This window comes from Heyndrickxia vini (assembly GCF_016772275.1).
GTDB lineage: Bacteria > Bacillota > Bacilli > Bacillales > Bacillaceae_C > Heyndrickxia > Heyndrickxia vini.
The window spans coordinates 3692501-3750171 of the sequence record NZ_CP065425.1; the positions used below are offsets into that span (position 1 = coordinate 3692501).

Below are 57671 nucleotides of genomic sequence, written 5' to 3' on the forward strand. Positions count from 1 at the left end.
TCCGGTTTGTCACCGGCAGTCACCTTAGAGTGCCCAACTAAATGCTGGCAACTAAGGTCAAGGGTTGCGCTCGTTGCGGGACTTAACCCAACATCTCACGACACGAGCTGACGACAACCATGCACCACCTGTCACTCTTGTCCCCGAAGGGAAATCCCTATCTCTAGGGAGGGCAAGAGGATGTCAAGACCTGGTAAGGTTCTTCGCGTTGCTTCGAATTAAACCACATGCTCCACCGCTTGTGCGGGCCCCCGTCAATTCCTTTGAGTTTCAGCCTTGCGGCCGTACTCCCCAGGCGGAGTGCTTAATGCGTTAGCTGCAGCACTAAAGGGCGGAAACCCTCTAACACTTAGCACTCATCGTTTACGGCGTGGACTACCAGGGTATCTAATCCTGTTCGCTCCCCACGCTTTCGCGCCTCAGCGTCAGTTACAGACCAAAGAGCCGCCTTCGCCACTGGTGTTCCTCCACATCTCTACGCATTTCACCGCTACACATGGAATTCCGCTCTTCTCTTCTGCACTCAAGTCTCCCAGTTTCAATGACCCTCCACGGTTGAGCCGTGGGCTTTCACATCAGACTTAAGAAACCGCCTGCGCGCGCTTTACGCCCAATAATTCCGGACAACGCTTGCCACCTACGTATTACCGCGGCTGCTGGCACGTAGTTAGCCGTGGCTTTCTGGTTAGGTACCGTCAAGGTACCGCCCTATTCGAACGATACTTGTTCTTCCCTAACAACAGAGTTTTACGATCCGAAAACCTTCATCACTCACGCGGCGTTGCTCCGTCAGACTTTCGTCCATTGCGGAAGATTCCCTACTGCTGCCTCCCGTAGGAGTCTGGGCCGTGTCTCAGTCCCAGTGTGGCCGATCACCCTCTCAAGTCGGCTACGCATCGTCGCCTTGGTGAGCCGTTACCTCACCAACTAGCTAATGCGCCGCGGGTCCATCTGTAAGTGATAGCCAGAGCCATCTTTCAATTCTCCTTCATGCGAAGGAAAAAGTTATCCGGTATTAGCCCCGGTTTCCCGGAGTTATCCCAGTCTTACAGGCAGGTTACCCACGTGTTACTCACCCGTCCGCCGCTAATCATCAGGGAGCAAGCTCCCATCAGATTCGCTCGACTTGCATGTATTAGGCACGCCGCCAGCGTTCGTCCTGAGCCAGGATCAAACTCTCCAAAAAGATGTTTGACATAGCTCTAGTTAAAAAATAAAAAATTAATTGACGTTTCGTTTTGTTCAGTTTTCAAAGATCAATTTCTTCGCTTTCGTAAGCGACTTTTATATATTATCACATCTTCTTTTAATCGTCAAACACTTTTTTGAAATAATTTTTTCAAATCTTTTTCGTATCAGCGACATTTATAAATTCTATCAGACTAATAATATAATGTCAATAACGTAAACGAAATATTTATTATTCTTTTCGTCCTGCTGTTTTTTTTTTAGCAGAGTTATTATATTACTATTTTATTTTAGATAAGTCAATAATCTAAAATGATTGTTTTTCTTTCATTGTAAAACCTATAAAAAAAAGACTATGAACGTATCGGGTTCTCTTGAAGGAGACAATATAAGTAAATCGCATGCGATTTAGCATTAAATTAACTTTGTACATCAGCTGTTGTGCAATGCTATTTTTCTCGATATTAATTACTGATTTTATGTTCATTTTTTATTATATCGGAGGCTCTATTATTTTTCATTGTTGATTTTCGTGTAGGTATAAGAATTCATAAGCGGAGAATTTCCGTCTATTGTATATAAGGGTGGGTTAAGAAGAAGATATAGGCGGAGATATTCCGGTTAACTGCTCTAAATGCGACAAAATCCAAAGATTTGAATAAGATAAGCGGAAAAACTCCCCTTATCTTTAGGAAAATATGAGTATTTTCAAATTTAAACGGAATTTTTCCGTTTATTTTTCAAACACGGTAAATTCAACATTCAGTTATAATAGGGTCATATCAAAAGATATTCAACTTGTAAGTATCATTTTATTTAGGGTTGAACTATTCAGCTTTTCCGAATAGTTGATGTTTAATCAACACACGGAAAAAAGTTGATTAATAACGTTAAAAAAACTGCAATTTTTAAATAAAAACGCAGTTTTTTCTTTGTTTAATTATTGTGATTTCATATGTTATTTTTGTTTTTTGTACCCCAGAAGAGAAGCCATTAGAAAAAACGAACAGTTCTTTTCATAAACTTTATATATTTAAAATTAATAATTAATCATATTTCTACTATATTATTTCTTTTTCAAACTAATCGTCCAGGCAGCATCTCCTATTTGTTCAAAATTAGTCACTGCATGACCTTCCTCTGCTGCCCAACGCGGGAGACTTTCTGTAGCCTGAGTGCAGTCAAATTTAATAACTAGTTCATCTCCTGATTCTATTTCTTCGATAGCAGATTTTGCTTCTACCAACGGAAAAGGACATACTTGCCCCATTACTTCTAAAACTTTTTGCATTTCCTTCCCTCCTAAGCCATGTTTATTTTTGTTTGAACAGTAGGTGATTTCTTCCTTACTTTCGGACGAACAAAGATGAAGTATGATGCTGTCCATGTTCCTAAAATTATGAACAACAGGGAAACCCAGCCTTGCCACGTCATCATCGCTGTCATCACCAATCCATTACCAATAGAACATCCACCCGCCAAACTCGCTCCAAAGCCCATTAGGTTTCCACCTATGAAACTAGTGATTCCGGTTTTCGCATCCGGCATTCTGAATCGAAATTCGTTGCTACCTTTTGCGGCAATAAATGAACCTAGGAAAATTCCTAAGACCAGAAAAATACCCCAGTTAACAAACGAGCGATCTCCTGTTACCAAATATTGAAGAATATTTGCTGATGGAGTTGTAATACCTAAACCGGACATTCTTCCAGTAGCTTCACTAAGTGGCCAAGCTAAAATGGCAATTAGCCCTACTAAAATAGCTGAAAAAAATGGGTGCCACCGTTTTTCAAATAACAAATGTGCTAGTCCTGTACGTTTAGGCTTCATAGTCGGAATTGCAATTTTCGGCTTTTTTTGTTGTTTTATAACAATTGCTACGACAATCGCTACAAATAGTAAGATAAAGATCCATACAGATAAACCAGTTGTTTCTGCAATCGAATTAGATGGTAATTGTACAGACTGAATCGATTGATTAACTGGAACGAGTAATCCGGATTTCATAACAGCACTCATGAACATATACCCAAAAAGGGCTATCCAGCTTCCTAGGAGTCCTTCACCAGCGCGATACCATGTACCGGTTGCACAGCCTCCAGCTAAAACGATTCCGATTCCAAATACAAAAGAACCTAAAATGACTGCTACCCATGGAAAACTTCCTGCTGAAAACTCAATCACACCAAATTGGATAAGTGAAAATACCCCTACACTTTGAATAGCAATTGCAATGAGTAATGCATAAAACATTCGATTATCTTTAGCGATGTACATATCACGAAATCCACCAGTAAGACAAAATCGACCTCTTTGCATAACAAAGCCTAGTAATGCTCCACAAAGCAACCCAGTAACAATCATTTGAAACATTTGTTTTCCCTCCTTTTAATCCCAAGTAAACTTATATGCATTATATATTATGAGTATTAAATAATTGCGTCAAGTGATAAAATTCCTATTGTAAATCGTGCTACATTTAATGTATGAGCTATATTTCCATAAAAAAAATGCCATCTCAAAAAGCAAGCCTAGCAGACATTTTGAGACAGCGTTTATCATTTTTCACTCGTTTGTTCTTTTTCATCTAAAACACATTGTATTGTTGATCACCTCTTTACGAAACAGCCCCAGTTTCCCCATTGAGTTTTCTCCCTCTAATAAGCTGTGGATGTGCTTTGTGAAGGACAGAGGGTCTTGCAAGTATGAGTACAATTCCAATGAGGAGTGCTGCCGATAGCAATAATATCCATTGTGCAGGAAAGACGTCGTACAAAAATCCATATAAGATCATTCCTAATGGCATTAGGGCTAATGACATCGTTTCGAGTATGGAAAAGATTCTCCCTTTATAATCATCATCAATCTTCTTTTGTAACATCACTTGCATTGGGGTATTGACGAAAATAACCATTGCACCTAGGCCAAACATTAACATTATATAATAAGTAAATACTAACCAATATGACATTGAAAGAAGTAGTGGCAAAGCAATTCCACACATAATCAATCCCATAGCAATAATTCCTCTTTTCGAAACAAGGAGCGGAAATGATACTTCCTTTCTAATAGTAAAATAAATCGACACCACCAGCATTCCTACTGCAAAAGCTCCTTCCGTAAGGCCGAAATGCTGTGAAGGCATTTTCATTTTTTCAATTAGAATGTAGGAGTATCCTACCTCAAAAGCACCTAGTAAAAAATTCACTGAAAATGCGATCCAGATAACGGCCACCAAAAGGGGCTGTAATTTCAAATAGCTAATTCCAGCTTTCATACTTTGCCACATGGATTCCTTTTTATCTTCTACATTTTGTTCTTTTCGATTGGCGAATAATTTGAAGTTCATCGTTGATTCGAGAATAACAGCAATACAACAAGCTACAATATACGTAATAAGAAATGTAGGCATGGTGACTGCACCATATAGAAGACCACCTACTGCAGGACTGCCGATTGCTGCAAAAGAAATAGACATTTGATTCAGGGACATCGCTTTTTGAATTCTTTTTTCATCAACTAGCCCGCTAATGGAGGAAGTGAATGCGACTGATGAAAACATAGATGTAAGGGATAAAATACAAGTAGTAACATAAACTGCGATTAAAGAAAGACCAGACGTAAGACTTATAAACAACAACCCTCCAATGGCCAAAGTTGTTGCAATTTGTGAGGTAATAGCGATTGCTTTTCTGGAGTAATTATCCGTGATATATCCTGCAAAAGGGGCAGAAAGAGCTCGTGGTAAAATATTACAAAGTAAATTTGTTGCAAAACTTGTTGCAGAACCTGTCATTTGTAAAATATAAAAGCTAATTGCAAAGGAATATACTTGGGCACCGAAGGATGAAATTAATTTGCTAATTGCGAATGTCCATAAATGATACGTTGCTTTTTTTAGCATTAATGCACTTTCCATAACTAACCACCACCATAAGTTTAATTTAATTAAACAAATCTTAACACGTTCCCGCTTCCTTTACAACGAAAAGTTTAATATAATTAAACAAATTAACAAAATTGGGAGAGTGCCTATTTATGTTGGGAGAACGGATACGAAAGTTAAGAAAACAAAAAAAGTTGACACTTGAAGCATTAGCTGGAGACGTACTTACAAAAGGGATGCTAAGTCTTATCGAAAATAATAAAGCACAGCCTTCGATGGAAAGTCTGTCCTATATTGCAAAACGACTTGAAGTTGATACAGCTGATTTATTAGAAGAAATAAGTTCAGCTGAATTAATGGAGATTCTTGAACAAGCAGAAAATATATATAGTTCAGATTTCGAAAAATCACCAAATAAATATATTGAGCTTGTCTCTCTTATTAAACCTTTTATAAATAACCTGACACAAGGGTATGCATCTGCACGATTATTGGATATATATAGTCGAAGTCTATATCGGAGCAAAAAAAGTGGATGGGAGGAGATTGCTGATCGTGCCTACTTTCTTTACGAGCAATTAAACCTTGCTTCTTATCAAGCAGATATTAGTATCTTTCGCTCATCTGAGAAATTCATTACCCACGAGTACGAGGAGAGTCTCACTTTATTTTTACATGAACGGGCAAAACTTGAATCAAAACAAGCTTACATGAATCAAATGACTCGACTTGATCTCGATTATCACGAAGCCATTTTATATTTCGCTGTTGGTGATTCAAAATCGGCGATACAGGTTATGGAAAAAGCGATCGATTTTTCAAAAGAAAAGCGTCTATTTTATCGAATAGATGATTTATATAGACTTGCTGCCGCAGAAGCACTTATGTCTCATAATAAAGAGAAAAGGGATTATTACACAAAAAAGTTGAAACAATATGGAGAATTTGCGGATGATAGGCATTCGATTGTGTTCCATGAGTTATTACAAATAATGACGATCATAGCTGAAGAGCAAAATTATCATTATGCTTTGCAATTGATAAATCAATATAACTTAGAATCAGAAGATATGTGTAATTTCAAAGTTTGGTTTTATCTTGAAAAAGGGAAAGCATTGTATGGACTTGGACATTTTAAAGAGGCACTCCTTTACCTAAAAAAGGTGGAAATACCCGAGAACTTTCATCACCCTTTCGATTTATCAATTTTTTATGTAACAGATTCATACAAAGCACTTTGTTATGTTGAATTACAAAAGATAGATTTAGCACTAGAATCTGCAAAAATAGCTGTGGAAAAGATTTCACCTCTTCCACATACTCCATATAAAGAGATGATTTATGATACGTACGAAAAAATAAAAGGTAAGGCAAGTAAGACAAATGAAGCGGAAGAATCATAAGATCTCTTCCTCCTTCATTTGTCTTTTTTCTATAAAACTATCATTTGTTTGTTTAACCCTGCTTGTCCCGGGTATACATATTAGTGTAAGCACAGTTAAAAAAATTTCTACTAAGGAGAGGATTTTAATGGCTAACAAAAATACTAATTCAATGAGTACTGAAGAAGCGGGACGCAAAGGCGGGGAAGCTACCGCTAGAAACCACGACAAAGAGTTTTATCAAGAAATTGGTCAAAAGGGTGGAGAGGCCACCGCTAAAAATCATGATAAAGAATTCTATCAGGAAATTGGTCAAAAAGGTGGAGAAACTACCGCTAAAAATCACGATAAAGAATTCTATCAAGAAATCGGCCAAAAAGGCGGAGAAGCTACTTCTAAAAACCATGACAAAGAATTCTATCAAGAAATTGGTGAAAAAGGCGGAGAAGCTACTTCTAAAAACCATGACAAAGAATTTTATAAAGAAATTGGCGAAAAAGGCGGAGAGGCTCGCTCACGTCAGAATAATGACTAATTAAAATATAAATGGAAAAACCAGGTCCAATTATGATTGGACCTGGTTTTTTATAGAATCATTTACTTCTTTTTATTTTTCTTAGACAATCTGCCTAATAGAAATGCACCCGCTGCGACACCAATAACTGTATTCGTTTTCTTGTTAAAGACTTGCTTTACAACAAGATTTAAATTTTGCGGTCTTTCAGCAAGACGTCTCATGAAGTAGCCATACCAATCACTGCCGAAAGGTACATACGTGCAAAAGTTATACCCTTCACTTGCTAACTGTAATTGAAGCTCTTTTCTAAAACCATAAAGCATTTGGAATTCAAATTTATCATATGGAATATTATTAGCCCTTACAAACCTCTTCACATGATCAATAATATTATGGTCATGTGTAGCGATAGAAGTGAATTTTCCATTTAATAAATGCCATTCAATTAATTTAATAAAATTTTCATCAATCTCTTTTTTCTCTTGATAAGCAAATTCTTTCGGCTCTTTATATGCACCTTTTACAATACGCAAACGATAATTTTTATATTTTTGAATATCCTCTTCCGCTCTATAAAAATATGCTTGGATGACTGTTCCTACATTATCGTAATTTCTGGACAAATCATCTAGAATATCAAATGATGGCTGCAGATGGCTATTATCTTCCATATCAATATTGACATGAATGTCGTATTTACTTGCTCTTTCAACAATTTCTTCCAAGTTATTTAAACAGAATGTATAATCAATATCTAAACCTAATTGTGTCGGCTTTAAAGAAATATGTGCATCCACATGATTTTCATGTATCGCATCTATCACTTTTAGGATTTGTTCTTTCGCTTCTGTCGCCTCTTCTTTTTCATAGACGAACTCTCCTAAATTATCAACAGTACAGGAGATCCCGTGGGAGTTAAGCTCTTTAATACTCTTGATAGTCTCTTCTATATTCGTTCCAGCTACAACATTTTGTGCTCCCAGCTTTAACCCATACTTCTTAGCTGCACTATTTAATAATTGGTTCTGGGATAAGCCCATAAAAAGATCTTTCAACATAGCGATTACTCCTTACAATTGGTTTTTTATACTTTTTAGTATTCTCAAAGTTTACTAACTAGCTATTATCTTTATAAAAAAATACTACTATCTTATTATAGCACATCTTTGTGAATCCGTTATCATTCTAAAAATTGCGAAAGTACTTGGTTTCATTAATTTTTGCGGTGTCCCTACTAATTTTACTTTTCCATATAAAAAAATTCAATATGTTACACTAGAGTTAATTCATACTAAAGGGGTGCCCATTATGCAAAACCTACAATTTGAGCGAGCATGGGATAAAACAATATCTGAAAAAGATCGTGAACGAATTAACAATGTTTTTCTAAAAACAAATTCCTCAACTAATCGAGGAATTCAATTTACTCCCTTATGGCAAGCGGTGAATCATAAGAGTGAATTATTAGTGACCACCCTTATTCAAAATTTTAGTGAACAAACCTTAATTTTCAATAATAGAAAACTACTTTATTTTAAAAACAACAAATTGATTGCTGAACATATCTTTTCCATTCCAAACTTATTAGTGGAAAGAAATACGAGCATACCGTGGACATTTATTTTTCCCGTTAATAGTGTTCTTCAGCAAGCGGATTTATTAAATGGGTATATTGAAATGGATGGGAAAAATAATTAGATATCAAAAAGCGATTCTTTTAATGAATCGCTTTTTTAAAAGTACCTTTTCAATTACTTTCTCACCAACTGTATTCCAAACAACATAAGAAAAGAAATCCCAATCATACATGCTACCCATAGCCAAGCCATATCCATGTTCCCAGAATCAATCGCTATGTATATCGCAGTTGGTGTAGTTTGCGTCTTACCGGGAATATTTCCAGCGAACATTAAGGTTGCTCCGAATTCCCCTAAAGCCCGCGCAAAACTCATGATTACACCTGAAATAATAACTTTCAATGATAAGGGTAACGAAATAAATAAGAAGATGTTAAATTCACTTGCCCCATCTACACGGGCCGCATTTTCAATATCTTTATCGACCGCTTCAAAGCCCGTTTTACAAGATTGATACATTAAAGGAAAGGCAACAACAGTTGCAGCAATAACAGCTGCCCACCACGTAAACATGATTGGTTGTTGAAAGATCGATTCAATTAGCTGGCCAATAGGACTATTTCGCCCAAAGAAAATAATTAGTAAAAAGCCAACAACCGTTGGCGGTAAGACGAGTGGTAAAAGAAAAATCGTTTCAATAAGTGACTTACCTTTAAACAATCGATTTGCCATAAACTTTCCAAAAGATATTCCTAAAATAAATACAATAATACATGAAATAAATGCGATTTCGATTGATAGTATGACGGGTGACCAAAAATTAGTTGCCATTTTATCTTATTTTAACCCCTTAAATCCATACTTTTCTAAAACCTTTATCCCTGATTCACTTTGTAAATAATCATAAAAAAGTTGCGTTTCTTTTGGATGTGAACCGTTTTTAATCATTCCTACAGGATAAATAATCGGCGCATGCAAATTTTTCGCTGCAGTTGCAATAATTTTTACTTTTTGCGAACCCAATGCATCCGTTTTGTAGACAATCCCTGCATCAACATTTCCTGTTTCTACATATGTAAGTACTTGACGAACATCTTTTGCATACACAGTTTTCTCTTTAATTTCCCCCCACAAATGTAAATGTTCTAACGTTTCCTTTGCATACTGCCCAGCTGGGACTGATTCAGGGGTGCCAATGGCAACCTTTTCAACTTTCGGTATATTTTCGAACGAGTGTATTCCTATTTTAGAATTTTTAGGAACAACAAGGACAAGTTCATTACCTACTAGGTTCGTACCTTTTTCTTTATCGATAAGTCCCTTTTGAATTAATTTCGTAAATTTATCTTCAGCTGCCGAGAAAAACAGATCAACAGGCGCTCCTTGCAGTATTTGCTGTTGCAATGCTCCAGATGCTCCAAAATTAAAATTTACCTTTATTTGAGGGTGATTTTTAACAAAATCATTACGGATTTCATTTAATGCATCTTGTAAACTTGCTGCTGCAGACATTGTCAATTCTACTTTCGAATTCGACTCTTTATCTTCCTTTGATTTAGAACACCCGGAAACAACAATCAATAATAAAATAGCTACTATTACTAAACAAAAAGACCTTTTCAACTGCCCCGCCCTCCTTCATACAATTTATTCTTATACTTAGCTATTAATTATAAATATTTATTCTTAACAGAACAACGGATCAATCCCTTATCTAAAAAATCAAGGCCTATTTCATTTTGAAATAGGCCTTGATTTATCGGAGGTCACTAAAGTCCTTTTAGTTCCCTGCTAATTTTGTTTCAAGTTTTTCGTTAGTCATTGCTTCTACTGCAGGATCTTCGGCTTGTTTTGCACGTTTAATAAAGAATGAAAGAATGAGTGCAACAGCAGCTATAAAGACTGTTACAAAGAAGGCGAAATTGATTCCTTCTAACATAGCTTTCATTTCAATTTGCTGCTTCATTGCAGCCATTGCTGCTTCTGTAGGTTGCCCTGTTAGATGTTTCATCGCATCTGCAGCTAATTCTTTAGCCTGTGATTCCGTACGGTTAGACATAATTGTAACTAACAATGCTGTACCGATGGCACCAGAAACTTGTTGCAATGTACTATTCATAGCAGTACCATGCGGGTAGAATCTTGCAGGTAATTGGTTTAAGCCATTCGTCGAAACAGGCATCATAACCATTGACATACCAAACATACGTAAAGAATAAAGAATAATTAATTGTGTATACGAAGTATCAAGTGATAATTTACTAAAAAAGTAAGTCGTTACAATTGTAATCGAAAGTCCGATAATCGCTAATATTCTTCCACCAATTTTATCAAATAATTTACCTGTAATAGGTGACATAAGAGCCATCAATATTGCACCTGGTAATAACATTAGTCCTGCATCTAATGGAGATATTCCACGGATCGTTTGAACATAAATAGGTAAAAGCATCATAGCAGAAAACATAGCCATTGTAATAACCATGGAAATGACCGATGATAAAGCATACATTGGATATTTATAAATTTTGAAATTTAGCATTGGTTTTTCTTGATATAATTGACGTATAATAAACCAAGCTAATGAAAGAACACCTGCAATTAACGTTCCATATACTTGCGGGCTATCCCAACCTTTACTACCTGCTGAACTAAATCCGTAAAGAATCCCACCGAATCCTACACTTGATAATAAAACCGAAAGTATATCAAGTCGGATGTTTACTTTATCTTTTTTATCTTTAAGTAAGAATAAACCAAGTAAGAATACGACAATAGCAATTGGTGTAATAACGTGGAAAAGCATCCTCCAGTCATACTGTTCCACTAGCCACCCTGATAAAGTCGGACCAATCGCTGGTGCTCCCATCATGATTAAACCGAAAAAGCCCATTGCTGTTCCTCTTTTTTCTACCGGAAAACTGACGAGCATTACATTCATTAATAGTGGCATCATAATTGCAGAACCTGAAGCTTGAATCATTCGCCCTGCCAATAATAAGCCGAATATATGGGCAAAGCCAGCGAGAATTGTACCTACTGTAAATAACCCCATTGCTAATAAGAATAATCGGCGAACAGAGTATTTTTGAATCAAAAATGCAGTGGTAGGAATCAACACTCCATTTACTAACATAAACCCAGTAGCCAGCCATTGCACAGTCGAAGGTCCCACTTCCAAGTCCTTCATAATTGACGGCAGTGCGATATTTAATAACGTATTGTTTAAAAATGCAATAAACGCTCCAACCATTAGGACAGCAATAATCCCATAAGGTGGGCGCTTCGTTGATTTTATCGATTGTTCCATTATTTTCCTCCCTATAGACATATGGTCCACTTTTTTGAACCAGTGTTTCACATAAACAATATCATAAACCATCAGTTCAATTAATGCAATCAAAACTTTTTATAATTCTACTAGATTTGAATTGATTAAATAAATAGGATACTATACTTTTATACTAGCAGTATAATTTTATAATAAGGTGATAAAATGAATGATCGGAAACAAAATGTCATTAAGATGGCACACCAACTATTTATTGACAAAGGTTTTCAAGCGACATCCATACAAGAAATTTTAGATTATAGCGGGATTTCGAAGGGAACCTTTTATAATTATTTCTCATCAAAATCAGAGTTATTAATGGCGATTTTTAAAACAAATCATACAAAGCTGGAAAAAGATCGAAATAGTTTATTGATTGGTCAAAGTCCATCTGATATTGAAATCTTTATTAAGCAGCTTGAAATGCAAATGAAAGCGAATCAAAGAAATAAGTTATTTACTCTTTTCGAAGAAGTAATGGTATCGAATGATAATGAACTGAAAGCATTTTTGAAACAAGGACAACTAAGAGTACTAAGTTGGATTTACCAGCGCCTTATAGACATCTTCGGTGAAAGTAAGAAGCCATATTTACTGGATAGTGCCATTATGTTCACTGGAATACTACAGCAGAATATTAAATATCATTTCATGGCTAAGGACACCAGTTATAATATTAACCATGTAATCCGCTATAGTGTGGAGCGTTTAATTGGAATGGTAAATGAGTTGGAGAAATCCGGAAACCAATTATTTAATCCGGAACAGTTAGAAGGATGGCTGCCAAATTGTATCAAAGATAACCGGGGTTTTCAACAAAAACTTTATCGATCCATATTAGACATAAAAAAGGGAATCTCGAATGATCAGACAAATCAGATCCGTATACTGGACTTTGTGGAGGAAGAACTTTTTGATTCAAAAAAACCACGAAAATTTTTAATAGAAAGTGTACTTTTTTCTTTAAAATCCGAACCGACATTCATAAATAAAAAGGCACTTCAACGGCTTGAACAATTGATTGAAGATTATTTTGCTTATCTCGATACGGAAACCTCTTCAATGGAAGCATAAATCTTAAAAAGCGAACAGTTTTTACCACTGTTCGCTGCTCAATTTAACTATACACTTGGTCCCTGGAAAGGAACTTCTCCATCTCCTCACTGCTTATCGGCTTACTGAACAAATATCCTTGGAGTTCATCGCAGCCCATTTGCACTAAAATATCTCGTTCGTTCACCGTTTCAATACCCTCTGCTACTACATTTAATTGAAGTCCATGTGCAATATCAAGGATGGATCGAACAAGTAAAGACTTTTTCTCATTTTGATCGATGTCCATTATGAATTGTCTATCAATTTTTATCTCGTCAATTGGTAACTGAAGTAATTGATACAAAGATGAATAGCCCTTTCCAAAATCATCAATTGAGATATGAATACCTAATTCTTTTAACTGTCGAATCATCCCAGCAACATGTGAAAGATTTTTGATAAACACACTCTCGGTTATTTCCAGTTTTAAATACTCTGGAGCTAAACCTGATACATCCAGTGCATATTTAATAAGTGAAACTAAATAATCCTGTTGGAAGTGTCGGGCTGAAATATTAATCGATACAGGTATAGAGGACAAACCATTATCCTGCCACGCCTTATTTTGTTTGCAGGCATTTATTAACACCCACTCATCGATTTGTAAAATCAACCCGATATCCTCGGCAATGGGAATAAACGTACCAGGTGAAACGAATCCTAGTTTCGGATCCTGCCAACGAATTAATGCCTCCATACTAGTAACCTTTTCATTACAGAACTTAGGCTGATAATAGAGTTCAAAGCCGCCTTTATCAATAACTGCTCTTAACGCATTTTCGATCGTGAGACTATCTTCAAATTTATTTTTCATCGATTTATCAAAGAATTGAGCGGCATTCCCACCATTTTCCTTTGAACTATACATAGCAATGTCTGCACATTTTACAAGAGTATCCAAATCTTTACCGTCCTCAGGATACATGCTAATTCCAATACTCGCGGAAATATATAGTAATTGACGTTGGACAGGAAATGGTTCAGCAAATTCCTGTGCCATTTGCTCTAATGTGTGATTAACCTCCTCACGATGATTTACATTCTGAACAATCACAAATTCATCTCCGCCAAGTCGAAAGACCTCCCGATGATCTTCATGGAGTGTCAGCAACTTATTAGCAACTAATTGAAGGAGTGTATCTCCAGCGACATGCCCGAGTGTATCATTTATCTGCTTGAATTGATTAATATCGATAAAAATGACTGCAATATGTTTTGATGTACCTCTTTGAATGAGCGACTTTACAAATTCATGAAAATACAGTCGGTTAGGCAAACCGGTTAACACATCATAAAAAGCTAATTGATGTAGTTTATCCTCTGAATGTTTTAATTTGTCCGTTTGTTTCTTTAGCTTTTCATTCATGTCTGTACTTTCACGAAATAATTCTATGATTTTTTCACCCATCTTTACCAAGTTCAGAGTAAGCACTTTCATTTCCGAAACGTAAATTTGCGGCCAATCAATCTTCTCGAATTGAATCAGTTTCTGAGGTAATCCAGTAGTTGCAGTGGTTAACTGGTTTACATTTTTCATAAATAGGTTGCTAACTATTTGGACAAGCAAGGCTATAATTAATGCAAAAATTAGTGAAAACTTAAATTGATCCAAAAAAATGTTATAAATTTTATTTTGAAATTGTGAAATGGGGTATTTAATCACAAATTTCAAAGGAACTGAGTTCAACTCCCCCGTGAATAGATAGTCCCCTTTATTCCATTTACCTATAGGATAATCCTCATTGCCATTTGGTAAAACCTCATAAAAGCCACTATTCATCTGATGAACTGAATGATTTTTTCTCCAGTTATAAACATCATGAACAGATATTCGCTCAGAACTTGAAGCGTAAACCCGGTTAGAATAGTCACTAATAATAATGTCATATTCTGAAGATCGATGAGATTTAACCAATAGATTTAGTTCATTTAACAATTTTTCATTTTGCAAAGAAATTTCCGTAATACCATCCTTATTTAAATAAGCAATATCTTCAACTATTAAATTCATATTTTTTTCCGCTTGTTGCATAATTTCTTTCTTAACATATCTTTGTGTTGTCCAAACATTCGTCATCACACTTAAGAAAAAGGGGATAATAATAGAGATTAGTGTCACATGGAATAGAAATTGATGAATAGATACGCTATTCTTGTTCACTCTATTATTTTTAAATAATTTGTAAAAAGGAACATAGGCCAAAAGCATATCCGCCAGCAAAACATTAAGAAAACCACTAATAATATTTTTGCATATTTGAAAATAAAGAGCTTGCCCTTTTACATATGGATGATTGATTAAATATAAAGCAACCAATCCAATTGTTAACCAAAATAATGCATCAACAAAAAACATTTTTGCCTTTCTGCCTTTATAAAAAAAACACCCTACAAAAATGATTTCTGTAATTAAAAGAAAATGAAAGGCGATACTTGAAAAATGATGAGGAATAACAAAAAATGCTAATAATGCTGTTAATACAGCTTGTGGAAGTCCATATAGGCGAAGGATTAAAAATAAAAAAATACTTGTAAAGGAAAAAATAAATCCATATTCCATGGTTAATTTATAACTTGAAGAAAAAAGAACCATCCCTAATAAAATTATATAAAGAAAGAATTCTTTATTCCATCGCAAATGAAAATTTCTCACGCTGAACATATTAATCTCCTAATCCTCCAAAAATTCATCTCAAAAAAATTACTATTTTTATCCTATAATCCAATATATTTCATCATACCACAAGCACGAATGATTGAATATATCGGGTTATAGGATAAGAAGTTAATTTAACTTTTCCTTCAAAAAGTAAAAATAGCAATCAATATGCAAAATGAATCTCTAGTGAACATCTTCTATTGGTTCTGATCTCGATCAAAATTTATTGGTGTTCTCTTGTTCATCTTTAATAAATAATAACTTGTCGCGACAATTACTAGGAAAACAACACCAACGATTAAGGATATCCGCGTATTAGAATTGAACCACATGCCAACCAAAACCATTAACAGGAATGCAATTGTTATATAATTACTATAAGGGGCAAAAGGCATTTTGAACGGATGACTGCCCAATTCAGCAGCCCTTATTTTCCGAAATCGAAGTTCACTAATTAATAGAACGAACCATGGAATCATTCCAGGTAGAACACTTGAACTATACACATAAAGAAATAATTGTTTTGGTGCAAGATAATTTAAGACAATCCCAAGAGCTAATCCGATGAGAACTGCAATCGTACAATAGGCGGGTATACCATTTTTAGATACCTTTGCAAAAATTTTAGGTGCTTGTCCATCTAGTGCTAATGTATAAAGCATCCTACCGGCACTAAATATCCCGCTATTACACCCAGACATCGCTGCAGTAATCACAACGAAGTTAATTATTCCGGCAGCGGCAGTAATCCCTACTTTGGCAAAGGTAGAAACAAACGGACTACCTACAGCATTAAGTTGATCCCAAGGATAAACGGTTACGATAATAAAAATGGCACCAATGTAAAAAATTAATATACGCCAAATAATTGTTTTAATCGCCTTCGTTAACGTTTGTGTCGGGTTCTTTGCCTCACCTGCAGTAATGCCAATTAATTCAACCCCCTGATAAGACGCAACGACAAGGGAAAGGGCAAAGAAGAAGCCTTTCAAACCACCCGCAAAAAATCCCCCATTTTTCCAAAGGTTTGATAAGCCAATTGCATGACCTCCATTTCCTAATCCAAAAAAGATCAGTCCAAGTCCCGCAATAATCATCAGAACAATTGTTACTATTTTTATTAGTGCAAACCAAAATTCAAATTCCCCAAATGATTTTACAGATATAAGATTGGCGGCTCCAAGAATGACCAATGCAACGACACCGGGTATCCAAGCAGGCAGATCCGGAAACCAATATTTCATATACATCCCTACAGCAATAATCTCGGACATGCCGACAATAACCCATTGGAACCAGTAGCTCCATGCTGTTATATAACCTGCAAGTGGATGGATATAATTGCGCGCAAAGGTTGCAAACGAACCCGTACTAGGTTCTAAATAGAGCATTTCACCCATAGAGCGCATAATAAAAAAGATAAACAGACCCGCAATAGCATATGCTAGCATGATAGACGGACCTGTCCATTTGATCGTACTAGCTGATCCCATAAATAACCCTACTCCGATGGTACCTCCTAAAGCAATCATCTGAATATGGCGTGACTTGAGACCCCTATTTAATTCTTTGTTTGACATAATAATCTCCTCCAGATGCTAGGTCCTACGGAAAAATTATTTCTTATTTTATAATAATATTTTTTTGTAAATACTCAAAATAAATTACGAATAATTTCAGAAACAACACTTACCATATCATTATAATTCGTAAATGAAATTATGAAGGAATTCAATTACTTACTGAAATAGTAATTATACTAATAAAATATTTATTGTAAGTATATTAATCTTCGAAGTTCTTGATTTTATGTGTATGCCAAGGAATCAAGAAAGAAGGTTTACGACGGTAGTCGATGTTCGAAAATATTTGTAAAGGAAATAACCCACAGAGGATTTTCTGTAGGCCATTTTTATTATTGCATCATCATTGGTTTAAATGAAGCAAATTTAATATATCTTTAGGATGTTCAAGAATATAATCAGCATTCTGAAATCCTTTTATTGTTTTTGCCCCCCATAACGCAAGGCCAAAATCTACACCCGCAGATTTGGCACACTCCATATCATAAATAGAATCCCCAATAAATATGGCCTCATGTGAGCTACAGCCTAATTGTTCGATACCTTTTTCCAATGGCTCGGGATGTGGTTTATGTTTTACCGTATCACTGGCGCAAACAACGGAATCAAATAAATGATCGATATTTAGTAAATAAAAGCTATTGTTCATTTCTTCAATCGTTTGGGATGTTACAATTCCTGTTTTAGGAAGTTGAGATACGACATCTATCATTCCTTCAAAAATCGGAACATTCCTCATAAGAGGCTTTTCTTTTTCCATCCACGTTTCAAGTGTCGTAGGTATATCAGCTATATTTAATACTTCTAATGTTGTAAGTCCCGGAATGCCTAAGGAAAAACGGAGCTCATCCAGACTTTTTTCGATCCCTTGCTCTTTTAAAGTCGATTGCAGTGCTGAAAGTCCAATCATTTCAGAGTCGATAATCGTTCCATCTAAATCAAAAATAAACGTACTGTACACCTAAATCATCCTCCATATTTATCTGTTTAGAATATGGTAAAAGATGAAATGGATTTCAGGTCAATACTTAAATGGAAGAACGTTCGATAATTTTATAAGGAATTTCTATGTTTCTTCTTGATTTCTGTACTGTTAATTCAAATGCTTGTTCTCCGACTTTTATTAATTGATGATCTACAGAAGATAGATCAAGTGCTACCCCAATGGGTTGATTTTCTTGTCCTAAAATGGCTAGATCATTAGGTATATTCATATTTTTGGAACGCGCATACTTATAAATCCCTCCTGCTACTTCATCCCCGTTGGCATATATCGCCGTCGGCTTTGTTTTGACAGCCCGGCCAAATAATTGTTCTCCCGCATAATAACCATCCTCAAATCGAAAACAATTGGGAAGATAATACTCATCTGGAAGGCCCCCAAACACTCTTTTGTATGCAGCAATTGTTTGCTCCGTGCTGATACTCTCAGTACCTCTAGCAGTTGTAAAGGCTACCTTCTCATGTCCTTTATCTTTAAGATATTGAAAAGCATCGACATAGGAAGAGAATCTATCAATGTATGCACATCCAATTTCGGAATGAGTGGTGTATTCACATGAAACGATTGAACCATATTCTGTATAAGGAATGATGGTCTCCCAACTATTTGCTCTAGAAGTGATAATAATACCATCAAGCCATTTATTTTTGAGCATTGAAAGGTATTCAAGCTCTTTTTCTTTACTGTATTTCGTAGCAAGAACCGTTATCGAGTAATCTTTTTCCACAGATTTATTTATTACTCCATGTAACATTTGATCGAACGCCTGATTATTGTTATAGGGAATGATTACTCCAATCATTTTTGTTTCCCCTCTAATTAAATCAACAGCATTTTTGTTCGGGGTATAATTCATTTCCTTTATAACTTTCTGAACGATTTTTCTTTTATCTTCGGAAACATATTTATGATTGTTTAATACTCTTGATACAGTGGATACCGATACCCCTGCTATCCTCGCTATATCGCTAATATTGGTCACAAATCTCACCCTCTAGCAGTTCAATTATCTCTTTAATACTTCTAACACCAAGATTCCCATTCCTTCGTTGTCTAATCGCCACCGATTCATTTTTCATTTCCTTATCACCAATAACAAGCATATAAGGTATCTTTTGCTTTTCTGACTCTCTAATTTTCAATCCCATTTTTTCGTCTCTATCATCAACTTCCACTCGAAAACCTGCTGATTCTAGTTGAAGTTTTATATTCTTCGCATAATCTACATGGGATGCAGCAATGGGGATGATTTTTGCTTGAACAGGTGATAACCAAAGTGGAAAATCGCCTGCGAAATGTTCAATTAAAATCGCCATAAACCGTTCGACTGAACCAAATATTGCTCGGTGGATCATCACTGGTCGGTGAAATTGACCGTCTTCCCCAACATAGGAGCAATTGAACTTTTCAGGCATTAGGAAATCTAATTGAACTGTTCCACACTGCCAGCTTCTACCTAAAGAATCTAGAATGTGAAAATCAATTTTTGGACCATAAAATGCTCCATCACCATGGTTGACTTGATATGCAATAGCTTTCTTTTTTAATACAGATTCTAATGCAGCTTCAGCATCATCCCAAATCTCTTTGGAGCCCATAAATTCTTCCGGGCGTGTAGATAGCTCTACCTTGTACTCAAACCCAAAATGTGTATAGAATTCTGCAATTAACTCTAATACCTTTTCAATTTCAGCTTCAATTTGGTCTTCCCTAACAAATAGATGTGCATCATCCTGAGTAAATGATCTAACTCTAAGCAGTCCATTTAACGACCCCGACAATTCATGACGATGAACTAATCCAAGTTCTGCGTATCGAACCGGTAATTCCCTATAACTTCTTCTCTTATTATTAAAAATTAAGATAGCACCGGGACAATTCATCGGCTTTATTGCATAATTTTGCTGATCTACATTGGAAAAATACATATTTTCGTGATAGTGATCCCAGTGACCCGATTGCTCCCAAAGTTCCTGCTTCATCATAATCGGAGTTTTAATTTCTTGATAGCCCGCTTTAACATGCTTTTCTCTCCAGTAATTTTCCAGTTCATTTCTTATCACCATTCCTTTAGGTAAGAAAAACGGCATCCCTGGTGCTTCTTCCATTGAGGCAAATAGCTCTAATTCTTGGCCTAATTTTCGATGATTTCTTTTTTCTACTTCCATTTCGTTTAACATAATTGATTCCTCCTAGAATATTTTTTACAAAAGTTAAGAAAAGAGTCTAAAAAAAAACGCACCCATCCCATAGAAGGGACGAGTGCGGTCGTGGTGCCACCCTAGTTTCCACAATGCACAGACCTCGTACATTATGCTCAGGAAAGATAACGGTTTTTGCCGATTATAGTTAATCTGTTTCTACATTTCCCTATAATTGCTCCAAGGTGGTAAACTACTCTCTTTTCTTCAGGGCTTTCAGCCAATGACCCTGTTCTCTGATTAAGAAAAACGAGAATAATTCATGTCCTTTTCATCGCGATTAGTATTAAATTTATAAATAAAAAACGCACTCATCCCATAGAAGGGACGAGTGCGATCGTGGTGCCACCCTAATTTCACAATGCACATACTTCGTACATTATGCTCAGGAAAGATAACGGTTTTACCGATTATAGTTAATTTGTTTACTACATTTCCCTATAATGCTCATAGGTGGTAAACTACTCCCTTATCTTCAGGGCTCTCAGCCAATGACCCTGTTCTCTAATAAGATTAACAAGAATAATTCATGTCCTAATCGACGCTTTCAATTTATATTGAAATGAATTTTAACATCGATATTTGAAAAATGCAAGGGTTTTTTCTAAAATATTCAAATTCCTTTTTTACTTAGGAAACTTATTCGTCTCAATTCTGTATAAATCCTTTCGGCGATCCCGTAATTGTCTAACGGAGCCACTATTGCGCGAACGCCTTAGTTTCTCAAGATCCACATCTCCAACAACAACTGTGTCCACATTGGGGTCACACTCCCCAACTATCCCATCCCTCGCGAAACCAAAATCAGACGGAGAAAAAATACCTGATTGTGCATATTGAATATCCATATTCTCAACATGTGTTAAGTTGCCGACAGTACCTGCAATACATGTATAAACCTGATTTTCTATCGCCCTTGCCTGTGCACAGTAGCGAACACGAAGATATCCTTGACGATCCTCTGTACAAAACGGAACAAAAATAATATTTGCTCCTTTATCAACGGCAATACGGGCAAGTTCCGGGAACTCAACATCGTAACATATTTGAATCGCAATTTTTCCGCAATCCGTGTCAAACACATTAATCTCATTACCCTCAGCTATTCCCCACCACTTTCGTTCATTCGGTGTGGCATGAATTTTTGATTGATTTTCAATTGTTCCATCACGGCGGAATAAATAAGCAACATTATAAATATCTCCATCCCTTTCAACAAAATGGGATCCTCCAACAATATTCACGTTATAGCGCACAGCTAACTCTGTAAATAACTCAATATACGAATCGGTATAGGTTGCTAATCGTCGAACAGCTTGGTCCGGACGTTTTTCTTCTAGAAACGACATCAACTGGGTTGTAAATAATTCAGGAAAAACAGCAAAATCCGAGCCAAAATCAGCCGCAACATCCACATAGTATTCAACTTGTCGTGTAAAGTCCTCAAATGAATCAATTTTCTTCATCATGTATTGGATGGAACAAATTCTTATAGGAAATGATGCCCGATACACTCTTTTCGTCTTAGGTAAATAATCGATATTATTCCATTCCATCAGTGTTGCAAAAGCAGCAGATGCCTTATCATCCGGAAGATACCTTGTATTTATCCGTTTAATTTTGAATCCTTCAAGAAGCTGAAACGAAAGTACCGGATCGTATATACTATGCTTTTCAACCTCCGTCACATACTCTCGTGGGGTCATCTCGGCCTTATATTTATAATAATTTGGAATTCGCCCGCCAATGATAATGCTTTGCAGATTTAACTTTCGTGCGAGCTCCTTCCTTGCTTCATACAAACGATGTCCAAATTTCATCCTGCGATATTCCGGGTCAACCATCACTTCAATTCCATAAAGATTAAATCCATCCGGATCATGATTCGTAATATATCCATTATCAGTAATGGTATTCCATGTGTGTTGATCTTCGTACTCATCAAAATTTACGATAAGACTAGAGCATGTACCGACAATTTTGTCCTCGTATTCCACACAAAACTGCCCTTCTGGAAACGTTTGAATATGGCTTTCTAATTGCTCCCGCTTCCATGGTTCCATTCCGGGAAAGCAACGCTTCCACAAGTCCATGATGTCATCAATATCCTCTATCTCTATATTCCTAACGATAATTTTCTTTTCATATTTCGACATATCTGTTTCTGTCACGTTCTCACACCCCTAACAAAATCTTTTATCATTTTATTTGGATTTACTCCACACACTTCCTACGGTTATCATACCCTCTTATATAATGTTTTAACTTCCATTCAAATTTTTTTAAGGCACTTTGGACAATGGACCCTTTTACCGTCCTGCCACGTTTATTCCATTACCTAGAGGGTAGTTGAAAATTAGGAGTTCAAGTTTCTTAACTAGTATAGGAGGCTAATAATGGAAAATAAGAAAACAAATCAATTAAAGAAATATGCAATCAATAATGAAAAAAAGGCAGGTTTAACTACTAATCAAGGATTAAAAATGTCTGAGGATGAATTTTCTTTAAAAAACGGTTTAAGAGGCCCTACCTTGATGGAAGATTTTCATTTCAAAGAAAAAATGACCCATTTCGACCATGAACGAATTCCTGAGCGTGTCGTTCATGCACGAGGAGTTGGTGCACACGGAATCTTCCAACTATATGAATCTTTAGAGAGCTTTACTAAGGCCGATTTCTTAACAGATCCAACAAAAATCACCCCAGTATTTGTTCGTTTTTCTACTGTTCAGGGTTTTAGAGGATCGAGCGATACCGTCCGTGATGTGCGCGGCTTTGCAACAAAATTTTACACGGATGAAGGCAATTTCGATTTAGTCGGAAATAATATGCCGGTGTTCTTTATCCAAGATGCGATTAAATTCCCTGATTTTGTCCATGCTGTTAAACCCGAACCACATAATGAAATCCCTCAAGGTGCCAGTGCACACGATACGTTTTGGGACTTTATCGGTCAAAATCATGAATCAGCACATATGATCATGTGGCATATGAGCGATCGCGCCATCCCCCGAAGCTTGCGTATGATGGAGGGATTTGGCGTACATACCTTCCGCCTTGTGAATGCTGAAGGAGAAGCGCATTTTGTAAAATTCCATTGGAAACCAGCATTAGGTGTACATTCTCTAGTGTGGGATGAAGCGCAAAAGATAGCTGGAAAGAACCCCGACTTTCATCGTCAAGATTTATATGAGGCCATTGATAAAGGAGATTTCCCTGAATGGGAACTAGGAATACAATTTATTCGGGAAGAGGATGAACATACATTTGATTTTGATATTTTAGATCCAACGAAATTATGGCCAGAAGAAGAGGTTCCAGTGAAAAACGTTGGGAAAATGACTTTAAATCAAAATGTTGATAACTTCTTTGCAGAAACGGAACAAGTCGCTTTTCACCCTGGTCATGTTGTGCCTGGTTTCGATTTTTCCAATGATCCTTTACTTCAAGGTCGTTTGTTTTCCTATACCGATACACAACTATCAAGATTAGGGGGTCCTAACTTCCACCAGATTCCAATTAATCAACCAGTATGTCCCTTTCATAATAATCAGCGAGATGGAATGCATCAAATGACGATCCATCATGGTCAAACAAGCTATCATCGAAATGGCTTAAATGCTAATCAACCCCAACCCGTTCCTGTTGAAAAGGGTGGTTATGAGCATTATCAGGAAAAAGTGGAAGGAAACAAAATTAGAGGTCGCAGTGATAGCTTTTTAGACTTCTACTCACAAGCAAAGTTATTTTACAATAGTCTTGCTCCTTATGAACAACGTCATGTAAAAAATGCATTTAGTTTTGAATTAGGCAAATGTAAATGTGATATGGTCAAATATAACGCAGTTGATCTTATCAATCATATTGATCGACAATTGGCAAAAGAAGTTGCCGAAAATATCGGGACATTGTTACCTGAACAAAATCTAGAAGTAAATACTACGAAAAAGTCCCCAGCCTTAAGCATGGCAAACACCATAAGTAAGCCCGATACAAAGTCAGTTGCCGTTCTATTAAATGGGAAACCTAATGAAGCGCAGCTTTCGGATTGGATTAAAACGTTTGTGCAGAATAAAGTGAATTATAGTATCGTTGATAAAAGAGCTTATCAGTTAAACGGCATGCTAAAAGTGACGGATACGTATGATACTGCAGATCCCACTCTTTTTGATGCAGTATTAGTAATTAGCAGCCAATCAATTATTGATGCACCCGTTTTGGAATTTATTGAAACGACATATAAACATTGTAAGCCTTTAGGTTTAGCTCTCGATGTTCATCAATCTATAGAAAAGAGCCGCATTGATATAAATGCCTCTGGCGTGTACGATTTATCCGTATCTAATCTACAATTATTTATTGAAGGGATCGCCCAAGGCCGATTCTGGGATCGATACTAGGCTAGATTCAATGGACAGTGGACCAGGTCCACTGTCCATTACAGTGTCTGCAGACTTTCTATTGGCTGCTCTATTGTAATGTTCTCGGGTTGATTCGAGAGAATTAATTGGAAAGACCCCTTAGTAGTATGGATATTTACAACAAATATATCTCCGGAAACTGTTGCCCTTCCATTTATTTGTTGAGGTTTCATTTCTAACTCGACTCCCCAATTTGACATATTGACGAGATAAATCCCATTATGCAGATTCAAAAATTCACTGACAGATGCTCTCGCCATTTCATCCACTTCATGTAATTCTTCCTCCGCATGCTTTGAAGCTATATGGAGAAATGCTTTCTCATCAGCATTAATAGCTGTAAAGAATGGCACTTCACCTAAAATTTCTTGATGAACTAACCAATCTCCAACAATAACTTCTTTTTCGGCTACCTCTATATATACTTGATCATCGATAAACCGTATCATATTTTTCATAAAAAGCGAGAGATATCTTCCGAATACTGCTTCTTTCTCAGAGTCATTAACTAGAATATTTTCAACCAATGTTTCGATACTTCCATTCTTTACTGCCTCAAACTGCTCATCTGAAAGGCTGTTCTCATTCTTATAATCATTTAAAGCCTTGCCGAATTGTTCAATCGTCATATATTCACGGTCAACGAGTGCTTGAGCTAGAAATAAATGCTTTTGTTTTTGATTAGATACCAGTAGTTCGACCTGTTCATTGGTTAAGTAACCAAGATCTACCGCGATTTCACCAAATCGTTTATCCAACTGTTTTTGTTTCTCATGAACTACTCCAACCTGCAGCGGAGTCATAAACCCCTCATCAACAGCCATAACTCCAAATTTCACATGAACGGATTTCTGAAGTTCCAATGCATCTGTAAGTTGTTCTTTTGTAATTAATCCACGATTTAATAAGTAATGGCCGAAATATTGACTAAACATTTACGCTTCCCTCCTTCAAAACCTTTTCGACTACATTCGTAACTGCCTCAAGCGTAATCGGTTTCTGAATAAAATCATATGCCCCAAATTCCAGTGCCTTTTTAAGATGCTGATTTGTCCCAACAGATGAAGCCATAACTACTTTCGCTTTTGAATTAACTTCCATGATTTCTTTTAATGCTTCAATTCCATCTTTATCAGGCATAACGATATCCATAAATACTAAATCGGGGTTATGAGCTTTTACTATTTCAACGGCCATATTTCCGTTTTCAGCCTCAAGTACTTTCTCACATCTACATTTCTCTAAAATACCTCTTAATTTTTTTCGAATTAGTACAGAATCATCACAAATTAGGACTTTTAAATTATTTTCCATGTACTACAACTCCTTAATCTAGAAAACGTTAATATTTTAATAGTTCTACAGACCTATTCGTTTTTCCTTTTGTTTTTTTCAGACGATTCTAATTTATTTACTTGCTACATTAAACTAAAAACAACATTATGATATGATAATGGTAAAAAGATAGGGTTTGGTGAACACATGATAGAGGATGTTCTAGAAATTATTGTCCGCTCTACAGAAATTGATGTGAATGGTCATGTTAACAATGCAAAGTATTTGGAATACTTGGAATGGGGCCGTGAAAATTGGTATGAAAACGCGGGGCTTCCTTATGATCGTTTTCTTGATATGGGAATACAAACAGTAACAGTTAACATAAACATTAATTATCGAAGAGAATGCAGACAAAATGACCAGCTTTCAATTCGAACACGCCCGGAGAAAGTTGGAAGAAGCAGTTATGTCTTACTGCAAGAAATTTATAATCAGCATGGGGAAAAGTGTGCAGATGCACTCGTAACAAGTGTTACCATGAATTCATTAACACGTAAAAGCTGTGATGTACCTGATGAATTACGCACACTATTTGAAGGACTCTAGTTCCGTTATCTGTGACAAAATGGATCAATTTCTTCTGTTCGAGGACATGGGTTCCGTTAAATGTAAAAAGTGCAGCGATTTCTTGTGCTTTTTTGCTTTTAGCTGGAATCAGTGTCCTCTTATTCCTTCAATTAAGGACATTTACTAATAATAACGGATCTATTGTCCACTCAACATTCGACACAACTTCCCTTTTTCGACTATTTTCACCTCTCAATCAAACGTTTGATTAAAAATCCATAAACTCGCTTCACCAATGCCTTAGTGCTTCGTTTTCCATAAAAAGTTTGTCAAACTAAAGGAGATGAAATAAGTAATGTCGAATAAATTAATCTGTAGTAGAAAGGGGTTAGACGGATGCTAAATACTAAAGAATTAGATGATATAAAAAAACTTCAACTCATATGTGAACAAGAGGAGAAGATCCAATTAAAATTAAATTGGGAAATGTTAAAATCTCGAAATGAGAAGGAAAAAACAGACTTTCTTTACTATGAAGACGACCAACTTATCGGTTTTTTAGGAGTATATGGATTTGGTAATAAAGTAGAAGTGTGCGGGATGATCCACCCAAATCATCGAAGAAAAGGAATATTTTCTAAGCTTTTCTCAAAAGCCATAAATGAAATTAAAAACCAAAACGTTAGTCAAATTCTATTAAATTCTCCTACCCGCTCTTTCTCGGGGAAAGAATGGCTAAAAACACTTCCTTGTCAATTTTCTTTCTCAGAACATCAAATGAAATGGACAGAAACGAATTTAGGTGAAGAGGAACATATTATGATTCGACCTACTACCCCTGATGATATTGAAACAGAAATTCAGCTAGATGTTCAATGTTTTGGTTTTTCTGAAGAGGAAGCGAAAGTTTATAATCAAAGAATAAAAAAGGAAAATGCCCAAGATTTCTTTATTATAGAAGAAAAGCAACAAAAAGTAGGGAAAATACGAATCCAACATATAAAAAAAGAAGCATGGATTTATGGTTTTGCGATTCTTCCAGAATATCAGGGACAAGGAATCGGAAGAAGAGCCATAAAGAAAATACTTAGACAAGAGCATCAAAATGGATTTGATATTTTTCTAGAAGTAGAATCAAAAAATGCCAATGCCTTAAAACTTTATGAGTCATGCGGCTTCAAAGCATACGATTCACAGGATTACTATGAATACAAATAACGGGACAGTGGATTCACTGTCCCTTGTCATTAATGTGCAGTATACCCGCCATCAACAAGTAAGGTTGTCCCGTTTACAAAACTAGATTCATCACTTGCTAAAAATAGAACTGCTTTAGCAACTTCCTCCGGTTTTCCTAATCTTCCTTGCGGATGAAGAGAAACTAAAAATTCTTTCTGCTCCGGATTTACCTCTGAAAGTAAAGGAGTATCTATATAGCCAGGGCAAACTGCATTTATACGAATTCCATCTTTTGCATAAGCAGTACATAAGTTTTGAGTTAGTAACTTCACGCCGCCTTTTGCAGAAGAATAGGCAGTTGGATTTGGTAACGAAACAAAGCTATGAATGGATCCTGCATTTACAATGACACCGCCGGTACCTTGTTTAAGAAACTGTTCAATAGAATATTTATCTGAAAGGAACACACCTGATAGGTTGATATCAATGGTTCTTTTCCATCTTTCATAAGATAATTCATGGGCTGGTGCATCATCAGCTATTCCCGCATTTGCATACATAATATCAAGTTTACCGTACTTGTTTACTGTTTCACTGATCATTTGTTTAATTTGCTCTTCATTGGTTACATCTGTTTTTACAAATAGGGTATCATGTCCATTTGCATTTAATTCTTCTGAAATATTTTTACCGCGCTCAGAAAAATCGGCAATAACTACTTTCGCACCTTCTTCTGCAAATAAACGAACCGTTGCTTCTCCTATTCCACTTGCTCCGCCAGTTACAATGGCTACTTTGTCTTTTAATCTCATGTTAAATCGCTCCTTTATGTTCAATTGATCCGATTATCTTGATGTCGCTCCACCATCTATAACAAATTCTGCACCTGTTGAATATGCTGATTCGTCAGAAGCTAAGAATAATACAGTATTAGCAACATCTTTCACGGAGCCAAGATGTCCTAATGGAAATAAACTTTTACCCAACTCTTCTTTTGAACTTCCCGAAACTTCGGATGCATAATCAGCCATTCCAGTATCAATATACCCTGGATGAATCGAATTAACTCGTACGCCATATGGAGCATATTCCATCGCAGCATCCTTTGTCATAATACGGACAGCACCTTTGCTCGCTCCATATAGAACATGTCCGGGTGCACCAGTTAGCCCCGCGATAGAGGAAGCATTGATAACCGATCCTTTATTTTGTTTCGCCATTAATGGCATAATATGTTTCATCCCTAAAAAAACACCAGTTACATTAATAGACATCAGACGATTCCAGTCTGCTAATTCAATTTCTGCTAATGGTTTAATAATATAAATTCCAGCATTATTAAAAAGAATATCCACTTTCCCAAATGTTTTTATCGTTTCATCTTCCACTTTTTTCCAATCATCTTCATTGCTCACATCATGTTGGATAAAAAGAGCCTCCCCGCCATTTTCTTGAATATCCTTAGCTGCTTGATTTCCGGATTCTTGATTAATATCCGTTATAACAATTTTTGCCCCTTCTTTAGCAAATAATAATGCGGTTTCTTTTCCAATTCCCGTTCCACCGCCAGTTATAATAGCCACCTTATTTTCAAGTCTCATGTTCATCACAAACCTTTCAATATGAATGCTGCGAACTAACGACACTTTTCTATGATTTGACATTAGCTATAAAAAGATTCATTAACTTGCCACAATTCCATCTTACTCCTTTCATTTTGAAATACTATCCTATAAAATGCTGTATAATATGAAGGGATCTTCCCTCCATTTATAGGTATGTTACTTTTAGTTAGGAGAACTATTTTCTATGGCTCAATCTCTTCATTCATATGACGAAATTACCTTTAAGCAATTCGTTTTATTTATAAAAACTCATCATCAACAATTAGAAGAAAATCTATGCATTTATTTAAATCAGGACGACACTCTTTCTCCTGATGACAAAAAAATAATCGGAGCAATATTGGACTCGTTTTTACTATTTTTCGTTACCTACAACATCGAGGAAACTGAAGATGATTTCGAAAGCCATATAATCGTTTGGCTGAAATCACAATTATCTCTCTTATCTATAAAAAGCTTTAACCTGTTCCGTTTAATTTTTGAGAAAGCATTAATCACATTAATGATTCAAATGAAGTACAATCGAAGCACCTCAATTCTCATGTGTTTGTTATCCATCTATTCTCAACTTATCTATCGTTTTAATGAATGGATAAATGAAGATAAGACAGATGTCTATTCGAAATTTTCCCAAGACAAAACTAAACTCCAGTCCTTGGATCGTTTAAATAAACTCCTTATACGCTCCTCAGGAGTACATGACTTTGCGCATATTTTAAAAAAATGTGAGGAGTTTTTTTCATATAGACGATGCGTATTCTATGCGTATATTCCTTGGTCCAATCAATTTTATGGGGTAATCGGTGCCGAATTGCCTAAAGTTCAAAGCATGAAAGGTCAACTAAGTTCAAGAGAAACGACGATTTTTAATACACAAAAAGCTATCTTTTTAAAGAACCCTAAAGGATATGTAAAGGATGAACATATCGAATTATTTAATCTTTCATCCGTTATATTTGTACCACTTACAAATAAGCAGCAAGTTTTTGGCTGGTTAACCTTTGATCAATTGGGAGAAGAGTTCGATTGTTCGAAGGAAGAGCTAGACTTTCTGGAGGAGGTAGGAAATCGACTAGGTTTATTTTTATCTAGAAGTGGCGAAAGTACATCGGGATTGCCTAATCTCCATTTAACAGAAAGAGAAAGCGAGATCCTCGATTTACTGGCTGAAGGGCATGACAATAAAAAAATGGGAAAAATTTTGTATTTAAGTGAGCATACAGTAAGAGATTATGTTAGTAGTTTAATGACAAAATTAAAAGCTAAAAATCGTACACAAGTTGTCGCCTACGCCTTTCGATATGGTTTATTAAAATAATAACAATCGTAGGGGCAGATTTGATCTTCCCCTTTATACATATTGTAAAAAAAGTGAGTATTTTATAGTTTCATCTGTTTTCTTATCAAATTCACGCGATCGAAAACCAAATGTAATTGTTACCTTCACTTCATATGGTGAAATAATTTGACTACTTGTATCAATCGTTGTTCGAAAAAACATCCCTTCCTGATCCGAAAAACCATAATCAATCCCTCGCAATGCACAATTGGCCTGATACACTTTATATGGATAGGTTCGGTACGTACGGGATATGGTTCTTCCTTTTTCAAACGCTTCAGGAAAACGAACATCATCCTCGATAATTTTCAGCATATATATCACCTCTTAAGATTTATATGCGTTTTTTTAAGAGAGTAGTATTTTATTCATGAATAACTATAGAACCTTTTTGGAATATATAGAATTGGAGTATACACATGAAAATTGGTTTAATCAGACATTATAAAGTGTTGAAAGATTACCCGAAGGAGAAACGACTATATTCTGCAGAAGAGGTAAAACAATGGTTTGCAGAATATGATGTTGCAGAAATTGAATACAGAAACGATCCTCCAAAAACGACTGAATGGAAAGCCTGTTATTCAAGTCCTACGTCAAGGGCTATAAAAACAGCCAAACATCTTTATGATCGGGACATTATTGAGTTAGAGGAGCTTCAAGAAATTGCTGTACCTGTTTTCAGTACAAGATTAAAATTGCCTTTTATCGCATGGGCATTATTAATTCGCTTTGCCAATCTATTTAATAAGCAAACAAGAGAAGAAATAAACCAAACAAAAAAGAAAATTAATTACGTGTTAGATGAAATTTCGAAAAGTAATAAGGAAGATATACTCATTATTAGTCATGCCGCATTGATGTTTTACATAAGAAAAGAACTTTTAAAAAGAGGCTTTACCGGGCCCAAATTCACCATTGCCAAAAATGGGGAATTGTATGAATTTATATTGTAACTTTTTGCTGAATTCTTTTGTGATTTTGAGGACCAATATCCAGGTTACCCCTTAACTTTGGCTCCATTCTGACGCTTATTTTTGTGAAAATGTAAGAAGTGAGAAGGTAGAGGCTAGGCGCCGAGACTGTGGTGCTCGAATCTGTTGCATTCGGGAAGATGGGGGCGGGATTTCCATGCTTTCCTTCTCGAATCCGCTTCTTTCGGGTAGATGAAGGCGCGATTCCTCTCCTTTCCTTCTCGAATCCGTTTCTTTCGGGTAGATGAAGGCGCGATTCCTCTCCTTTCCTTCTCGAATCCGCTTCTTTCGGGTAGATGAAGGCGCGATTCCTCTCCTTTCCTTCTCGAATCCGCTTCTTTTGGGTAGATGAAGGCACGATTCCTCTCCTTTCCTTCTCGAACCCGCTTCTTTCGGGTAGATAAAGGCACGATTCCTCTCCTTTCCTTCTCGAATCCGCTTCTTTCGGGTAGATAAAGGCGCGATTTCCATGCTTTCCTTCTCGAATTCGCTTCTTTCGAGAAGATTATTGCACGGTTTCTATGCTTTACTGCTCGAATCCACTACTACTTTAGAATTTTATTAAAACAACCTCCTTTGTTCCGAAACTTGCTTTCCATCACCAATTACATACCCCATCGATTTATAACAAACTAATCGTTTATCATACATTGCTTTTAAAACTAGGACCTTTTCGTCCACGTAATCATATACTTGAACTTCTTGCTTGGTGGAGTAATGACGATGTAGGCGACCAACATATTGTTGTAGGCTTCCCTTCCAAGAAATCTGCATTGTTAAGAATAGTATATCTAGGCGTGCATCATCTTTACCAATAATTGTTTTAAATAGTAGTTTTCCCTTTGTAGTTGAGCATAGTCTTTCATTCGACATTAAGTTATGTATAACAGCATTATATCCAATAAGTTTAAGAGAATATCACAGAAGGTGCAAAATGAAAATTAATGATAAAGTAATCTTTATGTGTAATCAAGGAGAATACTCCCCTGCCTTTACAGATCGATTAAAACGAAATGTCCTCGACCAGTTGGGATTAAACAAGGGAGTAAAGAATAAAGTCTAACAAGTAAACGGACAGTTCTCTTGCTTATCGAAGCAAAGGAATTGTCCGTTTATGATCGGTTAGTTTTATATATTTTGTCCTGTTTCAAGTTCTCAATTTCTTCTCGAAGTTATTTTACCCTTCCTTGAATGTTTTAGTAAATACATTTTACGAAAGATAAACAAGGTTTTCAGTTTTCTATCACGTACTTTAGACACTAAAGTCAGGTTATTTCTGACTAAGCTCACTTTTTCTATATAATTCTCTACCAAATGTATCAATGTGACTTTTCAAATTTTCATTATTTATTTCTTCATATTGGACGATGTCAAAGAAATAAGGTAGTGGAAATTCTTCGTTTAAAAGATCGTCCAACTGATAAAGTGTTTCACTAGTCACATTTTTACCTGATATCGCAATATCGACATCTGACCCTTTTTTATAGTTCCCTAGAGCCCTACTTCCAAAAATGATCGCTTTATCAATTTCTTTTAAATTTTCCATTGCTCTTCGTATATACTCAAAATCTCGATCCAATAATCCAAACATCGAATCATTCCTTTGAAAGTTTGTCATATAATGATTTAAAAATTGGAACATAAACTTGAACGATTTCGCGAACAAACTTTTTTGCAAATTCTTCATCATAAGTATGAGTAGTTAAATTTCGTTTGGAAAGGGCATCAATCCAATTATGACCTTCCTCAATTAATCCTATTTGAAATGCCTGTTTTAACGTTTCTCTGGGACTTTTCACTATATACCCCTGTGATTCTAAATAGTCCTTTAATACTTTCCAAGCCAGCTCAAATGTAATTTCAAAGAATTGAATGATTCCAGCTTGTTCTAATTCAGTTTTAATCTCTTGTTTAGAATACCTCTCTAAAAGTTTAAATGACCTTTCAAAGTTTTCAAACCTTTGTCTCCATCTAGTATCCTTTAACGAATCCATACATGATACCTCCTTATAGGGTCTATTCAAGTTATCTCAAGAGGAATAGTTATATGGAAAATATTCTTTATCTTATAGCAAATACCTTTAAAAGAATTATTTATTATATTTCCACTTCTTGGACAGCGCTCACAATTCAAACAATTTAACATTTATTAACCAATATTACTTGTTATTTTAACAAATATCCACAGCTACCTAATAAGAAAAAAGCAATTCCCTTTTTAGTTTACATCCGATCCGGTGACGGCAGCCCCAGTACGGTCAATGCATCCCCGATGGTTTCTTTGAATTTTAACGTAAGCCAAAGTCTAAACGCCTTTTTGTCATTATCCGCTTTAATAATTGGGCAGGCTGCATAGAAATTATTGAACAAAGTTGCTAGCTCATGTGCATACGTACATATCTTGTGGGGGGATAATTCATTAGATGCCGCATAAAGCGTATCCTGCCAAGTGGCAATATGTCTTAGTAATGCGTATTCTGCCTTATCCATATGATTTATTTCATTCGGTACCACTTGCTCCGAATACAAGTCAACTTCGGCTTTACTTAAAATGCTAACCGCACGTGCGTGAGAATACATTAAATATACACCCGTATTTCCTGTTACTTCTGTCGCCTGTTGAATGTCAAAAACGACCTCGGTTAACAAACTAAAACGAAGAAGGTAGTAACGGATCGATGCTGCCGCAATCGTTCTACTCGACAATCCACTTTTATCCGAACGTTTATTTTCAATAATCCCTTCCATAAGATCAAGTAAATCGGATATTTTAATTCCTATTCCTTGTCTTCCAGACATGGCGTACGATGCTTTTCCATCCGTTGTATCTAAACCAAGTTCCATTGCTGCCGCCGGGCTTAAAGAAACGACACCGTAACTGACATGACGAAGTTTCTCTGCCTGTTTCGTATATCCTAATATTTCAAGTGCTTGTTTCACCATTGCTTGCGGATACTCTTGTCTGTGGTCAATAACATTGATGACGATATCCGCTTGACCAAATGACGCATCAGTTCCATTCATATTCGTTGTCCATAGTCCTTCTGAAAAACGTTTATACATGAAATCCTTTTCCAGCAATCCAAATTTCCACAGATGATAAGCAATGTCTTTTGCCGTATAAGTTAAAATGCCATTGGAACGAACTAACACTTTATCCATACTATGTTCGGATTCGGTATCTTCTGCAACAGTTGTAGGCTGTTTCAACACCCAGCACCCCTCCAACTTACCGGAAGTTTCCTGGTGAAATTGTTTTGTTTTTTTAAGTAAGTTAAACGCTGCAGTCCAAAATCCTTCTCTTACAATATTGCTTTCCCATACCAACAAATCATAATGAATGTCAAACTCATTCATTTCTTCGATATGTTCACGAACTATTCGGTCCGCAACAAGTAACCCGACCCAAGACAAATTTTCAATCCCCTCTTCAAGTGAATGTAAAACATTTGTCCTTTGTTCAAGTAATGGAGGATTTTTTTCATATTGCTTATTTACCGTAGAGTAAATATCCCAACAGAAATCACCAAAACGAGAGTGCTCTTTTTTATATGGAATATTCAAAATACCAACAACTGTGTCCGCAAGTTGATTCCCCAAATCATCGATATAATTATGCACTTCTACCTTGTATCCGGCTCTTTTTAAAAGTCGTACAAGAGAATCACCAATACACGAATTTCTTAGATGGCCAATATGGGCCGATTTGTTCGGATTGATAGATGTATGTTCAATAACTACCTTTTCGCCGTTATTCAATGGAAATTTAAAATCCCTCTTAACCCATTGATTCCAATCGATAGACATATTGATAAATCCTGGTGGAGCTACTTCAATTTTGTAAACTAAGCCCTCCATTTCCCCTTCTTCTTCCAGTTTATTTTTCAACATGTCCGCAATTTGAATCGGTGCTTTCCGTAAAACTTTCGCAAGCTGCATCGCAACATTTGTCGAATAGTCACCATGTTCTAAATGTGATGGTTGTTCAACAGAAATTTTCAAATCCTCATTATAGTTGAGACCCATTTCATGAAAAAGACTGTTCACAGACTTTTCGATGTTGTTTATAATCAACTGGCTTATCATAAAAAAAACCTCCTTTAAATAAAAAAAGCCTCCATCTCTTTAAAAAGAGACGAAGGCTTTTGCATTCGCGGTACCACTCTTGTTGTTAAACTTTCCGTTTAACCACTTAATAAGATAACGGTCTTAGCCGTGACTTCCTACTAATCATTCAAAAGTCATTCTCATGGGTCCGTTTCACTGCTAACCCGGTACCGGCTCCCACCAACCCGGCTCGCTTTTGACTCGGACTCAACAATTACTCTCCCAATCCTAGAAACTGTTGTATTTTTAAACATTATATCCAAATAAACAAAAAAGTCAATCCTTCATCTGGTTCTCTTCATTAAGTACCACAAAAAGTTCGGTAAGGTGTGGTTGACTTTGGCAGTGTAGCGTATTCAACTTGTTCATCAGAGTGTTCGTAAGGATTTGAAAGTACATGTAACAGCCGCTTCATCACACCATAGTCTTCTTTTTCAACAGCTGCTTCCAGTGCTTCTTCCACCCGATGGTTCCGTGGAATCACTGCTGGATTGCTATTTCTCATCAATTGATTTGACTCCGTTTTCGATTCCGTTTGTCTTTCTAGTCTTGATTGCCAGCGCTCATACCACTGAACAAACTCCGTTGCTCCAAATAAGTTACTATTCTCACGCTTATCAAATGTTAAAGCAATAAAAGTATTCGTATAATCCGCTTGATGTTTTTTCATCATATCAAGGAGATTCGTAACAAGTGAATCATCTTGTTCCTCCTCGTTAAAAATTCCTAGTTTCGCTCTCATCCCTTCTATCCAATAAGAGTGGTACAGTTCGCCAAATTTAGAAATCTCTCCTTGGGCAAGCTTCACCGCCTGCTCTTGATTGTCATGCAAAAGTGGCAATAAAGATTCAGCAAAACGAGAAAGATTCCACGCAGCCATATACGGCTGATTTCCATACGCATAGCGTCCCTGAATGTCAATCGAACTGAATACCGTTTCGGGATCATAAGTATCCATGAATGCACATGGACCATAATCAATCGTTTCTCCACTAATCGTCATATTATCCGTGTTCATTACGCCATGAATAAAACCAACCAATTGCCATTTAGCAATCAGTTTAGCTTGGCGATTAATTACTTCTTTAAGGAATGAAAGATATCGGTTTTCGTTTTCCTCAAGTTCTGGATAATGCCGTTTTATTGAATAATCAGCTAAAATTCGAAGTTCTTCCACTTTACCTAAATTCGCGACATATTGAAAAGTGCCGACACGAATATGACTGGAGGCTAATCGGGTCAAAATTGCCCCTGTTAGCTCCGTTTCTCGGACAATTGACTCACCCGTTGTTACTACGGTCAGACTTCGAGTGGTAGGAATCCCAAGTGCATGCATGGCCTCACTAATAATGTATTCCCGCAACATTGGTCCGAGTGCTGCCCGGCCATCTCCACCTCTTGAATATGGTGTTCTGCCTGCACCTTTTAGCTGGACATCGACCCTTTCACCTTGGGGAGTAATCTGCTCACCGAGAAGCACTGCCCTTCCGTCCCCTAACATTGTAAAATGCCCAAATTGATGCCCTGCATATGCTTGAGCAATTGGGGATGCACCATCAGGAATCCTATTCCCTGCAAGTATTACTACCCCATCATCACTTTGCAACTCCTTAACGTTCAAACCCAAGGATTTCCCGATCTGTTCATTGAGAATAATCAACTTAGGTGATTGTACTGGTGTCGGGTCGGTGGGAGAAAAAAATAACTTTGGCAGACGAGTGTAACTATTGTCAAAATTCCACCCAAATTCCTTATTTGTTGTCATCGATTCTCCATCCTTATTTGTATTATCGTACTTCTTAATATGAATACTATTTCTTATATCACTCATATTACACAAAAAGATAGTTAAAAGACATTATGTTTAATTTCTACTCCCAGCGATTTATTATGCTGATGGATTACAAGATAACATCATTCGACTAGTTTCAACCAGTTCTTTTCTTAATCAAACGTTTGATTAAATAATGGATAAGAACGCTTCGTTACTGACTTTTGATTGAAAGAGGAGGAAAAAATATGTCGTAAAGAAAGAGGATTTCTCTTTTAAAAAAGATATGAAAACATTAATGAAAGATGATAAAGAAATCATTTAAGGAGAAGGAGAATAATTAAGTAGTCTATTCAAATTCGATAGAAAAACTGTTGACAGAATAATTTTAATAATATATAAATAAATTATCAAACCTATTTAACTATGTAATTGTATGGCTGGAGATGAAGAGATGCCATAGTCACTAAAAACACGATTGATGTTTTTTTTGGCTATGGCTTTTCTTGTTTTCCTGACATTGGATTACACAGTATAAGGGGAAGGGGAGTTTTTGATGAGTTTTGAGCATTTAGATTCGCCGAAGTTAAAGCGTTTCCAAAGGAAGATTACGCTTTTATCAGCGGCAGGTACTTTTCTTGATGGCTTCGATTTAACCGTTATTGCTGTTGCAATGCCCTTGATTTTAAGTCAATGGGATATCGGGCCGGGATTACAAGGTTTAATTACATCTTCAGCTGTTATTGGTTCCTTTATTGGAGCACTATGGCTCGGTAATTTAACTGATAAGTTTGGTCGAAAAGCCATGTATGTTGTTGACTTATTGGCGTTCGTTATCTTCGCAGCTTTAACTGCTTTTGCACAGGCACCATGGCAGCTTATTTTATTCCGTTTCTTATTAGGGATTGGTATTGGTGCAGATTATCCTATTTCAGCTACCCTTGTTTCCGAATTTAGTTCAACAAAAAGTCGTGGAAAGCATAGTACATCGTTAGGAGCAATGTGGTTTGTAGGAGCTGTTGTAGCTTACATTTGCGGCATTTTACTAGAACCTCTTGGCCCTAGTGCTTGGAGATACATGTTATTAATTGGCGCTGTTTTTGCACTTATTGTTTTCTATTTTAGGGTAACTCTACCTGAATCTCCAAGATGGTTGGCTTCCCGTGGCCGTGAGAAGGAAGCAGAAGAAATCATGTTGAAAATTACAGGACAAAAAGTAATCATAAAGCCAAATACAGACAAGAAGCAAAAATTAAGTGATGTCTTTTCGAAAACATTGTTTCGCCGTACATTTTTTGTATGTGGATTTTGGTTTTGCTATGCGGTAGCCTATTATGGTATTTCCATGTATACACCAACTATCCTCAAACCATTCACACATGGTTCTCAAATGATGGCATATATCGGTTCTGGTACCGTTAGTTTACTCGGACTTCTAGGAGCTATTATCGGAATGAATATCGTAGAAAAAATCGGAAGAAGACCATTGATTATTACTTCTTTTACAGGACTTTCAATCGCGTTAATAATTTTAGCTCTTAATCCAAGTCCAACTATGGCATTCTTGGTTATCCTTTTTAGCCTTGCCGTTTTATTCGCTAATATGGGTGGAGGAATTCTAAACTTTGTCTATCCAACTGAATTATTTCCTACCAGTATACGGGCCAGTGCCTCAGGATTAGCAACTGCAGTAAGCCGAATTGGTTCAATTTTGGGAATATTAGTCTTTCCACAACTTGTCGCAGCCTGGGGAAACAGCAAAGCATTATGGCTATTTGCTGTTGCTGGTTTAGCAGGATTGCTTATATCAGTGTTCTTGGCGCCTGAAACAAAAGGAAAGAACTTAGAGGAACTAAATGATGAAGTATCATCAGCACTTAATAATAAATCGAGTGTAGGAGGCAATCATGGAAAAATGGCTTAGTCTTTGGTCAATTGGACAACACGGAACATTAAGTGATTTTAGAGCGATAAAACAATCCGGTTTTAATGGAATTGAGATATGGGCTGAACAACATCGCTCAAAGGAATATTTAGAGTATGCCAAACAAGTTGGATTAAAAATTGGAATGCATCTGCCCTTCCATGATTTAAATTTAGCTACTCCGGATCCGGTTGTGTATGAAAGAACCTTTCACGTATTAACCGAATGGATGGAGACCCTATCTATATATGGAGGACAACATGCTACATTCCATGGTGGATATGCATGGTCCTCGGAAGAAAGGGATGAAACATTTATTAGAATTCAGGAACGCTTATTATTGCTAAATGAAAAAGCAAAGCAATATGGCATTGAATTATTATTAGAGAATCTTATCCCGGACAAATTAAATTATTGTCACCATATCGCATCCAATGTAGAAGAGTGGCTCGATTTAATTCACAAAGCTAATATTAAAGCTTGTCTTGATATTGGACATTTAGCTGTAATGGGAGACGATTTAGAAACAACAATTGCTAAATTGGGCAGCGCTTTAGGTGCCGTTCACTTATCAGATAATGACAGGAAGTCAGATCTTCATTTGCTTCCCGGTGAAGGAGAAAATTTATCAAAAGACTTAAACAGTTATTTAGAAGCTAATCAATATTCAGGACCAATCGTGTATGAAATTAACCCTTATAAATATTCTTTGCAAGATATAATTGAACACATAACAAAGGTTAATGTGTAGGTTTAGATTATTGTAATGTTTTATCATTTTGAAAATATACTAACAATATAACAATAGAATAACCGTAGGAAAGAGAATGAAGAGAAAATCCTCAAGCTTGTATGATCTAGTTAATGCTAGGTCTCCTAAGCTCGAGGATTTTCTTTTTATTTGTATTTATTACATCAGCGATTAGGAGGCATAAGAATGACTAAAGGGTTTATTTTTGATTTAGATGGAACCGTTTATTTAGATAATCATTTGATAGAAGGAGCAGCAGATACTATCCAATACTTACTTGATAATGGACATAAAGTAGTCTTTTTTACCAATAAGTCAATTGCTACTCGTCTAGATTATGTAAAAAAATTAAATCGACTTGGGATTAATGCAACAATAGACAACATTGTTAATTCAAATTATATTACCGCTAACTATTTAAAACGGCAGATGATCCTTTCGGATGCTGCATATGTCATTGGGGAAGAAGCATTAATAAACGAATTAAAAAATGAAGGTATTCGCTTAACAGAAGATTCGGATGAAGCAACTTATATTGTGCTTGGGTGGGACCGCCAATTTACCTATAAAAAATTAAATACAGCCTATCAAGCTTGGGTGAAAAATAAGGCGGTTATACTTGCAACGAATCCTGATCGCACTTGTCCCGTTGCTGGCGGACAATTGCCTGATTGCGCTTCAATGATTGGCGCTTTAGAAGGAGCTACTGGAGAGACGATAGACCGAATCATGGGAAAACCGTCCAAATTAGCGGCGGATATTGTGGTAAATGATATTCTACAACTGCCTCCCGAACAATGCTATATGATCGGAGATCGGTTAGAAACAGATATTCGGATGGGCAATGAGAATGGAATGCATACGATTTTGGTCTTAACTGGAATTACTACGATTGATATGGTAAAAACATCAAATGATCGGCCAACCTATATTCTTGAAAGTATCAAAGAAATCGCCAATTTACATGAGATCGTAACAGCTTAATCGTAAATCAATCATACCGAATGTGGAAAAAGGGGTGAGGAAGATGCAGGTAATATTGGAAAATTTCAATATTGAAATGATTGTAAAGCTTTTAATATCAGCCATTTTAGGTTTGGCTATAGGTCTTGAAAGGGCGTTAAAGAGAAAACCGTTAGGATTAAAAACAAGCTTAGTCATCTCTATCGTCAGCTGTCTTTTAACCATCGTCTCCATTCAAGCAGCCTACTTATTCCCTGCATCGGACGTAGTAAAAATCCAAATGGATCCCCTTCGACTAGCAGCTCAAATTGTTTCTGGAATTGGCTTCTTAGGTGCAGGTGTCATACTTAGAAAAGAAGACGATACAATTTCTGGTTTAACAACTGCAGCAATGGTCTGGGGGGCGGCTGGAATTGGTATTGCTACAGGTGCCGGTTTTTATATTGAGGCTATTGCAGGTGTCGTTTTACTAATCGTTAGTGTTGAATTAATCCCTAGCCTAATCAAGCTAATCGGTTTTCAAAAACTTCACTCAAAGGAAATTTCATTAAAGCTCATTATAAAAGATAGAAATGATATTCGTGGAGTCATCCAAGCTTTACAAGATAAAGAGATGACTATGGATTATATTCACATCAAGGAATTGGATGATCAATATTATTTATTGGATTTAAAGGTGCAAGTGAGCTATCGGAATAGCACATCCGATATTTACGAAGGTGTCTCACAAATTGATACAATTTACCGAACAGAAATCAGCGGTTAATAGAAAAATCCCACAGAGGTGGGATTTTTCTTCTTATCTAAACCATTTTACTATGTTGGTTTTCACTTTATATATCTAAATTCCAAAGTGCAGGGTCCCCGGAGGAAATGGCAAGTGCTCCCGCTTCCAGTCCCTGCAAGATTTCCTCTTTTGAGCTAATTAATCCCCCTGCGATAATCGGCAAATTCACTTGGGCCGTAAGACGGTCAATAATGCTCGGCATAAGACCCGGTAACACTTCAATAGCATCCGGATTACATGTTTGGCACATATCTATCCCTTTTTTAATTGCACCTTTATCAATTAGAAAGATCCTTTGAATGGTCATTAATCCTTCCTCTTTAGCATATTTAATCAAAGAATTTTTAGTAGTAATAATACCAGTAGGATTCCAGCTTTTTGCTATATACTTTATGGCACTTTTCGTATTTGAAAGACCTTCAATAAAATCAATATGGATAAATATTTCTTTATTTGCCTTTTTTAATCTGTCTAGGTGCTCTGTCATGTTTAATAGATTGCCTGTTAAAAGGAAAACGATATTTGAACTGCTTGTGATAGCCTTATCAATATCCCCTTCATTTTTGATTGATGCGATGACTTGTGACTGTACTAGATCGACTATATTCATATTTGCATCTCCTCATTTAGTATCGTTTCTAGTATCCATTTCTACAAAGAAAACGATAATTCCTCCCTCTACATCATTGTTGTGGGTTGACCGCTTTTTCTAATTCATTTTCCAATTCGTATTTCATTTTTTCTGTTTCATCAGTGGTCCATTCCATCCAGCTTTTCATTTCTTCTATTACTTTTTCCTTCCACTTTCGGACCCAGTGAATATCGAAATAAATGCTTCCGGTTCTCCTAATAAAAAAGTCGACGGGTTTAATGACCATCTCATGTTCCATGCTATACATAAGCTGAGCGTATACGAAAGCGGATAATTGCTGATCAGTTTGTTCACTATAGGTCTTTGCATAGTTAAATAATATATCTACATTGGAGCCATACTTCTTTGCAAGCTCTTTGCCTTCATCAATTGTTAATCCAAATCGAATAGCTTCCGTTGATTTTTTTTCAATAAAATCCTTATAATTTTTAAATTCTCCACCCGAAATAGGATAATGGATTGTCTGACAAGGTTTTAACGTAATCCCTTCAGATTGAGCAAGCTGACTAGAAATGAGATCAACCACATTTTCCGCCATCTTGCGGTACCCTGTAAGTTTTCCCCCGGCGATTGTAATAAGTCCGCTCTCAGATTCCCATATTTCATCCTTTCTAGAAATTTCAGAGGGGTCTTTTCCTTCCTCAAAAATTAGTGGCCGAACGCCAGCCCAGCTTGACTCCACATCCTCTTCAACTATCATGACGTCCGGAAACATATCATGGATGGCATTGATAAGGTACTTACGATCATCCGCAGTCATCCTTGGATGCTGAGGATCTTGATCATAAAATGTATCTGTTGTTCCTACATACGTTTTTCCATCCCTTGGAATTGCAAACACCATTCGTTTATCCGGGGTATCAAAATACACGGATTGTTTTAATGGAAATATATTTTGGTCAATAACAATATGAACTCCTTTTGTTAAACGGAGTTGTTTATTATTTTTAGAGAAATCGTTTCCACGAACATGGTCTACCCAAGGACCAGCCGCATTAACGATCTTTTTGGCATAAATTTGATAGGTTTCACTTGTAAAGATGTCCCTCACATTGATTCCATTTACTTTTTTATTAGAATCATATAGAAAACCTTCTGCCTTTGTATAATTAACGATATCTGCCCCCGCTTCTACCGCTGCTTTTATCACCTCGATTGTTAAACGCGCGTCATCTGTTCTATATTCAACATAGTATCCTCCCCCCTTTAATCCATCTTTCTTAATTAACGGTTCTTTTTGAAGCGTCTCCGTAACGTCAAGCATCCTCCGTCGTTCATTTCTTTTCACCCTTGCTAAAAAGTCGTATACTCTGAGTCCAATAGAAGTAGAAAATTTCCCGAAGGTTCCTCCCTTATGAATTGGAAGCAGCATCCATTCTGGTGTCGTTACATGCTGTCCGTTTTGATAGACAATCGCCCTTTCTTTTCCTACTTCAGATACAACATTTATTTCGAATTGTTTTAAATACCGAAGTCCCCCGTGTACCAATTTCGTTGACCTGCTTGACGTACCAGCTGCAAAATCCTGCATTTCTACAAGTGCCACCTTTAATCCACGTGTAACAGCATCCAAAGCAATCCCCGCACCGGTAATTCCACCTCCAATAATCAATACATCGTATTGATTATTGAGCATACACTCTAACGTGTTACTTCTTGTTCTCTTCGAAAATTCATTACTCATGTTGCACCCTCTCCTTCACTAATTCAATTTGCTTTTCAATAATTGAATACAAAACAAAAAGAGACCACTACAAATAATTTGGAGCAACTCCAAACCTTTGTATGGTCTCTCTTAATCTCTAACCATAGTATGAATTTTATATATATTCTAACATATAATAAGGGGTCCATCCAGCTTTTTATCCTAAAAGCTCAAGTCTTCTTTAAAATATCACTTACTTCTTTCGGAGTTCGCTAAATATTAGAAAGCGCATAATTCAAATTACTACAATCAACAACCAACGTAGAGTATAATAACGAGTAGCTATCATGGTTAAACTAACTAGAATGACTTCAGTAAATTTGAGTAACTAACTAGTAGCAACATACAATGGAAAAGTAATTTTGTATGCACAATAATTATTGGAGGTTAGAAAAAATGGTTCTACCTAATTTTGAAGAAAATTTGCAGAAATATGCAAAACTTTTAGTTTCGAAAGGAATTAATGTTCAAGCGGGTGATTGGGTAAAAATGACGATTACTGTTGATCAAGCTCCTTTAGCACGATACATAACAAAAGAAGCCTATCAACTAGGGGCTGAAAAGGTAATTATCAAATGGTCAGACGATGAAATTAGTAAACTGCATTACTTACATCAACCAAAGGAAATTCTCACGAATATTCCTGAATATGAAATTCAAGAATCTGAAGACCATGTTCTTAATCATCGTGTTAGTCGCTTATCAATCGTTTCTAGTGATCCGGGTCTATTGAATGAAGCTGATCCCGCTAAAGTGGCTGCTTATCAAAATGCTGCAGGTAAAGCATTCAAGGCTCAACGCATTGCCACCCAAAATGATGATTTGAAATGGACAGTTGCCGCTGCTGCTGGAGCAGGCTGGGCTGCACATGTATTCCCTGACCTATCAACTTCCGAAGAACAAGTAGATGCGTTATGGGATCAAATTTTTAAAACATGTCGTGTATATGAAGAAGATCCAATCGCTGCTTGGGATGAGCATAAAAAAATATTGAATGAAAAAGCAGCTATATTAAATGACATTCAATTTGACGCTCTACACTACAAAGCACCTGGTACTGATCTAACTTTAGGCTTACCAAAGAACCATATTTGGGCAAGCGCCGAAAGCTATAGTCCAAAAGGGGAAGAATTTATCGCGAACATGCCTACGGAAGAAGTTTTCACTGCACCTGATACCCATCGCATGGAAGGTGTTGTCCGCAGTACAAAGCCATTAAGCTATGCAGGGACACTAATTGAAGGTATTGAGGTTCACTTTAAAGACGGAAAAATCGTAGACATTTCCGCCGAAAAAGGTGATGAAGCGATTAAAAAATTGGTATTTGATAATGAAGGTGGAACCGGGCTAGGAGAAGTAGCTCTAGTTCCAGACCCATCCCCAATTTCTCAGTCTAATGTAACTTTCTTTAATACACTATTTGATGAAAATGCATCCAATCATTTAGCAATTGGTTCAGCGTATCCAACAACCATCCAAGGTGGAACGAAAATGAGCCAAGAGGAATTGTTAAAACATGGTATGAACACATCTATTGTTCACGTTGACTTCATGATTGGATCCGACAAAATGGATATTGATGGAATTAAACAAGATGGCACCGTTGTTCCGATCTTCCGAAATGGAGACTGGGCAATCTAGGTCATAAAAACGGCATCCCTGCCTTTGAAACAACTTATTACAAAGGCAGGGATGCCGTATTAACAATTACACCTTCTTTATTTTAACATTGTTGCTTTCAAAAATTCCTTCGTCCGTGCCTCCTTTGGACTATTAAAGAACTTCATTGGTTTGTTTCTTTCAATGATTCTTCCTTCATCCATGAAAATAATCGAATCGGCAACCTCACTGGCAAAACCCATTTCGTGGGTCACCACTACCATCGTCATTCCTTCATCAGCCAACTCTTTCATTGTTGCCAGCACTTCACCAACAAGCTCAGGATCGAGGGCGGATGTTGGTTCATCAAAAAGCATAATATCAGGTTTCATCGCTAAAGCCCTTGCAATTGCTACACGCTGCTTTTGCCCTCCGGAAAGCTTGCTTGGATAAACATCCGCCTTATCCTCAAGACCTACTTTTTTGAGCAGCTGTTTCGCTTCTTCAACCGCCACACTTTTGGAAATCTTCTTTACCTTGGTGGGGGCTTCAATGATATTATCAAGAACCGTTTTATGCGGGAAAAGATTAAAATGCTGAAACACCATTCCCACCTTTTGGCGGACATGATTAATATTATGAGTCTTCGGCATAATCTCTTCGCCTTGGATAAAAATTTTTCCACTATCCTTTTTTTCTAAAAAATTCAGACAGCGTAACAAGGTACTTTTCCCCGAACCAGACGAACCGACTAAGCACATAACTTCACTTTCATAGATTGAAACATTAATATCCTTTAAAACATGTAAACTTCCAAACGATTTATTCAAATTTTCGATTCTAATCATCTCACGTTCACTCATAGGTATCCCCCTCCTATCATTCACTTACTGCCAGTCTTTTTTCAACTAAGCTTACAACGATTGTTAACAAGGCAACGAGTACTAAATAGTAAACAGCGACGATTAACAAATAAGTCATCTCATCAAAATTATTCGATCCTAATGTCGTCGCTATATTGAACAATTCATTCATCGATATGAAGGCTGCCAAAGAGGAATCTTTCAATCCAATAATAAATTGATTTCCAAGCGGTGGCAGAGCTCTTTTGAATGCTTGTGGAAGAATAATCCTGCGCATGGCTAATCCTCTCGTCATACCGAGCGATCTTCCGGCCTCCATTTGCCCTTTATCAATCGACTGAATCGTCCCACGAAAAATTTCTGCAATATACGCACCGTTATGAAAGGCAAGAGCAAGTGCTGCTGCCCAAAAATCTGGAATAAGAAAAAGGCCACTAAAACCGAAATACAAAATAAATATCTGAACAATTAGTGGGGTTCCCCGTACAAGGAATACATATATATCAGAAATATAGCCGAAAACTTTAACTCTTGAAATTTTTAACAAGGCAAAAAATAACCCGAATACGATTCCAATTAGGATGGAGACGACCGTTAACTTTAAGGTCCATAACATCGCCTCAAGGAAAAGGCCCTTGCTATTTATTAATGTATCAAAAAAATGCGAAATACTTGGCAAAATAAGGTCACCCTTTCTATGTAAATGATCTATTATTCTGGTTTTCTCGTAATATCTTGGCCAAAATACTTTTTACTAATTCGAGCAAGCGTACCATTATCACGAAGTTTTTGAAGTGCTTCATTCACTCGTTTAAGAAGTTTTGGATTATCTTTGGGAACGACAATGGCCTGTTCACTTCGTTCAATTAATTGCTTTCCATTAATATCGAAACCTTCTTTTTTTGCACTTTTTCCGGTGACAAAATCAGTAATCACTGCATCATGCCTACCGATACTTAAAGCTTTTAATGCTGTAATATCACTGTCGTACATTTTTATATTATCCGTATACTTTTTTGCTGTATCAGCATACGTAGAACCTTTTGCCACAGCAACTTCTTTACCTTTTAAATCATCCACGGTTTCAATTTTGCTATCAGGCCTAGTAAATATTTGGGGTCCCGAGTAATAATATGGAGTGGAAAAAGCAACTTGCTTGGCACGTTCGGAGTTAATGGTGTGGCTTGCGACAGCGACATCTGCTCTTCCTGTCTTTATACCTTCAATAAGTCCTTTGAATTTCATTCTTTTCTGAACTGGTTCGAGCCCTAATTCCTTTCCAACAGCATTGCCTACCTCGATATCGAAACCAGTCATCGATAAGTCATCATTTTTCACATAGCTAAAGGGTTTAAATTCCCCCGAGGCTGCAAAAATAAATTTCTGCTTATCAATCAGCTCGGTTCCATCCGATAGCTGTTCTTTCTGGGCACAGGCTGTTAATATCGCTATTAAAAATATGCCTGTGATCATATGTATCAATCGTTTCCTCATGCCCGATGATTCTCCTCTCTTTTCAAGCCATACTATGTATTTACCCAGCAAGCATTAATTTCAACCATAGAAAAAACATTCTTTGCTTTCAGGAAATTTGAAGACACCTATATACCAAGATTTAGGTTCATTTTTTTTAAAATAAAAATGTTATCATTACTAATAGAAGGATTTACTTATCAACTTATCTCCATATATCTAAAAACTATGAAACAATTAAACAACTTTTTCGTCTTAAATAATGATAATATTATGATTTAGAAAGGGTATAACATTGAAAAAGAAAAAGAGAAAAGGAAGATTTTTATTTATTATTCCACTCACATTATTATTACTTTTTTATATACAATCAAATAAGCAACCAAGTATTCACCTGAATAATAACTCAAATAATAAATCCACTCCTACATTCCCCACGGAACTCAATCCGGTAGTAAAAGAACGGACACAGCAATTAGTCCAACGAGCAGCGAAGAAAGGAATCACGGTCGTGATCACGGATGATTTTCGCAGCGCAGCAGACCAAAATCAACTTTATAAAAAGGGACGGACAGTTAGCGGATCAGTTGTAACGAATGCTAAAGGCGGCGAGTCCTATCATAATTATGGGCTTGCAGTCGATTTTGCATTAAAGAACCATTCTGGAGACATTATTTGGGATATGCAGTATGATGGGAATAAAAACGGTAAAAAAGATTGGTACGAAGTGGTAGATATAGCAAAAGCTTTAGGCTTCTCTTGGGGTGGCGACTGGGTAAAGTTTAAAGATTACCCACACCTTCAAATGAATTTTGGTCTAAGTATTTCTGATTTACAAGCTGGTGCAAGGCCGGATGCTTCCTCTTTAACTGCGGATACGAATAAATAGGCCGAATCGTATTTGATTTGGTCTTTTGTTTAGTTTCCTTTTTTAATGGTTTTTTTAGAATAAACATTAGACCGTTTCTTTCCTAAATATTCCGCGTTTCTTCGCTCTTAAAATAGGAAGAACGAGATTTGCGAGGTTAAGATGAGTATGTAACATTGAAGTAACCGAAGAATCCAATCTCTATGATGCACAAATAACTTTTTATGATTCGCAAATCGTTTTCTATGCGACTCAAATAACCTTTTATGATCCACAAACTTGTATTTCACCGTTCGAAATTGGGCTTATGATCCGCAAAAGACTTTCTATGATCCACAAACCATTTTCTATGCGGCTCAAATGAAGTCCTATGATCTACAAACCTGTAATCCTCGCTTTGTTAAAAGCAATCATCTTCAAAAAAGGAGATTCCTAACCACTATCCTTTTAGACGTTCTTTCTATTCATACTTTCGCACCAATAAGGAAAACTATAATTACGACAACAATAACTGGAGCGAAAATGTATGAGAAAAGTGTTTCAAATTTTCAAAAATGATTGGGTAAATGTGTTTAAAACACCGATTGCACTATTTTTGATTATTGCTTTAATGATCCTTCCATCATTATATGCCTGGTTTAATCTTAAAGCCTCATGGGACCCATATGGAAATACATCACATATTCCCATTGCTGTATCCAATGCAGATGAGGGGGCCGTTTTACGAGATAGAAATATTGATGTGGGGAAGGAAATCGTCAACACATTGAAAAAAAATAATGCGCTTGGTTGGACATTTGTCAGTGAGAAGAAAGCAGCACGTGGATTGGAACATGGGGATTATTATGCCACCATTTATATTCCAAAGGATTTTTCAAAACGTATCACCACTCTTTTAGATGCCCAACCAAAAAAACCGGAGATTATATACAGTGTGAATGAAAAGATAAATGCGATTGCTCCGAAGATTACATCCAAAGGTGCATCAACAATAACGGAAAATGTAAGTTCTAACTTTGTTAAAACAGTTAGTAAGGCCGTCCTTACTGAATTTAATAAAATTGGCATTGAATTACAAAGGGAATTACCGACTATTTTAAAAATGGAAAATCTTTTATTTGAATTGGAAAGGTATTTACCAGATATTCAGGACATGGGAAATAAAGCTTTGGAGTTTGAAAAGAAATTACCGGAAATTCGAAAACAAGGACAAAAAATTATCGCTTTAGAAAAAATGCTTCCCGAAATCAATCAATCGTCAAAACAGATATTGAAGCTGGAGGATAAGCTCCCAGAACTTAAAAACATTGGAAGTGAAATCGTCACTTTACAAACAAAGCTGCCAGACATCCAAAAAGCAGCAAATAAAGTAACGGAAATCGACCAACATTTTGACACTATACAAAAAGGGATTCAAACAGCATTAGATGACACGGCAAAGGCTCAGAAAATCATTCAAGCAGCCCAAGGGTCAATGCCTAAAGTGGAACAGGTAGTAGGAAATGGAAAAGAGATGGCCGCCGCTGCAAATGACTTTTTAAATAAAAGTGAAGCTACTTTTGCCTCAATGATTCCGATTGTAAAGCAAAATTTATTACTTTTAAAACAAACAGCTGATACTGTCAACGGGTTAACGAACAGCTTAAAAGATAATAGTATAAATCCGGAAACAGCACTACAAATGTCACAAGCTTTGGATGAACAATTGACGAACGGGATCAACGAAATTAATCGAACCACCGGATTGTTTACTCGTATCAATGAGAATATGCCAAACAAACCACTTACAGGAGTCATTCAGAAACTTTGGGATGCAAAGGCCAAATTTGAACAACAGCTTTCACTCGTCAGAGAAATTGAAGGACCCTTAAAAGAAGGTAAGCAACCGAATTCACAATTGGTTTCACAATTAAACCAAACATCGCAACAGGCAAGTCAATTATTAAATACTATTCTTGATCGTTACGATTCGGAAATTGCACCAAATATTACGCAAGGGTATAAAAAGCTTATACAAGTAACGAAAGATTCGGCTTCTGTGTTAAATACAGCCCAAGATAAACTGCCTGACATTAAACAAATTTTACAGGATTCAGCGAAGGTAGCGAACTTTGGTTATGATCGCTTAAAACAATTGCAGCAAGATCTTCCTGATATCGAAAAAAAGCTACATGAAACAATACAAAAGATCCAAACGGCCATGCCAAAAGTTGTTCAAGGAGTAAATGCTGCGGCAGACTTTTTTCAAAAGGACTTTCCAAAATTAGAACCAAAAATTCATAAGGCGGCGGATTTTGTACGAAATGATCTACCAGGTGTTGAAAATGATATTCGACGGGTTGCAGAGCTCATTCGCACAAAGCTTCCCGAAGTAGAAGAAGCAACACATAAAATTGCTAATTTAGTTCGCAATGACTTGCCCGGCCTGGAAAAGGCAGTTAAAAATACAGCAAATAAAGTAAGGAAGTTTAATAATGAGGAAAATTTAGGAGACATCATTGAACTGTTAAAAAATGATATCAATAAAGAAAGTGATTTCCTCGCAAACCCTGTTCTATTAAAGGAACATAAAGTATTTCCTATTCCAAACTACGGATCAGCGAATTCACCTTTCTACACAACGTTAAGTCTTTGGGTAGGTGCACTACTCTTGATTTCCTTATTACGGGTGGATGTGGAGAATCCAGAATCGATTTATTCACCCTATCACGAATATTTTGGAAGGTTCCTTACTTTTGCTACGATTGGTTTTTTCCAGGCGTTAATTGTTACTTTAGGGGATATGATCCTCCTGAAAGCATATGTAGCAGATAAGATACCATTTATTCTATCTAGTATTTTTATCAGCTTCGTATTTATGTCTATCGTTTATACACTCGTTTCGATTTTCGGGAATGTAGGAAAAGGATTGGCGATTATACTGCTCGTACTACAAATTTCAGGGTCGGGAGGAACCTTTCCCATTCAAGTAGCCCCACCTTTTTTCCGAGCAATTAACCCATTTCTTCCATTTACCTATGCGATTAATTTAATGAGGGAAACGGTCGGTGGAATGGTGCATGAATTGGTTATCTACAACGTCATGTTTCTCTTGCTATTTTTAATCATAGGGTTTGGCTTAGGTATTTTCTTGAAAAAGCCGTTGGCAAAGTATACCGAAAAAGTAGCTAAACAAGCGAAAAAAAGTAAGCTTATACATTAAAGAACAAGGGACGATAGTAGCTTGATGCTAGATCGTCCCTATTGTATGTTACTTCCCCAACAGATGCGCTTTAATAAAAGAAAAAAGAAGTTGATAAAATGGCATGATTTCTCTCCGCACATTCGTTAGTGGACATATAATCAGTTATATTTATAAAATGACCCTAATTTAATAGGAAAGCGGACACTGAGTCCCTTATTAATGAAAAAACAGAAGGAAATGACTACTTTTTCACTAAATAAAGGAACCTCTGTCCGCAAACATAGAGAATGAACCTGTTTTGTCACAGATAACGGATCGGGTGTCCGTCAACCTGAATAAAAAGGACCTCGGCAAATTTGACCGAGATCCTTCTATAAAATACTTAATTAATCGTACAAATCCTAAGGAACTAACCCTTATTTCGCCTCAGCAGGCTTCATTTGTGTGGTTTCCTGTGAATTTAACTTATTGACGGCTTTATTGCTTGTATCGACACGTTTAACAAATAGGGCTAATACTAAAGCGACAATATTTATTGCTAGAGCCACATAGAATGAATATTGTATACCGGCTAATAAAGATTTTTGCGTTAATAAAGCTTCTGTAGCTTTATTAAAAGTTGTTGGGTCGATGCTTGTCATCAAGTCTTCTGCTTTTGTCTTTGTCACGGAATTCATAATAGTTACAAGGACGGCAGTACCAATCGAACCGGACACTTGCTGTGCGGTATTGTTTATCGCAGTACCATGCGGATTTAAGCGATTTGGTAATTGATTTAGACCGTTTGTCATAATTGGCATCATTACCATAGACATACCAAACATGCGAAGCGTGTAAACTAAAATAATATAAGAGTAACTAGAGTCGATTTGTAAGTTTGCTAACATGTATGTTGAAACTGCTGTAACCAAAAGTCCTACCACAGCAAGAATTCGCGGACCAAATTTATCGAATAATTTACCTGTTATTGGTGACATGATACCCATTATTATTGCACCTGGAAGCATCATTAAACCGGAATCAAGCGGTGATATACCTCTTACGCTTTGTACATATGCTGGTGTTAAAATCATTCCAGAGAACATTGCTACTGCATTTACAATTGCAATAATGGATGCAAGTGCAAACATTGGGTACTTGTATACACGTAAATCTAAAAGCGGTTCCTTCAGTTTCAATTGACGGATGATGAAAGCTATTAAAGCAACAGCACCAACAATTAAAGTTGTTAAGACTAATGAATCCGTCCATCCATCTGAACTTGCGGAACTAAATCCATATAATAATCCACCAAAACCGAAAGTAGATAATAGAACAGAGAAGTAATCAAGAGTAGCCTTTTTGTTTTGATCCATTACATTTTTCATTTTCCAAATTGCTAACAGTAAACTAATAATCGCTAACGGTAAAATCATTTTGAATAGGATTCGCCAGTCATAATACTCAACAATATAACCCGATAATGTTGGCCCAATAGCAGGGGCCGTAATCATAACTAATCCGAAAACTCCCATTGCTGTCCCACGTTTTTCACGAGGGAAGCTAACTAACATAATATTCATTAACAAAGGTCCCATTACAGAAGAACCAGCTGCTTGGATCATTCGCCCAGCAAGTAATACACTAAAGTTTGGTGCAAACGCTGCCGTCGCAGTACCTAGTGTAAAAATCGCCATAGCTGTAATAAATAAATTACGATTTGAAAAGCGTGTGATTAAGAAAGCTGATGCGGGAATTAAGACACCGCTAACTAGCATATAGCCTGTGGCAAGCCACTGAACGGTTGAATAATCTTTAATTTTTAAATCCACCATAATAGAAGGCAATGCGACATTTAATAACGAGTTATTTAGAAAAGAAACAAATGCGCCTATAAATAAAATTGCCAGCATTAAATACGGTGGTTTCTTTTGTTGTATTGCTGAATCCATATTTTTGTATCCCCTTTTTTTGTAAAATTAACTTAATGGACGATTCTTTAAAGACTTCCTAGGCATTTTGAGTACCCATACATTTGAAATTAGGTCGTCTACAAATCTGAACATTTATCCCTTTTTTTTGTAGTTGTTCTGCAATCTTTTTTACATTCATCTTCTTTTTCTTTGCTTCAAGGGGCATTAATGCTCTTCCTTATATAAACCTCTTTTTAGAAGTTCCATTTGATCGATATAATTTTTTAATGTTTCTTCATCTGATAATTCCTTGCCAAACATATGAACAAGATTATGAAAGGTTACTGCTGAAGCAATTTTCATTATTTGATGCAGATCCTTTTCGTCCTTTATGTTCAAATTTTTAGTATTAATCAAGTGAATGATATCGAAATACTGTTTTTTCTGACTCTCCTCGTAAAGATTATTCATTAGTGTGTTTTCAAGCTTATAATTCATATTTAAAAAAGCATTTTTAAAGAAGCCTTTATGTTCAGGATTTTTATGAACTTTTATCAAAAATTGAAAGGATTCGATAAATGTATCAAAAATATCACCATCCTTCTCCTTTAAAATAGATATGAATCGTTCCGCATTTTTTTTCGATAGTTGATTTAATAAGTAAAAATATAAATCCTCTTTATCCTCAAAATACTGATAAAAGCTTCCTCTCGGAATCCCAGCATTTTTAATAATATTTGCGATCGATGCGTCATGTAATGGGACTCTAGAAAACTCCTCTTTAGCAGATTTAATTAAAGTTTCCTGCTTATCTTTAGATAAGTGAAAAAACGTTTGTTTTGGCATTGTTACTCTCTCACCTCGATTTGTGACAACGTGTCATAAATGATTACATTTCAATATTATAAATGACAGATTGTCATAAGTCAATAAAAAAACGACAGTCTGTCACATGTTTTTTTTCACCTTACTGTATCAATAAAATATAAAATCCATCGAATAAAAACACCGTTGTGATGTGTTTTTTTCGATGGATTTCCTTAAAGCGTAAATTAACTTGCACCTATCCCATTTCCCCTACAACTTTCACTCTTAATCGGGTTGCGTTTTCCGGGTGATAAGCAAGTGGAGTTTCTTCCACTTCAACTAATTCAATCGTATCAGAAACGGCTCCAGCTAAAATAGCTTGTTTCACTGCTTTATCTTGCGCATCTTTCAATGAATCCTCCCGAGACTCTCTTGAATAAATATAAATCTGTTCATATTGTCCACTGATTTGAGAAATCGACGCACCAATCGCATTTGCTACTCCCCCATTTTCAGTTTTAATACTATTTGATACGCCCCGAATCTTATCCGGAACAATGATACTGCCCCCACCTACTAAAACGAGCTGAACATCCTCTGATGAAGTTTTCATTTTATCAATGGCCTGCTCAATTAAAGAAGAAATTTCAAATAGTACATCTTTTGCGAATTCCTCATCAATATGTGCCACTAAACTCTTATCTCCGACATCAGCAAAACCTAGTCGAACAGCGATATCCGTTGTTGTAAGTGTTTTTCCTCCAAAGACAAGTGCTTCTTGACCGATCCTATATCCTACGCTATCGGGTCCAACCGTAATTTTGCCGTTGTTTACGCGAACAATGCTTCCTCCACCAAGGCCAACAGAAATAATATCTGGCATTCTAAAGTTAGTGCGGATATCACCAACTTCCACTGCTACAGAAGATTCTCTCGGAAATCCGTCTTGTAAGACCCCAATATCGGAAGTCGTTCCACCCACATCAAGAACCATCGTATTTTTGATTTTTGCTAAATAAGAAGCACCACGTATACTGTTCGTTGGACCACATGCAATCGTTAAGATTGGAAATTGTTTAGCATATTCAATCGACATCAATGTTCCATCGTTTTGACATAAATACACGTCCGCATCGAATATCCCCTCTTCTTCCAACGCATGAACAAACCCTTTAGTTGTTATTTCAATTACTCGACATAATGCAGCATTTAAAATTGTCGCATTTTCGCGTTCAATTAATCCAACTGAACCAATTAACGAGGAGCAGGAAATCGGAAATTCTTCTCCATATGCTTCTTGAATCAGGTCTCTCACCTTTAATTCTTGATCATTTTTGATGGAGGAAAAAACACCTACTATAGCGATTGACTCCACTTTATCTTGCCAATCCTCTAAAAGTGTTCTAATTTCTTCTTCGTCAAGTTCTCCCAATAATTGGCCATCGTATTCATAACCACCATGTACTAAAGCATAATTGCCTGATAGTTTTTCAATCATATCTTTCGGCCAAGCAGTATATGGCAGAACAGAAGCAGTTGCAGGATATCCTAAACGAATAACCCCGACTTTAGCTAGTTTTTTTCGTTCTACAATCGCATTGGTACACTGTGTTGTCCCAAGCATTGCATGGGTGATTTTCGACTTATCAATATCTGCTTCTATTAATAAATCACGCAGCGCATTTTCAATACCTGTTTTGATATTTAAACTTGTCGGTGATTTTACACTATGAATTAGTTTGCTATTTTTATCTAAAATAATCGCATCAGTATTCGTTCCACCAACATCAATTCCAATCTTATACATGTTTAACTACCACCTTTTTAACCATTTCCTCAATTGGCACATAATCATAATCATATCCAAAATATTTTGGACCTGCCGTTTCGATTCCTTTTTCCGTTCTCCATTTTTCATGAGCCGGCAACCCAATTACTCGCACACGTTTCCCGTACTTTAAACTTTCGGTTGTTACTGGTAATAAAGTTTCATAGTCGACAAGGCAAATTAAATCAGGGGTCATACCGACAACCTGGTCATTTTTTTCGGCGATAAGATTTTCATTTTGAAAGTGAACCTTCATATTTTCGTCTTTATTTTCTTCAATTCCTTCAAGATTCATTTTCCCAAGGTTAAATCCACCCTTCGTTTCTCGAATAACATCGATAATTTTTCCTTGGAATAGCTCATATCCGGAAACGAGCCTTAGCAATTCTTGAAGTTTTCCGTTCGCATCCTTATCTTTTGACGAAATAATTTCACCAATCTTTTCGGAAAGCGTAATGATATGATGAACACCACTCTTCTTGATTTGTGCCCCAGTCGTTGGATACAAACTAACTAACGAACTAGCTCCCATCTCTACAGTTGCTGCTCGGGCAATACGTTCTGTCCATTTATTATCAATGGTTTCAATTATCCCAATATTGCCCTTTTCATCTGTAATGGCCATCGGTGTTGCAGAAACACCATCCAAATGAAACGTCACCATTTGCAATTCCGGAAACGCTCTGCCCATT

The 57671-nt window shown here is 36.4% G+C and carries 50 protein-coding genes, 1 rRNA gene and 3 other annotated features (2 of these 54 running past the window's edge); of the genes, 17 read left to right on the plus strand and 34 right to left on the minus strand.

Features of this window, described 5'->3' with window-relative positions:
- From I5776_RS18475 to I5776_RS18490, 4 genes are all read right to left on the minus strand, one after another.
- Positions 1-1186: ribosomal RNA gene (locus I5776_RS18475) — 16S ribosomal RNA — on the minus strand (it extends 366 nt beyond the left edge of the window).
- Between the two features lie 1068 nt (positions 1187-2254).
- Positions 2255-2479 (minus strand): sulfurtransferase TusA family protein, encoded by a 225-nt coding sequence (locus tag I5776_RS18480; protein ID WP_066235671.1) that lies wholly within the window; start codon positions 2477-2479, stop codon positions 2255-2257.
- A gap of 11 nt (positions 2480-2490) precedes the next feature.
- Positions 2491-3552 carry a YeeE/YedE thiosulfate transporter family protein gene (locus tag I5776_RS18485; RefSeq protein ID WP_425490389.1) on the minus strand — a complete coding sequence of 354 codons (1062 nt, stop codon included), beginning with the start codon at positions 3550-3552 and terminating at the stop codon, positions 2491-2493.
- A 253-nt stretch (positions 3553-3805) separates the two neighbouring features.
- Positions 3806-5107 carry an MFS transporter gene (locus I5776_RS18490; protein ID WP_202778007.1) on the minus strand — a complete coding sequence of 434 codons (1302 nt, stop codon included), beginning with the start codon at positions 5105-5107 and terminating at the stop codon, positions 3806-3808.
- A gap of 119 nt (positions 5108-5226) precedes the next feature.
- Between I5776_RS18490 and I5776_RS18495 the strand changes: the two genes are divergently transcribed.
- Entirely contained in the window at positions 5227-6477 is a 1251-nt protein-coding gene (locus tag I5776_RS18495; protein ID WP_202778008.1) for a helix-turn-helix domain-containing protein, read from the plus strand.
- 127 nt (positions 6478-6604) lie between these two features.
- A complete protein-coding gene (gsiB, locus tag I5776_RS18500) occupies positions 6605-6991 on the plus strand; it encodes a glucose starvation-inducible protein GsiB (RefSeq protein WP_202778009.1) in 387 nt (128 codons plus the stop codon).
- 62 nt (positions 6992-7053) lie between these two features.
- Here the strand turns inward: gsiB and I5776_RS18505 are convergent, their stop codons facing one another.
- Positions 7054-8031, minus strand: a complete 978-nt coding sequence (locus I5776_RS18505; protein ID WP_202778010.1) for a proline dehydrogenase family protein — start codon at positions 8029-8031, stop codon at positions 7054-7056.
- Between the two features lie 250 nt (positions 8032-8281).
- Between I5776_RS18505 and I5776_RS18510 the strand changes: the two genes are divergently transcribed.
- Positions 8282-8671 (plus strand): SLAP domain-containing protein, encoded by a 390-nt coding sequence (locus I5776_RS18510; protein WP_202778011.1) that lies wholly within the window; start codon positions 8282-8284, stop codon positions 8669-8671.
- A 53-nt stretch (positions 8672-8724) separates the two neighbouring features.
- Here the strand turns inward: I5776_RS18510 and modB are convergent, their stop codons facing one another.
- From modB to I5776_RS18525, 3 genes are all read right to left on the minus strand, one after another.
- Positions 8725-9381, minus strand: coding sequence for a molybdate ABC transporter permease subunit (gene modB / locus I5776_RS18515; protein WP_202778012.1), 657 nt, complete (start codon positions 9379-9381; stop codon positions 8725-8727).
- A 6-nt stretch (positions 9382-9387) separates the two neighbouring features.
- Entirely contained in the window at positions 9388-10173 is a 786-nt protein-coding gene (modA, locus tag I5776_RS18520; protein ID WP_246483838.1) for a molybdate ABC transporter substrate-binding protein, read from the minus strand.
- A 157-nt stretch (positions 10174-10330) separates the two neighbouring features.
- Complete coding sequence (locus tag I5776_RS18525; protein WP_202778013.1) at positions 10331-11860, minus strand: DHA2 family efflux MFS transporter permease subunit; 1530 nt, start codon at positions 11858-11860, stop codon at positions 10331-10333.
- Between the two features lie 186 nt (positions 11861-12046).
- On the opposite strand from I5776_RS18525, the gene I5776_RS18530 reads away from it, so the two are divergent.
- A complete protein-coding gene (locus I5776_RS18530; protein ID WP_202778014.1) occupies positions 12047-12955 on the plus strand; it encodes a TetR/AcrR family transcriptional regulator in 909 nt (302 codons plus the stop codon).
- Between the two features lie 43 nt (positions 12956-12998).
- On the opposite strand, the gene I5776_RS18535 is transcribed toward I5776_RS18530, so the two are convergent.
- From I5776_RS18535 to I5776_RS18560, 6 genes are all read right to left on the minus strand, one after another.
- On the minus strand, positions 12999-15569 hold the full coding sequence (locus I5776_RS18535) for a putative bifunctional diguanylate cyclase/phosphodiesterase (RefSeq protein ID WP_246483839.1): 2571 nt from the start codon (positions 15567-15569) through the stop codon (positions 12999-13001).
- Positions 15570-15832: 263 nt separating this feature from the next.
- Positions 15833-17215 carry an amino acid permease gene (locus tag I5776_RS18540; RefSeq protein WP_202778016.1) on the minus strand — a complete coding sequence of 461 codons (1383 nt, stop codon included), beginning with the start codon at positions 17213-17215 and terminating at the stop codon, positions 15833-15835.
- A gap of 346 nt (positions 17216-17561) precedes the next feature.
- Positions 17562-18179 (minus strand): HAD family hydrolase, encoded by a 618-nt coding sequence (locus I5776_RS18545; RefSeq protein ID WP_202778017.1) that lies wholly within the window; start codon positions 18177-18179, stop codon positions 17562-17564.
- A 67-nt stretch (positions 18180-18246) separates the two neighbouring features.
- A complete protein-coding gene (locus I5776_RS18550; RefSeq protein ID WP_202778018.1) occupies positions 18247-19203 on the minus strand; it encodes a LacI family DNA-binding transcriptional regulator in 957 nt (318 codons plus the stop codon).
- Positions 19190-20401 (minus strand): threonine--tRNA ligase, encoded by a 1212-nt coding sequence (thrS, locus tag I5776_RS18555; protein ID WP_202778019.1) that lies wholly within the window; start codon positions 20399-20401, stop codon positions 19190-19192. Before thrS ends, I5776_RS18550 begins: the two co-directional genes overlap by 14 nt.
- Positions 20402-20472: 71 nt before the next feature.
- Positions 20473-20706: a binding site (T-box leader), on the minus strand.
- A gap of 36 nt (positions 20707-20742) precedes the next feature.
- Positions 20743-20973, minus strand: a binding site (T-box leader).
- 75 nt (positions 20974-21048) lie between these two features.
- Entirely contained in the window at positions 21049-22578 is a 1530-nt protein-coding gene (locus I5776_RS18560; protein ID WP_425490390.1) for a GNAT family N-acetyltransferase, read from the minus strand.
- A 240-nt stretch (positions 22579-22818) separates the two neighbouring features.
- Here I5776_RS18560 and I5776_RS18565 point away from each other — a divergent pair, with 240 nt between their 5' ends.
- The gene (locus tag I5776_RS18565) at positions 22819-24822 is read left to right on the plus strand and encodes a catalase (RefSeq protein ID WP_202778021.1); all 2004 of its coding nucleotides are present in this window, start codon (positions 22819-22821) and stop codon (positions 24820-24822) included.
- A 38-nt stretch (positions 24823-24860) separates the two neighbouring features.
- On the opposite strand, the gene I5776_RS18570 is transcribed toward I5776_RS18565, so the two are convergent.
- On the minus strand, positions 24861-25778 hold the full coding sequence (locus tag I5776_RS18570) for a cyclic di-GMP-binding domain-containing protein, MshE-related (RefSeq protein ID WP_202778022.1): 918 nt from the start codon (positions 25776-25778) through the stop codon (positions 24861-24863).
- Positions 25771-26157, minus strand: coding sequence for a response regulator (locus I5776_RS18575; protein WP_202778023.1), 387 nt, complete (start codon positions 26155-26157; stop codon positions 25771-25773). The genes I5776_RS18570 and I5776_RS18575 overlap by 8 nt, the downstream gene beginning before the upstream one ends.
- A 171-nt stretch (positions 26158-26328) precedes the next feature.
- Between I5776_RS18575 and I5776_RS18580 the strand changes: the two genes are divergently transcribed.
- Positions 26329-26727 (plus strand): acyl-CoA thioesterase, encoded by a 399-nt coding sequence (locus I5776_RS18580; RefSeq protein ID WP_202780859.1) that lies wholly within the window; start codon positions 26329-26331, stop codon positions 26725-26727.
- A gap of 357 nt (positions 26728-27084) precedes the next feature.
- The gene (locus tag I5776_RS18585) at positions 27085-27906 is read left to right on the plus strand and encodes a GNAT family N-acetyltransferase (RefSeq protein ID WP_202778024.1); all 822 of its coding nucleotides are present in this window, start codon (positions 27085-27087) and stop codon (positions 27904-27906) included.
- A 29-nt stretch (positions 27907-27935) separates the two neighbouring features.
- Here I5776_RS18585 and I5776_RS18590 read toward each other — a convergent pair whose 3' ends face one another.
- On the minus strand, positions 27936-28679 hold the full coding sequence (locus I5776_RS18590; protein WP_202778025.1) for an SDR family NAD(P)-dependent oxidoreductase: 744 nt from the start codon (positions 28677-28679) through the stop codon (positions 27936-27938).
- 33 nt (positions 28680-28712) lie between these two features.
- Positions 28713-29468, minus strand: coding sequence for an SDR family NAD(P)-dependent oxidoreductase (locus I5776_RS18595; RefSeq protein ID WP_202780860.1), 756 nt, complete (start codon positions 29466-29468; stop codon positions 28713-28715).
- Between the two features lie 208 nt (positions 29469-29676).
- On the opposite strand from I5776_RS18595, the gene I5776_RS18600 reads away from it, so the two are divergent.
- Positions 29677-30810 carry a LuxR C-terminal-related transcriptional regulator gene (locus I5776_RS18600; RefSeq protein ID WP_202778026.1) on the plus strand — a complete coding sequence of 378 codons (1134 nt, stop codon included), beginning with the start codon at positions 29677-29679 and terminating at the stop codon, positions 30808-30810.
- Positions 30811-30843: 33 nt separating this feature from the next.
- On the opposite strand, the gene I5776_RS18605 is transcribed toward I5776_RS18600, so the two are convergent.
- A complete protein-coding gene (locus I5776_RS18605; protein WP_202778027.1) occupies positions 30844-31146 on the minus strand; it encodes a hypothetical protein in 303 nt (100 codons plus the stop codon).
- 104 nt (positions 31147-31250) lie between these two features.
- Between I5776_RS18605 and I5776_RS18610 the strand changes: the two genes are divergently transcribed.
- Positions 31251-31787: a histidine phosphatase family protein gene (locus tag I5776_RS18610; RefSeq protein ID WP_202778028.1), complete on the plus strand. Its 537-nt coding sequence runs from the start codon at positions 31251-31253 to the stop codon at positions 31785-31787.
- 579 nt (positions 31788-32366) lie between these two features.
- Here I5776_RS18610 and I5776_RS18615 read toward each other — a convergent pair.
- Positions 32367-32678 (minus strand): hypothetical protein, encoded by a 312-nt coding sequence (locus I5776_RS18615; protein ID WP_202778029.1) that lies wholly within the window; start codon positions 32676-32678, stop codon positions 32367-32369.
- A 61-nt stretch (positions 32679-32739) separates the two neighbouring features.
- Here I5776_RS18615 and I5776_RS21685 point away from each other — a divergent pair, with 61 nt between their 5' ends.
- The gene (locus tag I5776_RS21685; RefSeq protein ID WP_281397269.1) at positions 32740-32868 is read left to right on the plus strand and encodes a hypothetical protein; all 129 of its coding nucleotides are present in this window, start codon (positions 32740-32742) and stop codon (positions 32866-32868) included.
- A 207-nt stretch (positions 32869-33075) separates the two neighbouring features.
- Here the strand turns inward: I5776_RS21685 and I5776_RS18620 are convergent, their stop codons facing one another.
- The 4 genes from I5776_RS18620 to I5776_RS18635 all read right to left on the minus strand — a co-directional run bounded on the left by I5776_RS18620 (position 33076) and on the right by I5776_RS18635 (position 37677).
- On the minus strand, positions 33076-33396 hold the full coding sequence (locus tag I5776_RS18620; RefSeq protein WP_202778030.1) for a nucleotidyltransferase domain-containing protein: 321 nt from the start codon (positions 33394-33396) through the stop codon (positions 33076-33078).
- A 4-nt stretch (positions 33397-33400) separates the two neighbouring features.
- Positions 33401-33799, minus strand: coding sequence for a nucleotidyltransferase substrate binding protein (locus tag I5776_RS18625; protein WP_202778031.1), 399 nt, complete (start codon positions 33797-33799; stop codon positions 33401-33403).
- A gap of 229 nt (positions 33800-34028) precedes the next feature.
- Positions 34029-35891 carry an arginine--tRNA ligase gene (locus tag I5776_RS18630; protein WP_202778032.1) on the minus strand — a complete coding sequence of 621 codons (1863 nt, stop codon included), beginning with the start codon at positions 35889-35891 and terminating at the stop codon, positions 34029-34031.
- Between the two features lie 42 nt (positions 35892-35933).
- Positions 35934-36151 (minus strand) — a binding site (T-box leader).
- Positions 36152-36213: 62 nt separating this feature from the next.
- Positions 36214-37677 carry a protein adenylyltransferase SelO gene (locus tag I5776_RS18635; protein WP_202780861.1) on the minus strand — a complete coding sequence of 488 codons (1464 nt, stop codon included), beginning with the start codon at positions 37675-37677 and terminating at the stop codon, positions 36214-36216.
- A 562-nt stretch (positions 37678-38239) separates the two neighbouring features.
- On the opposite strand from I5776_RS18635, the gene I5776_RS18640 reads away from it, so the two are divergent.
- From I5776_RS18640 to I5776_RS18655, 4 genes are all read left to right on the plus strand, one after another.
- Positions 38240-39607, plus strand: a complete 1368-nt coding sequence (locus I5776_RS18640) for an MFS transporter (protein ID WP_202778033.1) — start codon at positions 38240-38242, stop codon at positions 39605-39607.
- Positions 39591-40358, plus strand: a complete 768-nt coding sequence (locus I5776_RS18645; RefSeq protein WP_202778034.1) for a sugar phosphate isomerase/epimerase family protein — start codon at positions 39591-39593, stop codon at positions 40356-40358. The genes I5776_RS18640 and I5776_RS18645 overlap by 17 nt, the downstream gene beginning before the upstream one ends.
- A gap of 186 nt (positions 40359-40544) precedes the next feature.
- Complete coding sequence (locus tag I5776_RS18650; RefSeq protein ID WP_202778035.1) at positions 40545-41342, plus strand: HAD-IIA family hydrolase; 798 nt, start codon at positions 40545-40547, stop codon at positions 41340-41342.
- A 43-nt stretch (positions 41343-41385) separates the two neighbouring features.
- A complete protein-coding gene (locus tag I5776_RS18655; protein WP_425490297.1) occupies positions 41386-42087 on the plus strand; it encodes an MgtC/SapB family protein in 702 nt (233 codons plus the stop codon).
- A 67-nt stretch (positions 42088-42154) separates the two neighbouring features.
- On the opposite strand, the gene I5776_RS18660 is transcribed toward I5776_RS18655, so the two are convergent.
- A complete protein-coding gene (locus I5776_RS18660) occupies positions 42155-42718 on the minus strand; it encodes a glycerol-3-phosphate responsive antiterminator (protein ID WP_202778036.1) in 564 nt (187 codons plus the stop codon).
- A 73-nt stretch (positions 42719-42791) separates the two neighbouring features.
- Complete coding sequence (locus I5776_RS18665) at positions 42792-44444, minus strand: glycerol-3-phosphate dehydrogenase/oxidase (RefSeq protein ID WP_202778037.1); 1653 nt, start codon at positions 44442-44444, stop codon at positions 42792-42794.
- A gap of 417 nt (positions 44445-44861) precedes the next feature.
- On the opposite strand from I5776_RS18665, the gene I5776_RS18670 reads away from it, so the two are divergent.
- Entirely contained in the window at positions 44862-46106 is a 1245-nt protein-coding gene (locus tag I5776_RS18670; protein WP_202778038.1) for an aminopeptidase, read from the plus strand.
- A gap of 77 nt (positions 46107-46183) precedes the next feature.
- On the opposite strand, the gene I5776_RS18675 is transcribed toward I5776_RS18670, so the two are convergent.
- From I5776_RS18675 to I5776_RS18685, 3 genes are read right to left on the minus strand one after another with little or no spacing between them, the layout of a single operon-like run.
- The gene (locus I5776_RS18675) at positions 46184-46927 is read right to left on the minus strand and encodes an amino acid ABC transporter ATP-binding protein (protein WP_281397270.1); all 744 of its coding nucleotides are present in this window, start codon (positions 46925-46927) and stop codon (positions 46184-46186) included.
- A gap of 16 nt (positions 46928-46943) precedes the next feature.
- Entirely contained in the window at positions 46944-47606 is a 663-nt protein-coding gene (locus I5776_RS18680) for an amino acid ABC transporter permease (RefSeq protein WP_202778039.1), read from the minus strand.
- Between the two features lie 32 nt (positions 47607-47638).
- On the minus strand, positions 47639-48421 hold the full coding sequence (locus I5776_RS18685; protein WP_202778040.1) for a transporter substrate-binding domain-containing protein: 783 nt from the start codon (positions 48419-48421) through the stop codon (positions 47639-47641).
- Positions 48422-48695: 274 nt separating this feature from the next.
- Here I5776_RS18685 and I5776_RS18690 point away from each other — a divergent pair, with 274 nt between their 5' ends.
- Both I5776_RS18690 and I5776_RS18695 read left to right on the plus strand, forming a co-directional pair.
- Entirely contained in the window at positions 48696-49289 is a 594-nt protein-coding gene (locus I5776_RS18690) for a M15 family metallopeptidase (RefSeq protein ID WP_066235503.1), read from the plus strand.
- Positions 49290-49794: 505 nt separating this feature from the next.
- The gene (locus tag I5776_RS18695; RefSeq protein ID WP_202778041.1) at positions 49795-52470 is read left to right on the plus strand and encodes a YhgE/Pip domain-containing protein; all 2676 of its coding nucleotides are present in this window, start codon (positions 49795-49797) and stop codon (positions 52468-52470) included.
- A gap of 398 nt (positions 52471-52868) precedes the next feature.
- Here I5776_RS18695 and I5776_RS18700 read toward each other — a convergent pair whose 3' ends face one another.
- The 5 genes from I5776_RS18700 to I5776_RS18715 form a co-directional block, all read right to left on the minus strand.
- Positions 52869-54383, minus strand: a complete 1515-nt coding sequence (locus tag I5776_RS18700; protein WP_202778042.1) for an MDR family MFS transporter — start codon at positions 54381-54383, stop codon at positions 52869-52871.
- Between the two features lie 58 nt (positions 54384-54441).
- Positions 54442-54570 carry a hypothetical protein gene (locus I5776_RS21690; protein WP_281397272.1) on the minus strand — a complete coding sequence of 43 codons (129 nt, stop codon included), beginning with the start codon at positions 54568-54570 and terminating at the stop codon, positions 54442-54444.
- Entirely contained in the window at positions 54570-55190 is a 621-nt protein-coding gene (locus I5776_RS18705; RefSeq protein WP_202778043.1) for a TetR/AcrR family transcriptional regulator, read from the minus strand. The genes I5776_RS21690 and I5776_RS18705 overlap by 1 nt, the downstream gene beginning before the upstream one ends.
- Positions 55191-55407: 217 nt before the next feature.
- Positions 55408-56958, minus strand: a complete 1551-nt coding sequence (locus tag I5776_RS18710) for a hydantoinase/oxoprolinase N-terminal domain-containing protein (protein ID WP_202778044.1) — start codon at positions 56956-56958, stop codon at positions 55408-55410.
- Positions 56951-57671, minus strand: partial view of an S-methyl thiohydantoin desulfurase family protein gene (locus I5776_RS18715; protein WP_202778045.1) — the 3' portion only. 383 nt of this gene lie beyond the right edge of the window; 721 of the gene's 1104 nt are visible here — the last part of the coding sequence; its start codon lies beyond the right edge, outside the window — the gene reads right to left on this strand; its stop codon occupies positions 56951-56953. Before I5776_RS18715 ends, I5776_RS18710 begins: the two co-directional genes overlap by 8 nt.

What these genes read in the sequence shown, in the direction of transcription:
- I5776_RS18480 (WP_066235671.1), bottom strand. Translation starts at nt 2,479, where the DNA reads ATGCAAAAAGTTTTAGAAGTAATGGGGCAAGTATGTCCTTTTCCGTTG.
- I5776_RS18485 (WP_425490389.1), bottom strand. Translation starts at nt 3,552, where the DNA reads ATGATTGTTACTGGGTTGCTTTGTGGAGCATTACTAGGCTTTGTTATG.
- I5776_RS18490 (WP_202778007.1), bottom strand. Translation starts at nt 5,107, where the DNA reads ATGGAAAGTGCATTAATGCTAAAAAAAGCAACGTATCATTTATGGACA.
- I5776_RS18495 (WP_202778008.1), top strand. Translation starts at nt 5,227, where the DNA reads ATGTTGGGAGAACGGATACGAAAGTTAAGAAAACAAAAAAAGTTGACA.
- gsiB (WP_202778009.1), top strand. Translation starts at nt 6,605, where the DNA reads ATGGCTAACAAAAATACTAATTCAATGAGTACTGAAGAAGCGGGACGC.
- I5776_RS18505 (WP_202778010.1), bottom strand. Translation starts at nt 8,031, where the DNA reads ATGTTGAAAGATCTTTTTATGGGCTTATCCCAGAACCAATTATTAAAT.
- I5776_RS18510 (WP_202778011.1), top strand. Translation starts at nt 8,282, where the DNA reads ATGCAAAACCTACAATTTGAGCGAGCATGGGATAAAACAATATCTGAA.
- modB (WP_202778012.1), bottom strand. Translation starts at nt 9,381, where the DNA reads ATGGCAACTAATTTTTGGTCACCCGTCATACTATCAATCGAAATCGCA.
- I5776_RS18525 (WP_202778013.1), bottom strand. Translation starts at nt 11,860, where the DNA reads ATGGAACAATCGATAAAATCAACGAAGCGCCCACCTTATGGGATTATT.
- I5776_RS18530 (WP_202778014.1), top strand. Translation starts at nt 12,047, where the DNA reads ATGAATGATCGGAAACAAAATGTCATTAAGATGGCACACCAACTATTT.
- I5776_RS18535 (WP_246483839.1), bottom strand. Translation starts at nt 15,569, where the DNA reads ATGGTTCTTTTTTCTTCAAGTTATAAATTAACCATGGAATATGGATTT.
- I5776_RS18540 (WP_202778016.1), bottom strand. Translation starts at nt 17,215, where the DNA reads ATGTCAAACAAAGAATTAAATAGGGGTCTCAAGTCACGCCATATTCAG.
- thrS (WP_202778019.1), bottom strand. Translation starts at nt 20,401, where the DNA reads ATGTTAAACGAAATGGAAGTAGAAAAAAGAAATCATCGAAAATTAGGC.
- I5776_RS18560 (WP_425490390.1), bottom strand. Translation starts at nt 22,578, where the DNA reads ATGTCGAAATATGAAAAGAAAATTATCGTTAGGAATATAGAGATAGAG.
- I5776_RS18565 (WP_202778021.1), top strand. Translation starts at nt 22,819, where the DNA reads ATGGAAAATAAGAAAACAAATCAATTAAAGAAATATGCAATCAATAAT.
- I5776_RS18570 (WP_202778022.1), bottom strand. Translation starts at nt 25,778, where the DNA reads ATGTTTAGTCAATATTTCGGCCATTACTTATTAAATCGTGGATTAATT.
- I5776_RS18575 (WP_202778023.1), bottom strand. Translation starts at nt 26,157, where the DNA reads ATGGAAAATAATTTAAAAGTCCTAATTTGTGATGATTCTGTACTAATT.
- I5776_RS18585 (WP_202778024.1), top strand. Translation starts at nt 27,085, where the DNA reads ATGCTAAATACTAAAGAATTAGATGATATAAAAAAACTTCAACTCATA.
- I5776_RS18590 (WP_202778025.1), bottom strand. Translation starts at nt 28,679, where the DNA reads ATGAGATTAAAAGACAAAGTAGCCATTGTAACTGGCGGAGCAAGTGGA.
- I5776_RS18595 (WP_202780860.1), bottom strand. Translation starts at nt 29,468, where the DNA reads ATGAGACTTGAAAATAAGGTGGCTATTATAACTGGCGGTGGAACGGGA.
- I5776_RS18600 (WP_202778026.1), top strand. Translation starts at nt 29,677, where the DNA reads ATGGCTCAATCTCTTCATTCATATGACGAAATTACCTTTAAGCAATTC.
- I5776_RS18605 (WP_202778027.1), bottom strand. Translation starts at nt 31,146, where the DNA reads ATGCTGAAAATTATCGAGGATGATGTTCGTTTTCCTGAAGCGTTTGAA.
- I5776_RS18610 (WP_202778028.1), top strand. Translation starts at nt 31,251, where the DNA reads ATGAAAATTGGTTTAATCAGACATTATAAAGTGTTGAAAGATTACCCG.
- I5776_RS18615 (WP_202778029.1), bottom strand. Translation starts at nt 32,678, where the DNA reads ATGTCGAATGAAAGACTATGCTCAACTACAAAGGGAAAACTACTATTT.
- I5776_RS21685 (WP_281397269.1), top strand. Translation starts at nt 32,740, where the DNA reads ATGAAAATTAATGATAAAGTAATCTTTATGTGTAATCAAGGAGAATAC.
- I5776_RS18620 (WP_202778030.1), bottom strand. Translation starts at nt 33,396, where the DNA reads ATGTTTGGATTATTGGATCGAGATTTTGAGTATATACGAAGAGCAATG.
- I5776_RS18625 (WP_202778031.1), bottom strand. Translation starts at nt 33,799, where the DNA reads ATGGATTCGTTAAAGGATACTAGATGGAGACAAAGGTTTGAAAACTTT.
- I5776_RS18630 (WP_202778032.1), bottom strand. Translation starts at nt 35,891, where the DNA reads ATGATAAGCCAGTTGATTATAAACAACATCGAAAAGTCTGTGAACAGT.
- I5776_RS18635 (WP_202780861.1), bottom strand. Translation starts at nt 37,677, where the DNA reads ATGACAACAAATAAGGAATTTGGGTGGAATTTTGACAATAGTTACACT.
- I5776_RS18640 (WP_202778033.1), top strand. Translation starts at nt 38,240, where the DNA reads ATGAGTTTTGAGCATTTAGATTCGCCGAAGTTAAAGCGTTTCCAAAGG.
- I5776_RS18645 (WP_202778034.1), top strand. Translation starts at nt 39,591, where the DNA reads ATGGAAAAATGGCTTAGTCTTTGGTCAATTGGACAACACGGAACATTA.
- I5776_RS18650 (WP_202778035.1), top strand. Translation starts at nt 40,545, where the DNA reads ATGACTAAAGGGTTTATTTTTGATTTAGATGGAACCGTTTATTTAGAT.
- I5776_RS18655 (WP_425490297.1), top strand. Translation starts at nt 41,386, where the DNA reads ATGCAGGTAATATTGGAAAATTTCAATATTGAAATGATTGTAAAGCTT.
- I5776_RS18660 (WP_202778036.1), bottom strand. Translation starts at nt 42,718, where the DNA reads ATGAATATAGTCGATCTAGTACAGTCACAAGTCATCGCATCAATCAAA.
- I5776_RS18665 (WP_202778037.1), bottom strand. Translation starts at nt 44,444, where the DNA reads ATGAGTAATGAATTTTCGAAGAGAACAAGAAGTAACACGTTAGAGTGT.
- I5776_RS18670 (WP_202778038.1), top strand. Translation starts at nt 44,862, where the DNA reads ATGGTTCTACCTAATTTTGAAGAAAATTTGCAGAAATATGCAAAACTT.
- I5776_RS18675 (WP_281397270.1), bottom strand. Translation starts at nt 46,927, where the DNA reads ATGAGTGAACGTGAGATGATTAGAATCGAAAATTTGAATAAATCGTTT.
- I5776_RS18685 (WP_202778040.1), bottom strand. Translation starts at nt 48,421, where the DNA reads ATGAGGAAACGATTGATACATATGATCACAGGCATATTTTTAATAGCG.
- I5776_RS18695 (WP_202778041.1), top strand. Translation starts at nt 49,795, where the DNA reads ATGAGAAAAGTGTTTCAAATTTTCAAAAATGATTGGGTAAATGTGTTT.
- I5776_RS18700 (WP_202778042.1), bottom strand. Translation starts at nt 54,383, where the DNA reads ATGGATTCAGCAATACAACAAAAGAAACCACCGTATTTAATGCTGGCA.
- I5776_RS21690 (WP_281397272.1), bottom strand. Translation starts at nt 54,570, where the DNA reads ATGCCCCTTGAAGCAAAGAAAAAGAAGATGAATGTAAAAAAGATTGCA.
- I5776_RS18705 (WP_202778043.1), bottom strand. Translation starts at nt 55,190, where the DNA reads ATGCCAAAACAAACGTTTTTTCACTTATCTAAAGATAAGCAGGAAACT.
- I5776_RS18710 (WP_202778044.1), bottom strand. Translation starts at nt 56,958, where the DNA reads ATGTATAAGATTGGAATTGATGTTGGTGGAACGAATACTGATGCGATT.